This is a genomic window from Brevibacillus laterosporus LMG 15441 (assembly GCF_000219535.2).
Classification (GTDB): domain Bacteria; phylum Bacillota; class Bacilli; order Brevibacillales; family Brevibacillaceae; genus Brevibacillus_B; species Brevibacillus_B halotolerans.
Genome location: NZ_CP007806.1, coordinates 742,501 through 800,171, shown reverse-complemented (window position 1 = coordinate 800,171; position 57,671 = coordinate 742,501). Strand labels below are relative to the sequence as shown.

Genomic DNA, 57,671 nt, shown 5'->3' with positions numbered 1-57,671 from the left:
AAAAAACCAGCAAGGAACGGGTCCTATGCTGGTTTTTTATTCGTCTAGTTTTTTTGCTAATTCCTACTTATTTCTCTAGCAATCTCATCTTCTGCAACAACGCTAAAATCTTACCCGACTTAGGCAAAAATTGAATATCATCTTTTGTAATTCCGCCAAATTTAATCAGTGAAATTCCATAGACAAGAACTCCTAATCCTACAGAAGCAAGAGATACGATCGTATATAACAAACGTCCCTTCCCAATTACAGTAGGTAATACCGCCATAAGTCCAAAGGCAACAACTGCCACAATGATTCCCATCATCAGCACAGCCAGCACCGATCGACCATATTTCTGCTTATCCTGCTGAGTCACCTGTGTTAATCTTCCAATAGCGCGCAGGTTTAAAACCGTTGAGACTAAATAAGCAAGCACCGTGCCGATCGCTGCCCCTGCAACGCCCAGAAGAGGCAATAGAATCAAGTTAGCTACAAATTTTACAAGTACCCCAATTAATAAGTACTTAGGTGGCAAATTCACCTTTCCCATCCCTTGCAGGATACCTGAAGACACGATACCAAGCGTCGAGAAAAGAATAGCAAAAGCATTGACGGCAAGTGCCAGCGTTCCATTTTCATCGCCAAAAAGCATAATATTAATTGGTTTTGCTAAGATAGCCAAGCCTATTGTAGCAGCCGCTCCTAAGAGAAAAGTCAGCCGAATTGCTGTTTGTGTGCGATAGTGGATAAGATCATCCTGTTTTCGAACAATGGCTTCACTGATTGATGGAACAATAGCAAGTGATAGAGACGTAGCAAAGAATGTTCCAAACTGCAATAATGGCTGAGAGCGATCAAAGGCACCTTTTAATAGGATAGCCGTCTCGTTATCCATTCCGGTGTACACCAGCATATTAATTATTGTAAAGCTATCGGCAAGCGGTATTAACGGTAATACCAGTGAAGCTAAACAGATTGGGATCGCATACATGATAATCCGTTTAAAAACCGCTCCGTCTGATAAGCTTTCCGCCTGGTCTCCTGCTTGAATTGGGAGAGCTAGTATGGCACGTTTTTGTTTTCGATAGAAATAGCCTAATACCAACAGAGCAATAATGGCGCCTGGGGTTGCTGCAAACACGGCAATTGTACCGGCCAAATAAGGATCATCATAGAGCTTCATCACAATATAAGCTCCCACAATGATAATAATGACGCGGAAGAATTGCTCTGTCACCTGAGATACGGCCGTTGGTAGCATGTTTTGGTGACCTTGGAAATACCCGCGTGTATTAGCTATTAGTGGCACCAATACCAATGAAACTGAAATAGCTCGAAGCGGATTGGTCAAATTAGGGTCGCCGATCAAATTCGCAATCATTGGCGCGGTGATAAAGGTTAGTAAAAAGAAAACAACCCCTAAAATCCCCAAAGTAAGTGATGAAATCCGAAAAATTTGTTGCACACTCTTGCTATCTCCTACTGCATAACGATCTGCAATCATTTTGGAGATGGCTAGAGGGAAGCCCGCTGTAGCCAAGGCAATTAGAGTGGTGTAGAGCGGATACACGGTACCGTACACATGCATACCGATATCCCCTGTAATATTTTGATAAGGAATTTTATAGGCAGCACCTAAAACCTTTGAAATTAACCCTGCAATCGCTAGAATCGCTGCTGCCTTTATAAAATGATTGGCTCCTTTGGCCGTATTGTTCATATGCTTTATCCTTTCTATCTAAATAGCAAGTCTATTGGGTATTATATCAAATTCTCAACAAGGAGCAGTAAAAAAGCGATGATTCTTATGGAACCATCGCTAACTTATCATAATTTAAAACAACATATGTGCTATACCAGCAATAATCGGTAATGTAATTAAGGTCCGTAATAGGAAAATCAGGAGAAGATCTTTGAGCGTAACAGGCAATCTGGAACCTAGTAATAGACCACCTACCTCAGACATATAGATCAGTTGAGTAACTGAAACGCAAGCAATCACAAATCTAGTCAGCTCACTAGAAATACCACTGGCAAGTACCGTTGGCAGGAACATATCGGCAAAACCAGCAACTAATGTCTGCGAAGCTACTTGCGCTTCAGGTATTTGCAATAACTCTAGCAACGGAGTAAATGGCAAGCCTAGCCATGCGAAAATAGGGGTTTGATCCGCAATAATCAGCGCAATGGTTCCGACAGCCATAATGATTGGTGTAACACCGAGCCACAAATCCAATACATTCTGTGAGCCTTCTCTTAAAAAAGCAAAGAAGCTGTTATTTTGTTCAGCTCGCGTTACTGCTAGTCTCAATCCCTTTCGCACTAACGATTGTTCTTGTTCCTCATCCTCTTTATGCGGTACTACATCTTCATGATACGTATCGGCTTTACGAGACAATGGCGGTATGCGAGGCATAATAATAGCCGCAATGAGTCCTGCAAAAGTAACGGTCAGATAAAACGGTACAAACATATGCGCAAGATTTACCTGAGATAACACAACAAAGCAAAACGTAATCGATACCGCCGAAAATGTTGTACTAATAACGGCAGCCTCACGTTTTGTATAAAATCCTTGCTCATATTGCTTGCTAGTCAGCAATACTCCGATTGTCCCATCCCCAAGCCAGGAAGTAATGCAATTGACAGAGGATCGTCCGGGTAGCTTGAATAAAGGTCGCATTACTTTTAAACATAACGTACCACAAAATTCTAATAGCCCAAAATTCATTAAGAGAGGCATGAATAGGCCAGCGAATAAAAACACGGTAACTAGTAACGGCAACAATTTGTATAAAAGCATACCACCAGTGCTTTCAGACCAAATCCATTCTGGGCCTATTTGAAATAATGTGCAAATAGCCAAAAGCATACCGACCACTCGCATCACGAGCCAAAATGGAGAAACTCGGCATAAGGTCGTCCAAAAAGAGGTTTTAGTAGTTAAAGCCGCTGGACGAAATAGCTTGGCCCACAGGCTCAAAAGCGCAGTCGTACTAATAAAAATGGTTACTAGCTGTGGTAAAATAAACGCAAATTGCTCCTGTAATAATTGGGACAATAATGCTATTGGAATCGTAACCTGTCCATCAATAGAAATCGGGGTAATAAATAATAACACCCCGATGATAGAAGGTAGTAAAAAGCGCATAAGCTGCTTACATGTAGTTATATGAACATAAGTCTCTTTTTTAACTGTCTGCATGGCTCTCCTCAAAAGTTTGTCATATTGCATACAAACAAATAATTATTCAACGATATACATCTTAATACATTCGCTCACGCTACTCAACCTATAAAAAATGTTAGGACTCTAAAAAAGTCAAAAATCTTTGTTGAAAAAGAGCTAATTCCTCATAAAATATCCCGTGTCCGCTCTGCTCAAATGGAAACAATTGCGATCCGTATATCCCTTGATGCATCACCAAAGCAAATTCATACGGGCATACCTGATCATGCTTTCCATGAAAAATTCCCGTTGGTACATGTATCTTGTCTAAGTCAGAACGTAAATCCTCATCTCGTAACGACATAGCTGTCATAGCTGTAGCATGGTTAGAAGCTGCCATACCCAGCCCCCAAAACCATAAACGAAGCTCGTCACTAACGGGCTGGTAGAAAAATATGTTTCCAAAATCTCGCATCATAGCCGGCCGATCCGTGTACGTTTTATAAATTAATTCGTCTACTTGCCGTTTGGTCATTCCATAGGGATAATTTTTTCGTTGTACAAAAGATGGCGCTGCTGCTGCTAACAAAGCCAGCTTTCCCACCTGATACCCTTTATGTCGAGCCATATAGCGAATGGAAATTGCTCCCCCCATCGAATGTCCAACCAATGTAACGTTTTCCAAACACAGCGCATCCATTATGACGCGAATATCATCTGCTAGTCGATCGTAACAGTATCCTTGCCAAGGCCGATCCGAATCGCCAAACCCACGCAAATCTATCCCTACACAACGGTATCCATAGTTTGGTAGCCAGGTGGTTTGATACTCATACATCTGATGATTAACTGGCCATCCATGAATAAATACCACTGTTTTGTCGCCCTCTGGATACAAATCCTCTGCGTAAATATGCACACCTTCTTCTACCTCTATGCAGGCCATACCGTTCCCTCCCTTTTGTTGTATCATTCATTTGTATGTCATGTTTAAAGCGTTAAGAAGAAGGACAGCTTTGTTCCCTCAAAAACTTTTCATTAGCTCGTCACATTCAAAAAACCTCGACCAGATATTCTCCGGTCGAGGTTTTTTGAATCTGTCGTTTCTAAAGAATGGAAATAATAGCTTAGTTGATACCAACCGCTTTGTAAGCATCTTTTACTGCTTGTACTTCAGCGGAATCAGCACCGTATAAATCTGTTGCTGCATTGATTGCTGCTTGACGCATTTGAGCAAAGTTAGAGGTTGACGTTAGATAAACCGTTAATGCACGATAGTAAATTTTTTCAGTTGCTTCGCGTCCTACTCCTTCAACCGTGACTCCATAATGAGTGCCACCTTCAGAAATCAGGTAGGCTGCTTTGTTATTGATACCGCTATTGGTATGAACGCCACCATTATCTTTAGTGCCTGTATATTTTTTGCTCATATGGTCAGGGTGATTATATTTAGCTGGGTCAGAGAGTGAGCGCAGTGCATCCCCAGGAATATCAGGAGTGTAAATATCTTCACCGATTTCCCAATCATCACGATCTACCATTGCACCAAAAATGTCCGAAATAGATTCATTCAATGCACCTGACTCATTTCTATAAATCAAGCCTGCTGTTCTTTCTGTTACAGCATGGGTTAATTCATGAGCAATTACGTCAAGGCCGCCCGATAAACTGATGAATTTTTTGCCGTCTCCATCGCCATACACCATCTCAGCGCCATCCCAGAAGGCATTGTTATAGTCCGTAGAATAATGAACGATAGAATTAAGCTTGGCGCCAGCATTATCAAAGCTATCACGATTAAATGTGTTTTTATAGTAGTCGTACACTTTGCCCGCATAAGCATGCGCATCAACTGCGGCTGGATCGTCGAATTTGTTATTTGTACTTGTTACTGGGTACATATAAGTGGTGCCATTACGCGCTGTATACGTTTCAACTCCTTTACCGCGAGTAGTGTCCTTCAAAGAATAGGTCCCGTTAGCATATGTGGTTGGGAATGTTTTCGTATCACCTAAAACCCCTTTACCTGTGCCTAATTCTTTTGGATCGGCTGAACCAGCATCATCTGCTTGTCCATCCAAGGATCGAACATCAACAGTTGAATCTACAGCTTCTCCTACTTTGATATTAGACTTATGCGCCTTTGTGACATGCTCCATAATGTTATATTTGTCTAAGACCTTTCCATTATGTGCATCGATTGCATAGAACCAACGGCCTGGTTCTGGTTCAAGGAAGGTAACCTCTGTTATATAGGCCAAAGAAACCTTATTCTCCTGAGGATAGATATATAAATCTGCCTCTGGGTCAACGCTAAATTCTGATACTTCCCCTACCTCCTTCTTCAAATCTTTTTTGATAGCTTTAATCGCATCATTTTCTTTTAATTTAGGCTTTGTTTTTACTTTTTTTAGAGACTCTGTAGGAACTACTTGTCCAAAGAAGGAGGTTACATCCCCGTCTTCATTTAGATGCACAGTCTGATCAGAGCCGTACACTGGAACCCCTTTATATACCTCACGTAGACGGTAATGAGTTGTGTCAGTGTCTGTATCCTCTATTTCGTTTAGCAATTCAAACTGATTCTCTACCTCGCCTTGTACTTTAAGTACATCACTCTTGTCGGATAAATATTTCCAAACAATCTCTTGCTTTTTGACTTTCTTAGGTGCTTTCCATGTCTCACTCATGTAAGAAGGAGTTTCCCAGTCGCTATTATACATAACATTACTTTTTGCGAATGCTGGAAGTCCGCCTCCCAATAAGCTTGACCCTAACAAAATAGTAGCAATAATACTAGATGAGACCTGATGTTTTTTCAAAATAATTCCTCCATTTCCAATAAGATTTTCAAGTACATCCTCATTTTTAAATATTTCGAAAATATTGTCAACTTATTTTTTTACATTTTTCATCATTTTTTTATTTTGTTCTTTATAAACAGACATAAATTAACAGTATAAATAATAATCTATAAATGTGATGAATAATTCGAAAATAGGCAAACCTAGTCACATTGGATAAAAATAACTATTACTAGATTTCATGAACATCAAAAAAAGCAACTCTCCAGTCTGATGACCGGAAAGTTGCCCCTTTTACTATCTTTTCACTTTACTATTTTACTTCAACGACGCGACCTTCAACTTTAGGTGCAATCACCTTGCGCTCTTTGAATGCATCCTCCATGATGCTGTAAAGAGTGAAGCCTGTATCAAATGCTGGTTTTTTCAGTGATGAGTACCCGTCGCCGCCAGTTGCAATGAAATCATTTGTTGCGATACGATATGTTTTCTTCAAATCGATCGGGTTACCTGCTACCTTAACTTCCACAAGGCGTTGACCCGCAGGTTTTGTCGGATTGTAGGAGAAGGACATGCCGCTGATGTGTGGGAAACGACCTGCACCTTTCTCTACTTCACTTACACCTACTTCCATTGCTTTAACGATCTCATCCCCCGTTGCCTCGATAATGACGAGTGTGTTCGGGAACGGTAGCAATGTGTACAAATCTTTCTTAGTGATATCACCCGCTGGTAATTGAGTACGGATTCCTCCACCGTTTGTAATGGCGATATCCGCTTCATGTCCTTTGATGGACTGTGTTTTTTCACGCATTACATCTGCAATTAAGTTACCGATGTTTGTTTCTTGTTTGCGAACCAATTCACGATCGCCATCAAGAGGTACTTCAGCTTTTGCAATTACCACTTTCATAGCGTTATCTACTTTATTTACTACGTCTTTTACCAGTTTCTCTACTTCTGGATCAGGTTTTACATTTTTATCATATTCAACTAAGCCACCGCTGAAGCCTACGAGCTTGTTCTTGTAGTAGAACAGATCAGCACGACCTAATGATTTACCGTATTCCCAGTCCTGAACGATGTAGGTGCCATTTACTTTTTCAGGTTGTCGTAATGGTGTATGAGAGTGGCCACCTACGATAAGGTCAATACCATCAACTGCTTTTGCTACTTCACGGTCGACATCAATACCTATATGGGAAACTACAACAACATGGTCTACTTCCTTCTTCAACTCAGGTACCATTTTCTTGGCAACTTCTACTGGTGATTTGAAGGTTAACCCCTTTACATTGTCAGGATGAGTCAAGATTGGCGTATCTTCAGCTACAAAGCCAAGGAAAGCAAATTTTTTGCCATTAATTTCCGTTTTGTATACCGGAACTAAAAGATTAGTGCCATCCTCTTTAACTACATTGGCATTAATGACTGGGTATTTCAATTGATCGCGCAATTTCAACAGTTGCTCATAGCCAAAGTCAAATTCATGGTTACCTGCTGCCATCGTATTATAATTTAAGTGATTAAGGATCGGAAGAACAGACTCACCTTTAAACTGGTTTACAAAGATTGTCCCTTGGAATGTATCACCAGCATCTAGCAATAAGAAGTTTTTGTTTTCTTCACGCCATTCCTTAATTAGGGTAGACATTTTGGCATACCCAAACTCTTTTCCGCTTTCATTCTCGTCGATGTGACCATGTACATCATTTGTATGAGCAATCGTTACATGAGTTGTAATGGCATCACCTATTGCTTGTAGGAAATCACCGCGAGTAAGCGTAGCTTTTTTGTCTACTTTCAAGTCATAGCCTAGTTTTTTAGCAATTGCGATCGCTTTGTCAGAAGAAACGTTTACTGCTGGTGTTTTTACTTCTGCTGCCGTTAATGCACCTTGTTTTTCCAACCATTGCAAAGCAGGAGTAGCCCAATGTGCTTTACCTTGCGCCGCTCCCAAGGTAACACCTTTTACTTTTGTCATGGTTACTGCTACTTCCGCCAATGTAATATTTCTGTCCAAAGACAAATCAGAGATAATCTTCTGTTCCTTCAACCAGTTTGCATGTGTAACTGGTTGAAGAGGTGCCGCAAAAGCGCTTGTTGCGAATAAAGAAGAAGCTAGTAAGCCTGTTAAGAGGGAATATCCAGTAATACTTTTTTTCATGTATTGAGTCTCCTCCCAAAAATAAATATAATGTCGTAGCTATTATACCAAGTTTTTTTGCTTTCCCCTATCTTTTTGTCGCAAAATTGGTAATGTAAACGGATATATTCAGAGTTTTTCCGTACGTTTATGTAAAGACTCAATCATATCTTCCATTTTTTCTTGAATCTGTCTTTTTATTCGTGCGAAGGGAATTCTCATTAAACGATTTTCTCCCCTATGCTTCCATAGTACAAATGTCTCCCCGCGATCCTCCTCTATGGCAAGCATTCTTACATCTATTTTTCGTAGGTCTTTCGCAACGGCCTTTTCCATCCCATAAGCTACTTCGCAAAGGAAGGAGAGCAAATGCCCATACGCCATCCCAAGTTTTAAAGAAGAATTGATTAGTAGCTCTGTATCTCGTTTTAAATACTTTCCTGCCTCTTTCCATATAACATAAGCAAAAATTTGTTCTTGAATTTCCATTTATTATCACCTATTATTAAATGAGATCATATGTTCTTATATTATGAAGGATAGAGGTATTTTCATGCAACAAAAAACCAATACGATTGAAATCCACAGGTCTCAATTGTACTGGTTATATATCCAATCTTTTGTTCTCTCTTATATCGGTTGGCGTATTGAAATTTAGTCCCGGCTATGGTTTGTTGCAATTATTCCTTTACCATAATCGTTTTCAACATAGCCCAGATTTTGGGGAGAATAACAGCATTTTCTGTTTCGTTAGGAGCAAATACCGTAAATCTGAACCATCTGCTATCTATTTTTGTAACGATAATTTCTTTATGATCGTTTTTCGTATCCACCCCGAGATGAAGGGCTGTTTTTTGCAAAAAAGGATCTGTTTCCTGCTCTTTTTTCAGATTCCGTACATTTCCTAAATCACTTAATTCAACTTCCATTAGCTTCTTTTGTGCAGCTAGATCTACCTTATCCGGCATTTGCTCAATCCGGACAGCATACCGGTCATTCTTCTCATAGAAGAGCATATCCTTCCCCGGCTCTTCGCCAGTGGCTGTAAAGTCAGGTAAATAATAAAGGAAATATCCTAAGTGACTTTCAAAAAGCTGCGCCTGCTCACTCACTTTTTTACCATCTATCGTGTAAGTCAATTCTCTGGTTTGAGCTGGCGGTTGGCCCTTGCTACTAACTGGATTGTTAGGTTGAGGTATCTGTTTCGTATGATCTTTGTTTTCTTCCAAGACAGTAGCTGTCGCTCCTGATTTGACTATTTGGCCTGATTTTTCAGAGTCAGGAGTAGCTTGAACACCATTCCCGCAACCTGCCAATAATATTGCAATGATAGGTAAGACGATTATTCGTTTGCGCAGTCGATCATTACATACCATATTACACTCCCCCTTGTTCGCAAATCATCATTCGCCTAATTGCTAAGCTAGGCAAAATGGTTTCGTTCCAATCAAAAGCTGTACTGCCTCTCTACTACTATATGAATTAAGGGGGTAGAGTATTCATAGTTTTATGAAAAAGCTGAGAGAATAGGGCTACATTTTCTTTACTAGCATAAAAGAAAAAGACCGAGCAAGTTGCCTATTGCCCAGTCTTTGTCCTGTTTTCAGCTATTTTAAAACTCAAGGAGGGTTATCTTTCATTCATTTTATTTAATAGCACCAGATTTTGACGTAGTAAGGCTTTCACTTTGTCAGAAGAAACAGGCTCTTGAAACAGATAGCCCTGATATTCATCACAGCGGTGCTTGCTTAAATAATCTAGTTCTTCCTGAGTTTCGACTCCCTTTGCCAATACCGTCCAATTGAGGTTTTGAGCTAGTGCAATCACAGATAAAACCACGGCCTGATTTTTATCCTCATACGGCAGCTCATAGATAAAGCGGCGATCAATATTAATTCGGTCAATTGGCAAATGAATCAACTGTTGCAAACTATGCAAATCACTGCCAAATTGCTCAAGGCATACTTGTACACCCAGCTCCTTTACCTGATGGACAAGCTCATATCCTCGCTTGTTATTTAACAGCATACTCTCAGTCAGCTCAAGCTCTAAATATTCTGCCTGTAATCCTGTTTCTTTTAAAATGGCAGCAATCATATCAATAAAGTCATGCTTCCAAATTTGACTATTCGCCAGATTAATCGAAATTCGTACGGGAGGATATCCCTGCTGTTGCCATTCCACTGTCTGTTTACAAGCAGTACGTAATACCCATTCACCAATAGGGATAATCAAGCCTGTCTGTTCTGCTAACGGTAGAAACTCATCAGGCACAATCAAGCCTTTCATCGGATGTTCCCACCGTATCAAAGCTTCCATCGCTACAATTCGTTGTGTCTCAATAGAAACCTTTGGCTGATAATATAACCGTAGCTCATGATTTTTCATCGCTCGTTGTAATTCGCTGGCTACATGTAATCGTTCAAAATCTATATCATTCATTATGGGAGAAAAAAGTTTATAATGGCTGCCATTTCGGCTTTTTGCGTGGAACATTGCAGTATCTGCTTGTTTCATAAGAGCTTGTAAATCTTGACCATCGTCTGGATAATGGGCAATCCCAATACTCGCTGTTACATGCACTTCATGACCTTTAATCAAACAAGGCTGTTCAATGGCTTGAATAATTTTATCTGAGATAAGGAAAAGTTCATCTTGCATAATACTAGGTAATAATAAAATAAATTCATCTCCGTCTAACCGCGATACTGTATCACACTCACGTACACAGGATTTTAGACGGTTCGCTACCGTAATCAACGCTAAATCACCAAATTGATGACCTAAAGAATGATTGATTCCTTGAAGGCTATTTATATCTAAAAACAGTATAGCTAGTTTCTCAAGTGGTTTTGGACTTCTCGCCGTTTGCAGCGCTTCTTGAAATTTAATTTCTAGCAAACGTCGATTAGGTAAGTCGGTGAGGATATCGTAATATGCCATATGGTAAAGCTGTTCCTCCACCTTTTTTTGATCAGTATAATCACGTATCATCAGAATGCCTCCTAGGACACGTTTTCTCCTGATCAACGGCAGGAATGTTATATTCACGTGTAAAAAACGATGGCTATTTTCAACTAAAGTAACATTAGCATTCAGGGTTTCACCTTGGAACAATCGATGTAAATACTTTCGTATAGCGGGTATTTCTTTTTGGCCTACATAGTCCATAAATGTTCTGCTTGAACATCCAGCTCCTGTAGAATCTTCACCGATCAAATTTCTCCAGGCAGGATTCACTTCTAAAATCTCTCTATTCGTGTTAAGAAGCAGGCAAGCATCACTATTTGTTTCCCAAAACATTTGGCTACGATTCGCTTTTTTCCAAATACTTCTTTTCTCGATGTCTAAATTCCCCTGTTTGCGTAACAGTACGACGGTCCCTACAATAAGCAGGGTTACCCCCATCCCGACAAAAAAAGAGAGGATGAGCGAATTCATCATTTCTGAAACGTCGTTCATTGCAACTTCTCCTTCTGTCGTAACCTTCATTTTTTCTCCATCCATCCTGCTTTCCACAATACCCCATCTTCTCTCAATATAAAAGGGTCGGAGTGACTATGATTTAAAAATGTTACTAGGCTTTTCCCCTTCTTTGTGACTAGTACCGTTCCCTCTGGTTTAAGCATAAAAAAGCCTGAAGCAATGCCTCAGGTTGTCAAGATCATTTGCTTTGCTAAGTCTCCCTTTTCCAAGCAATCTGTATCCAGCTTGGTAGGTAGCTTCCGTAATAGCCACTGGAAACTGTTACGCCTTTAAGAAGCTCATGTTCTTTTCCCGTACTGAGATCTTTTACAAATAACGAACCGTTAACATGAGTTTGCAAACGAACATATGCTACCTGACGACCTGTTGGTGCCAAAGAATAGGAACTGTCCGCTGTTGCTGATGAGCCAGCCGTAATAGCTTTAGCCTGATCTGCCTGATCTAGTTGCCAGATTCGTTGACCTGGTACTAAGGGAAGATTCTCCATTTGGGTTGGCCACGGTGCTTCCTGTCCACGTAAAAATAGAAGTGGAGCATCTGCTTTTGAGCCAAACGCGGGCAAGGAATCCACTTTATCCGTTTGACCTTTGCTATACACCTGTTTATTTAGCGTCTCCCATATTCCTAATTTTTTCTCATAGGTAGCCATACGATCGACCCCATTTATAAAGGCAAGCTTAGTACTATCTTTGGACCAGGTCAGCCACTCTGGATAAGCTAAACCCACACCTATTTGAAAGGTTTTTTGTGAGTGAATTTGTAACACTTTAATGGGGACTCCATCTGCTGATAACGCAGCAGAATTAGGTTTTTCAAAATAGGCAAGATAGGCACCGTTCGGCGACCACACTAATCCAGTAGCATCACGGGCATAGATTCCTTCAACAGTAGATGTCATTTGGCTGTATAGGGTTCGTGAAGTACCATCTAAGAAAACCTGATTAATATGTAGATTTTCAGTTATCGTTGGTGGAAAGGATACGGCAAGACTTTTTCCATCGGGATACCAGGAGTAATCCGAGCAACTATTCCTTCTTCCTTTGAATTTTCTCTTGTCTGATAAGCCAGCATATTTTCTGTAGGCGACCATTTAGGAGTACCTGTAATTTCTCTTTGATCTACCTGATATTTCTTGCTGCCATCTGCCTTCGAAATCCATAAATACCACGGACCTGAATAACTTTTTGGATCGGGACTTTGTAAATATGCAATCGACTCTTTATTAGCTGACCAATCGACAATCTGCACCTTGCCATTTGTCGCTATAGGGATCGGTTGGCTACCCTGCTTGGATGCATCCCACAACAAGACCGTATGTTCATTTTGCAAGGCTACATAAAAAGGAAAGGTTTGCGTAGACACTCTGGTAGGAATCTCTACATCAAATGTCCGTTGATCAGATATTTGCTTGTTTGAGGATTTTGTTGTTTCTTTGTTTGCAAATACGCTTGATTGAAATCCGCTTGCTTCTGCGGTAACTCCTCCTAGGCTAACACTTGCCAGTAGTAAGTAGCCTGCAAGCAACAAAACCCTTGTGCATGTTCCTCTTTTCTGCAAGCTGTTTTCTCCTTTCGTTATTATTTTTTTAAAAAATCATTCTTTCTCATTTGTACCATTATTTTACTTTACATTCATAATTTATTATCCTACATTTAAGTTCTGGATTTTTCAACCAACATTTTCCACATTTTTTCGGTTAGTCACTTTCCACTCACAAATAATCAAACAGATGCAGTCAATGATGAATGTACATCCCCCCTTTTTTGGAGATTATGGCGATTAAAAAGAGGGGCTGCACTGAGCTTTATTTTATATCGAAACGGTTGGCAAAATAATTCGGACTGTCGTTCCCTTACCTAGTTCGCTTTCAATCTGTATTTCTCCATTATGATTTTCAATAATTTTGTAGCTAACCATTAAGCCTAGTCCAGTTCCTTTTTCTTTGGTAGTAAAGAATGGCTCGCCAACTCTTGCTAGTTTATCCTGAGGAATTCCCTTTCCTTGATCTGTAATCTCTATAGCAATTTTTCCTGATGCCTTTCTACTAACATGCACGTCAACACTGCCACCAGTCGGCATGGACTCAATGGCGTTTTTTAACACGTTAATTAATACTTGCTTTAGCTGATTTTCCACACAATGAATCTTTGGTAAAGGCGTTGGAATTACCGGGATAATATCTACTTGGTTCATCAAGGCATGTGTTTCGATTAGCATTAATACATCATTGAGAATAATTCCAATATCCTCTGTCTGAAAGCTAAGGGCATGTGGTTTGGATAATAACAGCAATTCCGTAATAATCAATTCAATGCGATCAAACTCGCCCATCATAATCTGAAAATACTTCTCATTCCCCTGCCCATCTGCCATCATTAATTGTATGAAGCCCTTTAGCGCTGTTAATGGATTGCGAATTTCATGAGCAATTCCAGCAGCCAATTGGCCAACGGCAGATAGCATTTCGGATTTACGTAACAACTCTTCCGCTTTTTTCTGTTGGGTAATATCCTCACTAATTTTAAGGAAATGAATGATTTCCCCTTCTTCATTTTTAATGGGCAAGAATGCTGTTCGTTCCCAAAAGGCCTCATCATTCTTGCGTTTGCTTTGTAATTCACCATACCAATTTCTCCCCTTGGTTAGGGTCTGGATTATTTCTTCTTGAATGTTCTCCTCATAATCCTCATGATTTTCAATAAGATTAAGCTTTTGACCGATCACTTCTTCTCCTGTGTAGCCTGTCTTAGCGGTAAAAGATGGGTTAATATACTGAATTTCACCGTCAAGGCCTGTAATAATAATGCTATTGGGGATTTGATGAATCGCATAGGAGAGCTTCTGTAGCTCTTTGTTGGCCATTTTTAATTCCGTAATATCTACAAACGTAATGACTACACCCTTAATAACATTATCCTGTGTCCGATAGGGCAAAATCTCCATGCTATACCATTGACCATGTAAGCTTTGAATCTCTTTTTCCAACGGCATTACGCTATGTAAGACGTGCTCAGCATCTTCTACCAAATTGTTATACTTCAATTGATGTGTTATATGACTAATCGGACGATTGATATCCATGTCCATTAGATTAATAAGGGTGGTTACTGCTGGTGTAAATCGGCGTACGCACATATTTCTGTCTAAAAATATCGTCCCGATTTTCGTGCTAAGCAGAAAATTATCTATGTCATTATTTAAATCAAGCAGTTCTTGTATTTTGGCTTGATGTTCAGCGTTAACGGTAATTAATTCTTCGTTAATAGATTGGAGTTCTTCATTAGTGGATTGGAGTTCCTCATTTGCAGCAATTAATTCTTCATTGGTAGATTGTAGCTCTTCATTCGAGGTTTCTAGTTCTTCGATCGTTGCCTGTAGACTTTCCTGTGCATATTGTAGTTCTAGCTCCAGCTCGCGAATTCGTTGTGTGGTCGTACTTTGAGCATGAAAGCTCTGTTGCGCATCTTCCGGATATTTATCAGGTTTTGCTTCATCTTTAAAGGTAATCATCATATATTGCCCGTTATATTTATGGGGAGCAAAATTGGTAATGCTAAGTGTTATGAATTCAGAAAGGTCAGCCCCCTCTTTTACTTTTACATTGGTAAAGGTAATCTCTTTATTTTCCTTCCTGACTTTATGCATTGCTGAGCCAATTGCTACTGATAAGGATGGCGAAACTAGCTTAAAAATATTTAGTGTAATTTTGCCGCGTGGTAAGGTTAGATACTTATTAACAGGACCTGAAGTATGAACGATATCATAGTTTCGATCAACAATCACACATGCTGGCAAATATTCCTCTATGATCGTAGCATATATATCGTCTAGCTTATTCGTTCCCGAAATCATTTCTCTTTCCCCTATTTTCACCGGGCTGGACTGTAGAACTGGACGTCCGCTTTCTTTATCAATACGGATCGTATGATTGGGAGTGTTTTGATTCGATTTCCGAATGGTGAAAATATTCCATTTACGATTGAGAGGAACATATAGATTCGCTAGCTTTCCGATACTTTCACTTGGTCCTAAAAATAAATATCCCTTAGGATGCAAAGCAAAATGAAACAAGCTCAGTACCCTTTTTTGCACATCTGGTTGAAAATAAATCATCATGTTTCGGCATGTGATAAAATCCATATTGACAAAAGGTGGGTCTTTTATAATATTATGTGGGGCAAAAACGATCATTCTCCGGATATTTTTAATGATGTGATAGGCATCACCCTGTTTCTCAAAATACCGATCTAACAAATCTTTCGAAATATCCTTCTCAATGGAGGCGGGGTAAACACCCTGAGCAGCGTAGTTTATTGCTTCTTTATCTAAATCGGTAGCAAAGATTCGAACATCAAGTGTAATTTCTTTTTTACATAAATATTCATCAAACAACATAGCAAGTGAATAGGCCTCTTCTCCCGTGGAGCATCCCGCTACCCAAATACGCACATGCTGCTCACCATTTGCTTGTTTATTTTCGATTATTTTGGGAATTACATTTGCTTTTACGATGTTAAACGCTTCTTGATCTCGAAAGAAATGGGTGACATTAATCAGCATATCTTTTTGTAAGGCTCCCTGCTCCTCTTGTGTTTCTTCTAAATACTGAAGGTACTCTTCTAAGGATTGCTTGTTATTTATTTTCATTCGTCGTTCAATACGCCGGGTGATACCATCACGTTTATAGCCAGTAAAGTCGACTCCGTTATCCCTTGTAAGCAGGGTGAGTATGTCTTTCACTCGATCCTTTGCAATATTTTTCTCCTCTTCTCTTTCACCAAGGACATAACGTTTTACATACTGTACTAGATACTCTCCTAATTGAAAAGGAGCACAGATAAAATCTACTATTCCCGTAGAGAGCGCGCTTCTTGGCATACCATCAAACTTGGCCGATTCGCCATCCTGTACCATAACCATTCCTCCATATTCATGGATAGCCTTTATTCCATTGGAACCATCTGTCCCGGTTCCCGAAAGAATGATGGCGATAGCACGTTGTTTTTTCTCAGTGGCCAAGGATTCCAAAAAGGCATCTATAGGTAAATGAATCCCGGACACTTCAGGATACGTAGTTAAAGAAAAATGACCATTGCTAAGTTGAATATAGTTCTTAGGCGGATTTAAATAGATGAAGTTGGGCTCGATTTTCATACCATCGGTCACTTGCTTTATCCTAAGGGATGTGTGTTTTTCCAACAATTCAGCCATAAAGCTTTTATAATGTGGTGATAAATGTTGGACAATAACAAATGCCATGTTTGAAGCCTCTGGTAAATGATCAAAGAATTCCTGTAACGCCTCTAGTCCCCCAGCAGATGCACCAATCCCTACTACTGCAAATTCTTCTGTATTCTGCTTGTTCGTTTCATTTCTTTGGATAGAATCTTCTTCTCGATTGGACATCTAAAATCACCTTTCCTTGCAAAAATACTGTGACAAGCGTTTTTCCTGCGACTATTACCTAATGAATAGATGAAGAAAAGCGCAGTCGAGCCTAAAAACGAGGGAGACACTTCCAAAGTTTTTTCATAAAAATTACCAAAATACACTACTACAAGTTTAGCAGAACATCTAAAAACATAATATATTGTTTTCAAATTATGACATGCGAAATACCCTTCCTATCTACGAGAAGGAAGGACCAATCGTTCAAAAATTAGCAATGAATTTTTGTATATGATCTATTGACTATACCCAAATATTACCATATACTACATAAACAAACACTAATTTACTGTATATTTGTAATGTTTGTTATATATTATCTAAGAAAGGGGAATTACTCACAAAAAAGTAGTCAAAAGTAACATTTTATCCTGCTATGTAAGAACTAAAAGCTGTCACTTTCTTTTATTGATCTATAACCTAAAATAGTTTGCAGGAAATCGTACACTGCTAGATAGGGATACCTACTTAGAGTGCTCTTCATTATGGAATTGATTCCTAATCTATCGAAAAATAAAAAGGAGGTCATTTCGTGCAATACCGCCAACTATTCGAAAAATATCAAGAGATTCGTTCTCTTACTCAAGATTATGAAGCATGGATGAATTCCTCGATTGGTGGAGACCTATGGATTGATGGCTTGCAAGTTTTTTTGACGATAGAGCCTGCTGATTTTGAGTCTGCCTATAAACAATTTGTTGAAAATTATACATACGATTCACATTCTTTTATGCGATGTTTAACTTCCCTACATCAATTCACTGTTGGTTGTGCTAAAGAAAGTGAATTTGAGTTATACAAAGCACTCGCTTTGGGGATGACCTGGCTCTCTTTCTATCCTCATTATCAGAGTGATTTTTTTAATCTTTCTGGTCGTATTACCAATCATTCGATTGCTTTGCTACTAAGCCCTACCTATCAGGCTATGTGGATTACCGGTTACAACGAAGGACTTACTCTGTACATTGCAGACAAAGCCAACTCCCATCTCTCTCTTTTCCGACCTGAGAATGATCTAATTTATCAGAATCATCAATATTTTCTCCAAATGAACTACGTCAATTTTCCTTATCAAAGTTATTTTCATGAAATGGCTCACATTCTGTTTTGTTATAACCTTTACGCGCACGTCTTAGCTAATGAAAATGAAAGAAATAACTATCTTTCCTACGTGGAAGAGGGGATTGTTACTCTTGAAAAAAAGGTACTTTCCGAATTAATTGCTGTAAGAGATAACCTACATGTGATTCATGATGGATTTAATGGTTCCAGCTCCCCCGAATTCAGAGAATATAACCTTAGTGTTATAAGTGGTGAAATTTCTTCGATATCCGCTAGCTCTCTAAAATGGTTCACAAAGGCTTACATGCAAGTAGGAACAGAAAATAATGACACACCAAATAACGCAAACTCTGCTAACCAACTACTGGTATCTAGTCATCCGCTTACAGAAGAAAAAACATTTTCTATGATACCTCCTTGCCTACCGCATATAGAAAATAACAAACAGCACTTTCGATGGACAATTCGAAATGGGGCATATGATCATATTCCAGCCTATCGAGAAGTCATTGAATTAATGGCACCAGATTTGAATGATTTTGCAAAAGTACAAGAAGCTCTGCATCCAAGCACATATACTGCCTCACAGATATCCAAAGACTTACCAGAGCCAGATTCAGACCAGCGGGAACAGAAAAAGCAATTATGGCGTTGGCGAGAAGCATATGCTCGTTTGGCTGAAATTCGCGGGTATATTGAAATGGAAGCCCCCCTCACAGATGCGATACCAGACATTCAACGTCGATTACTGATCGTGGCGAAACGAAATGCTCATTATTTGAATACGTATTCCACAAAGGATAAATTATCGAAAAACCACACAAGTGAAATCATGTCTGTAGAAAATATGCGTAAAGAAATTCGCATTATTCTGTGTGGATTACGCCATACAGCTACTCGGGAATTGCTGTTATCCATGTTCGACGAGCCATTTATGCATGTGCTAGAAACAAGCTGATATTTTTAGTAAAACGATAATTATTTATGTGAAAGGACTTTTTCTCTTCCTAGCGAAAAAGTCCTTTCACATGCTGTTGGCAAATCATGTACGTACTGTTCCTATTTTCTGTTTTTATCTAAAAGAGCGATCCCATCAGGCAAGACTTCCATTATGATTCCAATACCAGGGAGTGATCGCACTTGTAGGCGAGTTGAATTTTATATGCATCTAACAAAACTGATCGAATGGAGAGATGTATGATGGTTAAACAGCAAAGTAGGAAATACAGTATATTCATGTTTGTAGTAATCCTGACCATAACCATTCTTTTTCCTACACCTTCTATCTATAGTTCACCTGTAAAAGAACCTCTCTTGGGCCCAACAGACTCTAAAGAAGTAGAAGATTTTGCAGATCAGTTCTTTAATCAATCACATATTAAAAATCAGTTGGCGGGAGCTGTTTTTGTTATCGTCCGAGATGGCAGGATATTGCTGAATAAAGGGTACGGTTATTCTGATGTAGAAAAAAAAATAGCTGTCAATCCAAACCATACTATTTTCCCGCTAGCTTCTATTTCTAAAGTTTTTACATCTACAGGAATTATGCAGTTAGTCGAACAAGGAAAGCTCGATTTAGATGAGGATATCCAAACCTATCTTAAGGACATAACGCTAAACAATAAAACCACTGACAAACTAACAATGAAGCATCTATTAACCAACACAGCAGGCTTTGATTTTACAGATAAGCTGGAATCCATCCATCACCATAGTATCCCGCGGATCTCGTTGGATAAATACGTGAAAGAGAATATGCCTAGTATTGTCCGTAAACCCGGAGAAGCATTCCGCTACGATAACTTTGGCTTTAGTCTTCAAGGATACATTCTGGAGAAGTTGTCCGGTAAATCCTTCAACCAATACATGACTGAGAATATTTTTACCCCTTTGAAAATGGAAAATAGCAGCTTCTTACTTACACCGCAATTAAAAGCTAATTTAGCAACTGGATATACTTCTAGCAATCAACCATTTCCTGTTTTTTTATCCAATCCGATTGAACAGCCTGAAGGAGGAATGGTTTCAACTGGGCATGACATGGCCCAGTTTATGATGGCTCATCTCAATAAGGGTTCGTTTGACGGTAGAACAATCCTGAAACAGGGTACAGCTCAAAATATGCATACCATTCACTATTCCGTTCATCCCAAGGTTCCAAATATGGCATACGGCTTTGAAACATACTACCATTCCAGTCACAATAATCAATTTGTTATAGGCAAAGGTGGAGATATACCCGGGTTCCATTCTTGGATGTGGCTGTTGCCAGAGCATAAGGTTGGTGGGTTTATTATTTTCAATAAAGATAAGGAGTTTCGCGAGGAGTTATTTAAAGCCTTCATGAATCACTATTACCCTATACCTAAGAAAGAACAGACCTATATGACATCCTCCCCTCAACAATTGAAACGCTTTGAGGGTACCTATCGGGATTTGCGGATAAATCCTTGGATCACTAAAATTACAGTAACCTCACAGGGACAGCTACTAGCAGAAGATCCGATGGAAAAAAATATTCTTCGCCAGGTCGATCCATTGCTGTTCAAGGACGAAAAAGGCACCTTTTTAGCCTTTAAGGAATCCGCTGATGGTAGCATAGGCTATTTGCAATATCGTAATATGGTCAGTATGGCTCAAAAAATTTCTCCCTCTAAGCATTTTACCGATGTTCCTCAGTCACACCCATATGCCGCATATATCAATGGCGTTCAAGACCTTGGAGTGCTCCGGGGAGATTCGAATCATGCCTTCCGTCCTTTAGCACCCATTACAAGAGCCGAATTTGCAGGTGATTTAGTACGGCTTATTGGGGTTCGTGCCTCTACTAATCCCGTGTCATTTATAGACTCTAAAAAGAGTCCATACGTAAAAGAAATTCAAGCTCTTGTAGAAGCAGATGCCTTAAAAGGAACCTCTCCTACTAAATTTGAACCCAATCGTCCTATTACAAGGCAGGAAGCGGCCGTTATTGTATTTGAGGTGTCCAAATCATTACTGAATGCTCAGCCTGTTAAGGTTAACCTTAAAGGCGCCATTGATCCTTGGGCCACTCAAGCTGTTCAATATGTAGTGTTTCATGGTCTATACGGACCTGAGGTTATTTCCTCCAAAGGCTTGATTGACTATAAGGCTAAGGAACCTCTACTGCGCCAAGAAGCAGCTGCCTTCCTGTATAACTATGCACGGCATATTTTCAAAAAATAAGTAATCTCTATATGAGTATGGAATAAACATAAGGTTTGATTGTATTGATTGGTGTAAGGTTATCAAAAAAGGGCCGTTTCCTTGAAAGCAAAGAAACGGCCTTTTGGAAAAAGAACCAAGGAACCTACTTGTCCTCATTCATCCATTCCATTAAGGTTTTAGCAAATAACTCTGGTTCTTCAAACATAGGATTATGTCCACTATACTCAAAAATTACTTTCTTCACGTTCCTATATGTGTTATCAAGTGAGTCCCATAGTGAAACGGGAGAAACCAGATAATCATATCTTCCTAGACCAATGAATACTGGTTTTTTGAAATCCGCCAACGATTGGATTAAATTACGTTTTCCAAACTCTTCTCCCCACAGATGATCCATAATTGGCATATTGGTATATACATTCTCCCACATATAAGCTGCATCAAATGTATAATCGTAAAAACTTTGAGCCCCCATGCGAATGCACATATGGACAAATCGTCTTTCAGGATCTTTTTGGATGTCACTTTCTAAAAACGCGATATCTGCTTCAAACTGCCGCTTTCTCTTTAGGCTGGCCGTTTGATAAAAAAATGAGGTGCTTTGCTGCTGTCTTTCTTGACTATTTGTAGGTGCTGAATTAAGTAAGACAACTTTCCGAACAGCCTCTGGATATTTCTGGGCATATGCTAAGGCCATAAAGGCATGTCCTGAATGTCCCAGTATAATAAAATCCTGCAATTCGAGTGCCTGTCTTACCCTTTCTGTATCATCTAAAATTTTATCTAATTTATAATCTTCTGGTTCTAAAGCACGAGGTGGCTTTCCAAAGCCTCTATGGTCTAAAAAAATAAATTGAAATGTTTCAAATAAATTTTCTGAGAATAAACGAGGATAATATATGCTGCTCCCTACCACCAGTACTGGCTTTCCAAACCCTTTTATACAATAGTTTAATGTGAATCCATCACTGGTTATACTTTTAAATTGGTTCATCTGAATAGCTCCCTTTTTTTGTTAAGAAGAGCTAATAAAACTCAAGCTCTCCTTTCAATCACTCCCTTTCCTGCTTCTAATCCCCTTATATTTTCCATTGAACGCTCTAACAATTTACATCACCTCAATCAATGGTGTTGCTTCGATAGTAAAACATTTGGGATACGAAAACATAATATCCCTATCTAGGAAGTGTAGCATATTAAAATACCCAACAATAGGTATTTGGATAAGAGCGATTCTTCGCTTACATACAACTGTTGCACGCAAAAAAGCTCTCTCTGGATGTGTCCAGAAGAGAGCCGTATTGAATTACTTCCTTTCTGGTCTACTACATTTTTATTAGGTCATCGACATTTCTCTTATTAATCTGTGATACGTATAATGGAAAGGTGTGCTACGGTTGGAGAGAAAGGCAGGAATGGATTGTTAATCACGCCAAGATTATAAGTTGTTCCGCCAGCGCTTTGTCCCTCTCTTTTTATTGTAGGTTGATTGTATAGTCTAAAATGGGCGGAAATTGATTAGGGACCTGTAATTTCTTAAGCCCCAGGTTTCTGCTGTCGGTACTGCCTGTATCCCAGCACCACTCGAAAGCTCTCGAGGGGATTGGGGTAACAAATTCGCCCGACCACGTACGTCCAAGACCACTTGTATCCTCAGCGTAGTAAAAGAATTTTCTACCGTTGGCCCACCCGCTCCAAACCTGCACCGTGTTCCCCGGAGCCACCTTATACCAGCCCTTCTTTGACCACTTGTTGCTCCCCTCACAATTGGGAGCCGAGTAGGCATAAACAATCTGCAAGCCTACGTTAGTCCTGTTGCGGAAATGAAGCCCCATCGTCGATCACTCCTCGCCCGTTATTGTTAGGCTGTACGTCATACGCGGAGAGTAAGGGGAAGTTTGTTGTCCATGTTGTCCATGTTGTCCATATTGTCCATATTGACCAATTCACCCTGCCCCCAACTTCTTAAAAGAATAGAAACATGAAGATGGATTATCGCATGGAGAATGTCCGTTCATGCGTTATACAAAGTGTATTACTCCTGTTATCCATCATTTTTCCTGTTATTATATTTGATTATAGAAATTTTAGTTGATTGTCCATCTACAAATAGGGTGAAGTAAACCAGTATAATCGACACAGTACTCAGGTCTACTCCCATGGATTAATCAAGGACCTATAACTTACTTAATCAGCCCATGAATAGTAAAAAATGATTGCTAATCCCTTAATTAAACACTATCAGGTCAAATATCCTGAAATGGTACTTATGCCCATGTCAATTTCCATCCCCCTTCATACAGTGTAATAAACTAGGAGAAGGGGTTTTAAAATGACAAAAATACCTGTTGCAGGTTTTCTATTTCAATCAAATGACTCCTCCGCAGAACATTCGCATGGATTATATATCACTTCTTGGAATGGTATGCCTGTACACCGACATCCGTTTTCGGGAACTACTTCATTTAATGATGGTCATGATCATCAATACGTTGGGGTAACTGAACCAGCCCCGACAGGTGTTCCCCACGTTCATCGCTATTATACGATTACTTCATTTAATGATGGTCATTCTCATATAATTGAAGGCACAACCGGCCCTGCAATCGAACTGCAGCGTGGAGGACATATTCATTACTTTGAAGGGTATACAACAGTAAACGGAAGACACCCTCACACCCATCATTACAAAGGAGCAACAGAAAATGAAATTCCTTAAACAGGAAAACATGTTTGGCGAAACATCACATTGAATATCATCTGGGAACAAACAAAAAAGCTCACATGATTTGTGAGCTAAAATACATAACTTCAACTTTTTATCTTGACTAACAATCGGATACAGGGCTGTTTCTTTTTTGTTTACTCCGTTTGGTTGCCCCTTCTAATACCACTTCAAATGCATCTAAAATTTCAAGAAAATGTGATGCCTCTCTAAAAACATGATCGGCAAGAAGAGGAGGGATAATGCTCTTAATACGACAAGCTTCGATTAGATCGCGAGCAGTTTTTTTGAAATCACGGAGTTGACGGACAGACACTCTATTCTGATCAACAAACTGCGATAGTAACGGAACAGTTTGAGATTGGGGACTCATGGAATCTAAATCAATGGCTTGGTATAGAAGTTGATCGAAGTCATGACTAAAATCATTTGCTTGTTCAACCAATTTCCTTTCAGAAGGATCAAGTAAGTGATTAATAAATTTAGCATGATCAGCCATAATCCTAAGAAAGAAGACATTTTCATTAATAATAGCATCTGGCAAAGGATCTAGGGTTCCAGTGTTTAGTTGTTCCAAACGTTTCGCAAAATAAGCAGCTTCCCGGCTAACATGATCCACTAATAACGGAAAATTATTACCTCCAATTTGGCAGGAAATGATCAAACCTAATACCCTTCTTTTGAAAGCCCAAATTTGATTAACACAGGGAAGAATTTGAGCATTGAACTGACCGATATATTGAGGGTCGGTATCTTCTGGTAAGGCAAGGGCCTTGGCTTCTATTTCCTCAAATATATGGTAAAAATAATCAGCTTCATTGATTAATTGGGTATCGTCACAATTAAAACCTAGCTTCAAAAAAAGCGAATGTTCCTTCATTATCCTAGACCAAAAACGAACTTCCTCAAGTGATCTAATTACAAATGCATCCGCCATCCAATGCGTCCTCCCCAACATATGTATTTCTATAAGTTTATGCAAGAAGCATGTCTCAAATGTCTGTTGCTCACATTCATTATTGGATAGTCGATTAAATTACTTACTGCCACACTGTAAAATTTACTTTACATCTGCTTATTTATTACGTTTTACTGAACACCTTTATTATAAATTAGTAGTGTTTAAATATTTAAAGCATAATTTTATTAGAAATAGGCCTGTCAGTTACTTAGACAGGCCTATTTATCATCCTCTAACATCCCAGAGTGACTATAACCTTTACCTTTCAAGCTTTTAGAATTTACTTTTTCCAATTACTCTAAAGACATTAAACTAGTGAACATGAACCTTGTATGTTCTAACTTGAGTACCATTTGTATTGCTCTCTCACCAAAGTTGACGAAAAAAACCAAAATACCGTGGACAAATTCAGAATATTTTTATAATATAAAATTGTAAATTAAATACATATCAAGGAGTGAATTGGTAATGAAAAAATTAGTTGGCATTGCTTCAGTACTTGCTTTACTAGTATCGGCTACCCCCGCAATCGCAATGGAAATTCAATCTGAAAATGCCGCTGTAGCAGTAGCTTCTATTATTAGTGACAGCCGAACTTTAGAACCAGAGGAGAAATATGAGACATCTACTTTTAGAGCCTCCAGTAATACCTTGACTCTTACCGTAGATCAGTCATCCGACGGTTCTACCACTCATATTAAATATACCCTCTGGGATGATACCGGAAATCAGGTTGGTAAGGTATTTAATGTGAAAAAAAATGGAACTGCCTCAACTACATGGGATGTAAAAAAGGGAAAAAAATATACTTTAGAGATGCTCAATCGTAGTACACATAATGGTATTTTCATAGAAGCCACGACTGACTTTTCTATAGAATAGGTAAAGAGAGAAAAGAGACCTTCCTCTATAATGGAAAAGTCTCTTTTTTTGTCCCAAATGATAGTGATATGCTCTAGCAAAAGGAATGCTTATTTGCAAAATTTATTTCATTTTCGCAACAACTAAGTTAATTTAATCGTCAATTTACCAAATTTATCCACGAGGTTACATCAAGCAATGTAAACAGTGATTATATATCACAAAAAATCCCCTTCTGGTGGATTATCTCTGCTCCCTTAACTATAAGGATATACAGCATAATTAACCACAGGGGATTTTATTAATAATTTTATTCTTTCTAGTAGGCCTCTATTTCTTTTTTACCAAAAAACTGTTTCAGAGCTTTGTAAACCTCACCTTTTTCCCGAATAATCGAGTACATGAATTTCGGGTCTTTAATATGACGATATGCGGACATGAGAGTACTGTGACGATTATACTGATTTACCTCACCATATCCAAACATATTCGATCTTTCCATTAATTCCTTTACCAATTTTACGCAGCGTTCATTATCTGAGGTGAGGTTATCCCCATCTGAAAAGTGAAACGGATAAATGTTATATTGGCTTACAGGATATCGTTCATCAATAATTTCCAAGGCTTTCCGATAGGCCGACGAGCAGATAGTTCCACCGCTTTCTCCTTTAGAAAAGAACGCATCCTCTGTCACTTCTTTTGCTTCCGTATGATGTGCAATAAAAGCAATCTCCACCTTTTCATACTTGGTTCGCAAAAAGCGAAGCATCCAAAAGAAAAAGCTACGAGCTACATATTTTTCGAAAACTCCCATAGAACCGCTCGTATCCATCATCGCTATAATTACAGCATTGGAATGAGGCTTCACAATTTCTTCCCAGGTTTTAAAGCGCAAATCTTCCATCGAAATTCCTAGTTCTAGATCAGTATACCCAGCTAATGCATTCCGACGAATGGCAGACAGTAAGGTACGTTTTTTATCAATATTCCCCATCAAACCTTTTTTCCGAACATCGTTAAATTGAATATCTTCTATGGTAATTTTCTGTTCAGCTTTTGTTTGAAGGTTGGGTAACTCTAACTCAGAAAACAGCATCTCCTGCAATTCTTCAACTGTAATCTCAGCTTCATAATAATCATCACCAGGTTGATCCCCGGCTCCTTGCCCCTGACCAGCACTAGCATCAGCCGAGTCACCGTCTTTAGCTATAACATCTCCTACCTTGGAGTCACCCCTACCTTGGCCTGTATGCTGTCCTTTATTAAAATTGTAACGAAAGCGATACTCATCCAGCGATCTGATTGGTATTTTAATAATGTCTCGACCATTCGACATTATGATATTTTCTTCGCTTACTAAATCAGACAGGTTTCTCTTGATCGCCTCCTTTACCTTTTCCTGATGTCTGCTCTGGTCCTGATGACCTTTTCTATGCAGAGACCAGTCTTCTTTGGAGACGATAAACGAGGAATCGTTCATCAAGCTCCCCCCTATCGATTCAGCAAACTACCTACGTAACGCAGCAGTTCATTTGCTGAAATTGGCGTATATCCGTGTTCTTCTACTAAACGACGTGTTACCTCATTGATTTTTTTCAATTGGTGCTCATCTGGCGTTTTTGTGGAGGTTGTTATTTTGACCACATCTTTTAAATCTGCAAATAATTTTTTCTCAATTGCTTCACGTAGACGATCATGTGTGTTGTAGTCAAACCGCTTTCCTTTACGCGCAAAAGCTGATATCCGAATAAGAATCTCTTCACGAAATGCACGCTTGGCATTTTCAGAAATACCGATTTGCTCTTCAATAGATCTCATGAGGCGCTCATCCGCTTCCAATTCCTCACCTGTTACTGGATCACGCAATCGGTTAGAATTGCAATACGCCTCAACATTATCCAAGTAATTATCCATCATCGTTTTCGCTGATTCCTCATAGCTGTATACAAATGCCTTCTGGACTTCTTTTTTTGCAATTTCATCATACTCTTTACGCGCAATTGAGATGAAATTTAAATAACGCTCTCGCTGTTCCTTACTGATGGAAGCATGCTGATCGAGTCCTTCTTTTAACGCCCGCAAAATATCCAAAGCATTTATAGATTCCGTATCACGGCGTATGAGTGCACTGGAGATCCTATTAATGACATAACGAGGATCAATCCCAAACATTCCTTCATCTGTATACTCATTCCGTAAATCCTCGATATCTGATCCTTTGAAACCCTCAACGGATTCTCCATTGTACAAACGCAATTTTTTTAAAAGATCGGCACCTTGTTTTTTGGACTCTTTTAAACGAGTTAAAATGGAAAAAATGGCCGCTGTATATAACGCATGTGGGGCAATATGAACATGACCTAAATCAGATTGTTTAATTAATTTATCATAAATTTTCTCTTCTTCTTTCACGCGAAGATTATACGGTACTGGCATAACAATCATTCGAGACTGTAATGCTTCATTCTTTTTATTTCCGATAAAGGATTTGTATTCCGTTTCGTTTGTGTGAGCAATTATCAGCTCATCAATTATAACTTCATATACCTAAAAGGGGAGGGGGATAGTTACCGCATTTCTGATAAGAAATAAAAAAGAAGAGGCTCCTATGATCTTACCCCTGTCAAGTAGACAACTTTAAACAAGCCCCATCTAGGCAGCCTGAGTTCGGTATTCTATCGGACTCAGGTTTTTTAATCGAGATTGAAACCGTTGCTGATTATAGAAATTAATGTAACCGTGGAGAGCTTCTTCCACTTCTTTATCTGTTTGAAACGAATGAAGATACAAACACTCTGTTTTTAAATGCCCAAAGAATCCCTCAATACAGGCGTTATCTAAACAGTTACCTTTTCTAGACATACTTGCTACGATTTTATATTTCTGAAGGAACTGGTTATACTGCTTTGAGGTGTACTGATATCCTTGATCACTGTGTAGGAGGACTCCGTTTACATCCCGCTTTTTAAGCGCTAATTTTACGGTATCCATTACAAGCTGTAAATCATTACGTTTGCTTGTTTTGTAGGCAACAACTTCGTTGTTATACATGTCGTATATGACCGACAGATAAAGACGGCGACCATTAAATAGTATGTAGGTAATATCTGTAGCCCATTTCTCATTTGGCCGTGAGGCGTAAAAATTTCGATTCAGCTTGTTTTCGGAGATAACAACCTTCTCTTTGCGCCCAAAGAATTTTCGTTTTTTACGGATTAGCGCTTGTATCCCAAGTTCCTTCATGATGCGATACACACGTTTATGATTGACTTTTAGTCCGTACCTTCTAAATAACCACACTTTTATTCGGGGATACCCGTAAATGCCTTTGACCTCTTGATAACACTCCATGATCATTCCTCTTAATTTTTCATTTACCAATTGTTTTGAGGTGGGGTGTTTCTCATGAGAAAGCCACTTGTAAAAACCACTACGAGATACTTTCGTAATTTTACACAATAAAGTAATAGAATACTTTTTAGACAATTCTTTAATAAGCTCGAAAAAACAGCGTTTATCTTTCGGTTTCACCTCTTTTCTAGACCTAGCCACTTTTTTAAGAATTCGTTCTCTGCACGTAATCGAACTATCTCTTCCTCCGTACTCTCTGGCCTTGTTCGTGGTCTTCCTCTAAGAGGATTTTTTGTTCTCCCGCGTTTTTCATCTAGTCCCTGTATACCTTCCTTTCTATAATGATCAACCCATCTTCTTAAAATAGAAGGGTCACTAATGCCGAGATCCCTTGTAAGTGTTTTGTACCCTTGTTCACCGCTCAAATAAAGCTGTACGGCTTTTAGCTTAAAATTCTTTGAATATGTTTTTCTAATTTTCCCCATAAAAAATTCCCCTCCTAGTTAATACAGTAAGGGGTCTTGCTTCTTACTGTCTACTAAAAGGGGATAATATCACCTAATGGGAGGCCTCTTTTTTTATTTTGGCTGATTCAACCAAGATACTTGCTATTTCTCTGTGTAGTTGAACCCATTCTTCTCGTGTTGGTCTTTTTTTAGGAGCTATAACACCAATCCTGCCATGTTTGCCATCAATCCATAGCGTAACCTGTTCATCGAGATTTTTTATAACTGGCGGATTTACTGATTTAACAGTATGCATCTAACTCCCCCTTTTTTTCTAGTTGTATATCTTATTCAAATCGCCATCTTAACTTAACCCCTATAATGAAGAACTTTTTTCGACTTGGATATTTAATACCATAGCTAGTTTGCGAAATGCTTTCTTTCGAATTTTTCTATAGGTGTCCTTACTAATAGGGGGGTCAAACTTAAAATTATATACATTGTAGTCAGTGATATACTCAGCTTCTCTACACATGTACCTTTCTTCTATTAAAAAACGTTCCTTGCGCGGCAAGTTATTTACCTGCTCGTTCCATCAAACTACAATAGGTCTTTCTTGCGTTCATAGTATCAACATGGTGTATTGCTATAGAAGCTGTTTGGTCACTGGTTACATTCGTTGGCCCATGAAACCTTTCTGTATATCCTGCTGTGGTATTTGCTTCTCGCTCTTCAAACATCAAATATTTATTTAACCGATATTGTTCAAATGCAGACTCTACAGCCCTATGAGTTTCTTTCTGGTCTATTTCTGCAAAAAAGCTCATCTGCATCATATCTCCCCTTAATGCTTGGATTGAAAGATTTTGCCCCTGCTGCTAACAGGGGCCAGGAACAATTTAGAATGGTAAGTCATCGTCATTTTCATTATTTGTGGAATCTACGTTAGATTCTTCTTGTTTCATCTCTTCTAGCGGTTCCTTTTCTTCATTGTCATGAGCTTCTTTTGCCTTGTTAAACTCTTCAACTGGTGTAGGAACGTTTTCAATGGTCAATTGCTCTTCCGTTACCTCAACGTTTCCTCCCGTATCTACGTTGTACCAAATGCCTTCATGTACCTTTGGCTCACTGTCGTAATCGTAAATATCGAGTTGGTCGCTTGAAATATCCAGGAACACAATATTGCCTTTCAATTTATGCAAGCTGACTATTTGTGCGTCTGTCAGATCGCCTTTAATTTCAAATTTCAAAATGTCCTTTTTTGAACCTGCATTAAAATCAAGGAAGGTAGCTTTAACTAATGTTTTCATAGATCGTTCTCTCCTTAGTTAGTTTATTTTTTATTTAAAAGGCGTAGTTTGTACTTTCTTACAGACTCCCGATATTGATGTAGAGCAATTCTAGCTAACACATAAGCGTCAATAACGTTGTCACTAGGATGGCTATATCCGAACATTTCCTCGACAGCTATAGCAACCGCATCTTTTTTTGATAAGGTACAAGGAAACAGCGAAAATACTGATCTAAAAAAAAGAATCGGTGAAAGAATCAAAGAAAAAAGAACAGAGGCTGGATTATACCAATCACATTTAGCAGAAAGAGTTGGGGTTGATCGGGTTAGCATATCTAACTATGAAACAGGTAGAGCTGTGCCACCTTGGGATATAATCGTTGCACTTGCAGAGGTTTTAAATTGCACGACTGATTACCTTTTATGTAAGACAGATATTAATCTATATGACTGGATTCCTTCTCCTGCTGAAGAAGCAGAAGAAGCACAAAAAAAAGAGAACCCTGATCCGTATAAAGACGAAAAAGGGTTCTTAGCAAATATTGATCTAGCAGACGAAGAATTACTAAAACAGTTTAAAGTAGTTTTGGATGGTCAGGAGTTGTCTGAGAAGGAATGGAAAAAGTTAATTGCTTTTCTCCGTGTTGATCGTCAGTACCATTAATATTGGGTGTAACATCATTTATCACATTCCGTAAATTGATTTTTATTACATTAGCTAATTTGTCTATATCTACAATCACGCGATCACGTATCATTAATCAATCCACCATCCTATTTACTTTATGTTTTTTCATAGTTGTTAAATCTTGTTAAACTATTATAACATAAAACAAGAACGATCGTTCTTGTTTTAATAAATAAAATATTAACATCAGAAATATATTAAGCAAGGAGAACAGCTTATAAATTGACATCCTACAAGCTCTATACAATGAACATATAAAACACCTTTCAACCTTTTACGGAATTGAAGGTGTTTTATTTTTTTGTAGCTAGGAACATATAGAACTTAATATTTTTAAAAATAATACTCTTATACTTTTATTTTTATTTACAATATTATCTAATTAAAGTATGATGTAATGGAATATTTTTACTTATTTTTCCAAATAAAAAAGGGGGATAGGTTTAATGTACGCCTTTGAATACAATCATCAAGTAGCACAAATTGAATTACGTCAACGCTTGCAAGAATCACTTGATAGTAAAGGGTGGAAACAAAAAGACCTTGTACAAGCTACCGGTATGGATTCTGCCACAATAAGCCAATTAATGAATAACAGGCGAAGAATGACATTACCTCAATTAGAAACAATTACAAGGGCTTTACAAATACAGATGGATACTTTCTACGAATGTTTTTTAGGTGAATGTTTTAACGAAACTGGGAAACTATCACCTGTTAAAACGGCTGAATTTTTTATAGGTTGCATCAAGGCCGAAAGGTACGATATTACAAAAAAAATTATGGATTTTATCAACGAGGACACAGACAGAAAAAGACTTGTTGATAATACATTTAAAATGGCAGAACATATTTTTTTATCTGAACAACGAAATTACAGTCTACCGCTATATGACATTGTGATTAATAACAGTTCGACACGTAACGAACAACTAGCCATTGCTTATTTTAGACGATTTATCATAGCAAGAGATGTAGACATTACTGTCTCTGGGTATGAAACGTTGTATCAACTCCTAGAATATCTTCCATTGCTCCCACAGGAATATAAATTTGATGCTTATTATAAAATATTGACATTCTATAATGTCGTAGAAAAATGGGATAAGCTATTAAAGTATGCAAAAGAATTAAAAGAATTAGCTACTTCTGAAAACGAAAAAAAATATATTACAGAAGCTTTGCTATATGAAGTTGCTAGCTATGAAGGCTTGAAAGATTATAAAACTGCACTTCATGTTATAAAGGAATATGCTACTTATGGTAATGAGTATGAAGAGCTAGCGAAAATCAATGAAACGTTGCTCCTGATTGAAATGGGCCATGTTGAATACATTGAGGAACATATAAAGCTAATTGCCTGTGATTTAAATAAATTATGTGTTTTTTTACCTGTAGCAATAGAAACATATCTTCAAAAAGACATGCTACAAAACATCGGGGAATTATTATGTTCATTTGAAAAAGAAATTATGGAAATATGTAGCAAAACGCATATACTTATTAAAAGACATAAATTAAAGCTATTTCAAGCTCTTTCCGCATATTATTTTATTAAGGGAGAAAAGGATAAGGGATTCAAGTATAATTTGGAAGCCATCCAATTAGCACTTATGTTTAAAAATGTAGAACGATTACGCAGCCTTATTCTGCTCCATTACCAAAACGATCCGTCAGAAGAACAGAAAGAAGAGTTCGTTACCATTATGACAAGGGGGAATAATCAATATGAAGAAAACATGGATTTTATCACTGGTGACTCTGTCCTTATTAGGTTTTATCGGAATCAACTCGGAAACAGCTTTGTCAGCAACACATAATGAACAAAGCCTTTCTACAACTTTCATTTATGGAGAAGGTTGGTAATGTCGTTAAACTTAATAAATTGATCTACATTTTGGAAAATCATCCATTTTGTTAAGAGGGATACCTCTTTTTTTTTTGAAAAAAATTAAATAAAAATTTTTTTAGGAAATTTGTTTATCTTAATATATAATCAACCCAACAAATGGTAATCCATATAAAATTTAGGTTGATTACATTATTTTTATATTTTTGTGGATGCCAGAAGAAAGGAGGATAGAAAAGAAGAAATATTCAAAGAAAGGAGTTGACAGATGTTAGTATGGGGCGATTGCAGGGGTAGACGTCGAAAGAAGGATTTTAAACAGGTAATAAAATCGGGATGTTCCCAAATGCCCAACGAAAGCTTAGGAACACCCCCACAAACAGAGCATATTAATGATGCTCCATTCAAGTTTACCATGCCTTTGCGTTTAAATGGAAAAAAATATTTTTTTTCGAAAAAGTAATTATCTTACATGTGAATAAGCTGTACGGAAAACTTTGTATAACAAAATAAAGCCGTGGTTCAGCTATTCCTTATAGGCAATTATATTGATCGAGAATAAGGAATGTTTGTAGGTCTTAATGTAAAAATATCCCTTTATTGATAATATTAGGAAAAGAGGTTATACTTTATGATGAACAAAAAGTTAATTAAAGGAATTGCAATTTTATCTACTGTTGGGTTTCTAGGGACTGCTATAGCTCCGGCGACCAGCGCGTTTGCCCAAGAAAAAGTGTCGCAATCAGTTTCTTACCAAACTCCAATGTCACAAAAAGAAATGGATAAGATCATCCAAGAAACTGCTAAGGAAATTTTAGAAACTGCACCAAGAGTAGTAGTAAAAGAGCCTGCACAACTTGAAGCACAGGGTTTTGTTTCTCTTGGAACAAAGCTAATGAAATATTTTGGAAAAGCTTATGTAAAAAAGGAGCTACCAAAAAAAATATATACTAAATTCCCAGACATAGTTAAAGAAAAAATGTCCGAAGACATGTGGATTGGAATTTGGAACACCTATATTTTAATGGGACCATTAGAGGAAGTAAAAGAAACTGTAACGGAAGCTTTGGAGCCATATGTTTGGGGATGGGTTGCAAAATCTTGCGGGATTATTGCACAAGGTATCGTGTACGCTCTAATTTAAAACAGAAAGGAGATATAATGAACCCAAAGACTTTAAAGTTCATTCTAACTATTTTTTCTGTATATGGTACTTTGCAAGTTACAAAAGAAATGAATATAGCTAACAATTGGTTTATTACCGAGTTTGTTCGTTTCTTGATTGTTTTAGTAGTAGGTTTCGTTGTTTCTATCCTATTATCTAAAATATACAAAGATAAAGAGGAATAGCAGTCCTCTTTTAATCTTAACTAAAAAACATTATGTAGAAACGTCCGAATCTCCCTCGTATTCGGACGTTTTCTCGTTCTCTAATAACTGTTTATTTTTTCTATTTATTCTGCGGCTCCTGCCCACTAGCAACCCTTATCTGATCATCCAGCATCTCTTTAAAACGGGAATGTATGTTCTTATTTTATTTGATGATGATGAATTTATGCAATGGCTAAAATTGGCTCAAGGATTAAAATAAATAATTGAAAACAAAATCCAAATATATACATCAAAAGGAATAAATGGTATATTTATATTGAATTATAATTATGTAATTATAAAGGAGAGATTTAGATGAAAAAAGCTTTACTATTGGCTAGCCTTGTTACCGTAATAGCTTCTTCTTTCGGCATCACATCCGTTGATGCAAGTTCTAATCAACAATCAATTAATATTGCAGCTAAATGTCGAGAAATAAAATTTGATCTTCCAATAGGCGCCCAATATTCTTTGACTCTTGACCGTGCTGGAGTTATCTATAGCCTATCTCAAACCATAACCAATGATAAAAAAGGTACGCGTACTCTTATTTACAAAGAAAGGTATCACTGTACTTAATTAAATATTTACAAAATCAAAAACCGTCAGAGCAAATCTGGCGGTTTTCTACATTCTAATCTTCCAACATCCGTTCATCTTGTTAAGAAATAAGAAGGTGTTTAAATAATGTTTAGTTGCAAAATTTCATGAAAATAAGCAAAATGGTTGCAGAGATGATTGTCAAGAAAAAATGAAAACCTTCCCAATTAAGGAGGATTTTAAAGTTATTTATTTTGTACTTTCTGACCACTAGCAACCCTCAACTCATCTGCCAAATGTCCAATCCTAACAGCTTCATCCTTCATTCCCATTTGATTGTAAAAAGCCCATTGCCCTTGTAAATGTCTAATAATTTCGTTTGCTATTTCTGGTTTCACCGTTGTTTCCTCCTTCATAGTTGCATCCCAAAAATCTTTCTCCATACAGTTCATATCTACGCTGCCTTTAATACCAGCTACTTTCCCACAATCGGAATACTAGAATACCGCCCAGCGGCTCCATGTAGGATTTAACATAGGTTGGTTTGTATTATAATGGGCCACCCATAAAGGAAAGCCAGCAAGAGCCTTCCCAAGGTTTCTTTTTGCAAAATAAGCGCCTGTATAAATCATAGGCGTTTTTCCTGTATGGCCCTTAACATGGGTAAGAAACGCGAGACAAAACGCTGTAATCTGTGCAGGTGTTAACCCCTTGTCCGTCTCAATATCAAGCACTAACGGCATATCACACGGTAGTCCTTTGACCGTTTGAACAAAATGTTCAGCTTGTGCCTGGGCAGATAAATCAGGGTGGGCAAAGTGATAATACCCCACCTTGATTCCGGCTCTATTGGCTCCCTGAGCATTTTCTTTTAGCTTCCTATCTACTAGGCTAGTCCCTTCTGTCGCCTTAATAAAAGCGTACCTCACACCGTCAGATGCAACTTGATTCCAATTAATTTCCCCTTGCCATTTAGACACGTCTATACCCTTGATATTGGTTGTATTCTTTGCTTGCATTACTTACCATCTCCTTTATCTTTTAAGACCTCTACAGCTCGTTTAAGGGGAAATGCCCTTTAATCCGGTCTTACTAATAGCCTTCAAGTGAAGTACATCAAACCACGGGATTTTACGTTGCTCCCCATTTGGTAAAGTCGTTGTATACCACACTTCACCTGTGTTCGGATCGGTGGTTACTTCCGTTACAGATGGATTTAAGGGCCATAATGCCTCCAGTCTGCCATTCCATCCCCAATCAATAAGAGCGTAGGCATTTCCCCATAGCATTACATGTACTTGTAGCAACTCTTTAAACGTGTAGGCGTTCATATACGGATTAGGCCGAATGCCTAGCAGACTCGTGACAGAATGGTTTCGATCTCGTTCAATTCTGTTTCCCTTGCGAGTGAAAATCTGGATCGGTAGCTTGCCGATATCACCACCTAAGATACTCGCGCATGTGTAGACATTACTGTTTAGTAGAGCTGTGTCACCTGTTACGCGTTCCCCACTGTACGTCGTTGATCCACCAAGTAGATTAATGAGCCAGTCTTTCGGGTTCTGTAAGTCTTTGAAATAAGCTCCTGAATATCATTGGTTTCACCTCCTGCGCTCAGGCACTTTGGAGAGTTTCTTGCTGATTAAAAAGCCTAAAAGACATAAAAAAACACCGGATACATAAAGTCCGGCGATACCATTTAGTAAGTAGGTGGCTGTCGTAATACAAGCACATCCAGAGAGAATGAGAATATCCTCGATAAATAATAGCAGGAACCGTAAGTACTTCACTTTCTCCCTCCTTTAAATTGCATAATAAAAAATCACCGCATATATAACGATGATTTTTTCATTATCTTATTATCACAACCAATAGTTTTTCATTAAATCACTAAACCATTGAGGCTGCCTTACCTCTTCTCTAGGAAGATATTCCTTTAAAACAGGTTTAATATCAAGTATTGGAGTACCTTTAACAGCATCTAAACCTTGTACATATAAAACTCTATTCTCCCTTTTTAATAGTTTTACAGTTGTTAACCCTAATTTATTGGGTCTATATTTACTTCGTTGAGCAAGAATCCCTACTTTAGGATAATTAGGATTATTTCTTGGAACCTTAGAACCATATTCAATTTCATCGTCTCGGACTTGATCAAAATAAAAAATAATTTCTATATGTGAGTACTCGTCAATACCATCCAAGCTACTATCTTTCATATGATCAGCTAATGTAATAGTAGAAATCTCTTCCCCCCAAAAATCATGAGACAAATCTTCTCTTTTATTCTCAACAAAACCAATTGGTTTAACTTGAAACATTGAAATCTCATCTCCTTTTGACCTATAAATTAAATTCAATATATTTGTATATTATTTTACAATCAATCTTTAAAAATAGTTTTCAAAAGGGTTGGCTAAATTAAGAAAAAACTTACTAAAGATTTTAGAAACTGAAATTACCCGATAAGATATGGGCGTTTAAATCCGCTTTCGGGTCTCTACACATTACCCTTACATGTGCGTTTATCGCTGACGCTATCGGGCCGATTCCGTAGACTTAGACTTGTCCAGCATAATATTTTCCTGGGCATCCATCTTGGTAACTGCGTTTCCGATTGACCATTCCAGGACAGGTTTCTTGTCATGTAGAACCTTCTTTTCTAAGACCATTTCTCTGAAATTCTTCGGCTCTGATAGAGTACGAACCCCTTGCCTAATTTCAATCATGGTATAGCCTTCTGCTTCCATATCAACAGCGAATTGAGTTGCATTGTATGGATCGTAACAAATCTCCTTGATTTTCCATTCCTTTTCGCGCTCCATGCGCTGAATATACGCCTTAATAAACGTGTAATCCACAACAGCCCCAGGAGTAGCCGTCACCCATCCTTGCTGGATATATAGATCATAGGGGAACCTATCTGTTTTTCGTTTTACTGCTAACGTATCCTCAGGTATAAAGGAATGATTTAATATAGCAATGTGATCATTTTTTAAATCAAATTCAAATGACACACTGGTTAAGTCAATTTTTTTAGACAGGTCAATACCAACAATACATTCAAATTGGGCAAGATTAGGCATTTCATCAACGCCACATTTGGCCCAAGCCTCCAGTGACATATACCCGTTTTCTTTCTGATCTACCCACCGATTCATATTTTTGGTTAAGTAGTTTCGCATCTTCTCCGGTACGTCTAAAGCAGTTTTAAGCTCGCCACGCAAATAAGCCATACCCTCGTCATATGAACATAAGATCGGGTTGGCTTTTATCCAGACAGATTCGTCCTTGATATCATCGTCCTTGTCAAGCTCGTTGACCATTACGAAATATTCCTCATTTTCTATGGATGAATGAGGATCAAGGATATTCGAAATATACTTATATTCCACACTATAGCAAGGGTGGTGCAGGTTGAATCCTGCTGTTGTAATAATCATCATTAACGGTTGACTACGTGCGCCCATACCCGACACAAGCACGTCATAAATTTCGGAAGTAGGGTGGGCGTGATACTCATCAATGATGCCAGCTTGTACGTTAAAACCGTCACCCGTTTTTCCTGCATCTTTTGATAGAGCAGCGATAAAAGATTCACTTTTGATATGCTGAATTTTTCCGTATGCTACTTTGAACTTACCTTTTAGATCGGGGCAACCATCAATTTGCGTTCGTGATTCATTCCAAACAATTTTACTTTGCTCGGCTTTGGTAGCTCCGATATAAACCTCTGACATGTTTTCACCGAAAGCAGAGGCTTCATAGCTCGCTACAGCCCCCAAGGATTGCGATTTAGCATTTTTCCTACCTACCTGCCAATATGCTTTGCGAAAACGCCGTAGACCTGTATCCTTATGCACCCATCCATAAATGTTCCCAAAGACAAATACCTGGATTTCATGAGGGGTTATTCGTTTACCAGCAAGTTTCCCTTTTGTGTGCCGAAATAAAGACATCCAATATAAAAAACGATGTGCTTTTTCCTCATCAAAAATATAAGGAAAATGTTCCGTCCCCTCGTTCTTGATATCATCAAGGAAACGGCTACACGCCCATTTGTGCTTCTCACAAGCAACTATCTCACCAGCTACGATATCAAGACTGTAGTCAATTAGATATTGTTTAATCATAAATCACCGAATGCCTTTTCGACCTCGCTAGGCTCCTGCTTCTCCTGCTTTGGTATTACAAGCTTGCAACGAGAGGCAATAGTAAGGCCCAGATCACTTGCTGCTGATCTACATTGCTTAAATAATTTATCTTGGTTAATCAATAAATCTGAATAAGCTGCGTTTGCTTCCTCCCATTCGTTCATGTCAATTACAGCCCCGTCTTCATCATGAATTGCTTGTTTGCGCTGTACTGTCAATTCCGTTTCTAGTAAAGCATCTGTGACTTTTATATACATCTTTCGGGCATATAAAAAGCGAGCCAGTGCATCTACATCAAGATTAGTCATGATGCCGATTTGCAGTAGCTCGCTTGCAATCTTTTTAAATTCTTTTTTCAGGTCTTTCGGTAGGTAGTTAGGGGGCTTTACTTTATCATTTGCCGCCTTTATTTCTTGGGCTTTACGCTGTTCTATTTCAGCTTTTGTTAGGTTTTTCTTTCCCTTGTAGAGCAGCAAGTCAACTGGTTGCCTTGGTCTAGCCATTCCCTCACCCCCTTTTGTCTATTGAAAATAATGTATTAGACTGTGCAAACAAAGTGCTAGACTGGCATTTATTTCTGGAAGAAACCGATCTCCGTTAGTTCAATCTAAGCTCCATTTTTCTACTCTTCGTTGTCATTCCGATTGATTCATAAAATAAAATTGCAGAAGCATTATTCTCCGATACCCCTAATTCAATACTATCAACCTTCAGACTTCCCCCGAAATCAATAACATATTGCATAAGTCTCTTTCCAACGCCCTTATTTCTGTACGTTTCGGAAACACACAAACTATTTACAAATAATATTTTTCTCGCATTCACAAATGAATTTTCAGTTATGTCTTCTTCCTTCGTCACAACTACTCCGATTATCTCTAAGCCTATGGTAGCCACGAAAATATGCTGTTTGACATCAATTAGCTGGCTTTCGAAGAATTCTTTCCCGACTGGAGTTGGGTTTTCTTTATACAAATCTGGTCTTTCAAAAACGTGTAGATCATGAACCTGCCTGAACAAGAGCAACAAAGATTCGTAGTCATCTTGATGAGCGTTTCGGATAGATATATCCATATTTCTCCCTCCCCAATCAGTTAACGTATTTTACCACGCTTACTCTTTAACCAAAATAGTTTTACTGAGCATTTCTGCCCGTTAGTTCAATAATTTACAATGAGTCTGACACTTTATTTTCTGTGTACACCTTTCATTTCTGAAAATCCATTTAGGGAATTTTTTTTATGGAAGACTGACACGCGGTCTAGAGGCGGCATTGTGCAGGTTTTTGATACAATCACCTTCATACAACTTTAAAAGCTCATCTTACCCTATTTCTGTGCCTCTGTGGATGTCTGTACTTGGGTATTGCTATGTGTTGATAGGTATTCACCCAATTATGCATGGATAATCACCCAAAAAGTATACAGATAAATATAATATCTAGAAAATTAAGATTAAGTTAAGGAGTGATTGTATTGGTTTGTTATAATGTCCCTTATACCTATGAGCAATGTATGCAGGATTGCACATCTGGAGAAAATCCAGGTACAGTTGAAGAATGCGAACCTGTATGTAGACAGTATAAAACAAGGCCTTGGCATACAATATGTACAGAATCTATGCCATACCCGCCGTCAACACCATACGGTATGAGTCAACCAGTGCCTTATAGTCCACAGCCATATCCATATCCTTATCCGTATTCCTATGCTCTTAACCCTCAACCTCTTCCACCTATGCTTGATTCCTATCATCCTTTCAATTCCGATTGTATACGACGATGCGGAAAAAGTGGATTGAGTTCTTTAGACTGCTGCTATTTCTGCGGATTTTGTTAACAAACATGCTTTAAATTAACGAAAAAAATTCCGTGAAAATGATTCATATGAATCAATTAATCCACCCAGTCATTTTCTATTTTTATTCATCTAATAAATTATGGAAATGCTGTAGCCGCAGTTCCAGAACCAATGAGCTTGTAATCCCAATCTTTTACCACTTTTTAACCACCGTCTATCCTTTGTCGGTGGTTGAATCTTTTTAAAGCCTCATCTCCAAGAGCCTCTATCTTCTTTAGCGGTCTTCCGGTTATGACACTGCTCACATAATGGCTGCCAGTTGTTCCGATCCCAAAACAGCGTCTTATCTCCCTTGTGTGGAACGATATGATCAACTACTGTAGCACCAATTAGTAAGCCTTTATCAAAGCAATGTTTGCAGAGTGGGTGCTTTCTTAAAAATCCTACTCTTGCTTTTCTCCACTTGGCATCATAGCCACGTTGCGTAGATGATCCACGTTCCCTATCATACTACTGGACTTGTTTCTTTTGATGCAAAGGGCAATAAGCTTTTCTTGTTAGTGTTGGACATCTGGAATGTAAACACGTCTTTAATGGTTTGCTAGGCATTGTTTCATCCTCCTTGTTTAGTAGAGAAAATATCTATCAACATGACCTATATATATTTATTTCTTTTCTTTTGTGTACTTATTGCATACATCATGCAGCAGAAACTAGGGTTACTGTTACAGAAATGAAGGTTATTGCTTACAGAAACTCAACTGGTTAAAATACCCATTTCCGCTAAATTAGTTATTGTAAACAAAAACCCCTATTAATGTTACAGAAACTACAGTTCAAACAGAGTTATTGCGACATGATGTAAACAATAAGTACAAAAGAAAAAAGCACCACATTGGGTGCTTAATCTCAGCCAAACAATATCGCACTAAGCCATTTTTTATTACTGTATAATATTAAACACAGATAAATGGCAAATAGAAAAAATTGCCTTTTAAGTAAAAGAGCTAATGCATTAAGGCCTAGTAAGATTAACATAGCTATGTATGTCTTTCCAGTATCTTCGTCATCTAAATGGACAAACAAATAAATTGTAACAAAAATTGCAATAACTAATTGGATATAAAACCAAACTTTTTTAAACCGATCTGTTTTGCTAGGTGGCATTTTCTTATCTATGCTGACTCACCTCTGTCTCTGCAAACTTAACATCTATAAAGTATTATTATAGCGGTTCAACTACAAAACCAAAAGTTAGATTTGTAGTAGTAATCAAAACCCCATTACCTTCATTTGCTTCTTCTATTTTATTAACAGTAGTTTGGAGAAACCAGGCTATTAAAGATGAAACAAAAGTAACTGATTTTGAATCAGGATAGTCCAAAATGACATTTATCATGGCTAATAACGTAGCAAATGCGACTCCTGCTTTATGTTGGCGTATCATATCTCTAGTAGCCCTATCATCTAGCCACATTCCATAACCCCACCAATATACTTTAATGTCTACGTTGCCTTTTAGAGAACGTTCTTTTGCCATTGCCATTACTTTATTACTTCTTTTTTTGTTCTCTTTTATGGTCGTGATACTTAGGTCTTTATTTACTACAATATTACCCTCTTTTACTTGTATGTTCAAATCATTAATATGATTCTGAATATCATCAACAAATTCTTCAGGGATTGATAATTCAGAATGGTACGATTGATCTAAAGAGATTGTTCCATCCTCTTTTCTAATAACATATTCTGCTAACATTTCGACATATTTATTTTGATTCTCTTCAATACTTTTTTTAGCGGTAGATGATTCAGCAGCAGTATTAATTTTATCATAAGCTTCTGCTGGTACTGCTATAGCTGTTAAAAGAGCTAACATCGAAAGTGAAAGTAAGACTTTTTTCATGTTTTTCAAATCCTTTCAGACTTTTTTTTACAATATAAGCATAACATTCAAAAATAGGTAAATATATGTAAAAAATTCGACACCTTTTTCAATCAAACCAATATATTGTCGAATATTAATTTGAAAGCAATATAAAAAATAGCCACCCGAAGGTGACTAACCTTTAAATCTCATGATATAAATTTACTACAAAAAAGCTACCCGAATGATCGAGTAGCTGTCGTTGCTTTTATTTACAACCTTATTCTCCAAATGGAGCGCCATTCTACCGCCAATATTCCGCCATGTAGCCTCTACCATCCTGTATAATAAGTATAAAAAAAACACCAACTAAGGTGCTTTTTTAATGTAAAGAGTAAAAGTAATTTAATCATTTAAAATAAACATCCCGTTCCACAATTATTTGAAGTGGGACGGGATATCTTTATGTTTTTTACTCTTATAGAGTCATCATCTTAGGTAGTCGACAGAAATTTTAAGTTATCTTACCACGACATCAAATCTTTTTATTTGGCTTCCATTGTAATATTCATATAAGTCTCCATTCCTAGCATCACGATCGGCAAACAAATACCATGTTCCGTCAATTTTCGCAACATGTAAACCGTGACCTTCAACCGTATAAGAAGTGAATGGTGAAGTATACAATGATGTATTCCCGTCACGTTTTACACTCAGATTTGGTTGAATCTTTAATACTTGAGAATTTGTTTCTTTTGCTGTATTAACCTCAGTAGCTGCAAAAGTAGGAACAGCTAAAGCACCAGTAAGAACCGCGAAAGTAGATAAAGATGCTAACAGTTTCTTCACAACAAATCACCTCAAAATTTATTTGGTAATATTTACCATGAATTCATGTTATCACCGATCTGTTTATAAGTAAACTGCTTTTTGGTAATTTTTTCAATATACTTTCTATACCAAGAAATTAAAATAGCCACCAGCAGGTGACTAACCTTTAAATCTCATGATATAAATTATCCTTATATTAAACAGAGTTCTTGCGACATGATGTAAACATTAAGTACATAAGAAAAACACAAAAAAAGTAACCTCATTTCCCAAATTTTGAACTCACTTAACCAATAAAATAATATAGAAACAAAATCCCGTTCCACTTTTAACAAGTAAGAAACGGGATTTATTTCATTGGTTTTTAGTTCTTTTGGACTTATTTTATTGTACCACTATCTAAAAATATTAACTAGTGAACAGTAACAACATATGTTCTAATAAAATTTCCGTTAGTGTCATATGCATATAATGTCCCACTTTGAGCATTCGGTGAGGCAGATAGATACCATGTTCCGCCTTGTTTATAAACACTTAGACCATAACCATATACCTCATAATATCCTATACCAGCTGAATACAGCGATACTATTCCACCTTTGTTAACATCAAATGCCGGTTTAACCAATAATACTTGAGAGTTTGTTTCATTTACAGTGTTAACCTCAGTAGCTGCAAAAGTAGGAACAGCTAAAGCACCAGTAAATACCGCAAAAGTAGATAATGATACTAAAAGCTTCTTCACAACAATCACCTCAAATTACATTTGGTAATATTTACCATAAATTCATGTTATCACCGATCTGTTTATAAGTAAACTGCTTTTTGGTAATTTTTTCAATATACTTTCTATACTAAGAAATTAAAATAGCCACCAGCAGGCGACTAACCTTTAAATCTCATGATATAAATTTACACCATCTAAAACCTAATGGAGAGGCTTTATAAGCTTTTTTTATACCTATTTTTTACTATTATTTGGAGCGGATTTATTTTACATTTCTTTTGGTTTGTATATAATAGATTGTAATCAACTATGATCAAACCAAAAGGAGGAAAATGAATTGTCATTAAAACGCGAGTATTTAATTGAGCTTGGGATTGAAAATATAATTAACTATTTACGCCGATCTCGCCAAGATGAGGAACGCGAAAGACGTACCGGTGAAGATGTTCTAAAAGAACAAAAAGAAATAATGGATCGCATTTTAGAACCATTAGGCATTCCTTTTACTCAAAAAGCTGAAGTTGGTTCGGGAGATAAAATTTCTACTAGACCTGTATTTCAAAATGTAATTGAGGAACTTCGAGTGAAGAAGTATCAGGCTATTGCTGTGAAAGAGATATCACGGATGGGGCGCGGATCATATACAGATATGGGGATAATATATGATTTAATTGTTGATAACCGTATTTTTATTATTACTCCATACAAAACATACGACCCTCGAAATTCCTCAGACCTAAGACAAATTAGGTTTGAACTATTTATGTCTAGGGAAGAATTTGAAACTACTAGGGAGCGACTTTTCGGGGGGCGTGTGAATAACGCAATGGCTGGACGTTGGGTTGCTGGTGCGGCTCCGTTTGGTTTTAACTACAATAAGACAACAAAAAAATTAGAAATAAATGAAGAACAAGCGGCAGTTGTTAGAATGATTTTTAATTACTATGTTAATGGTGTTCCACAAGAAAACGGTACACGCCGCGATGTGAGTTTTCGCGCTCTTGCAACTTATTTTAGTAAGAAGACACCGATTAAAACGCCACAGGGTAAAAGAGAATGGACTTTTATGCAATTAAAACAACTAATAACAAATGAAAGATACATAGGGACAATGAAGTTCCGAGTGCATCAAACTATTAATGGAAAAAGAGTAGTTCGTCCTGAAGAAGAACACATAATAGTACCTAATGCTATCCCTGCAATTATTGATATGGAAACATGGGAACTTGCTCAAAAAAAAGTCAAGGACTCATCTCACAAACCTAGAACAAAAATGGATTTTTCACCTTGTGAACTTGCTGGATTGTGTATATGTAATCAATGCGGTAAACGTATGGTAAGACAGTATAGTACCCAAAATTATAAAACTAAAGCAGGGACTATAAACACTTATCACAAGGAATTTTTGTGGTGTACTACCTCTGGATGTACTTTTGTGAAATACAGAGCAATTGAGGAAGATTTATTGGAAACTCTAAGACACTTTCATGACATGGAAGACGATTTATTAAAAGAAGAAATTTCAACAAAGCTTACTGAGGATAAAGAAACAAATAATGCTGATCTTATTGAAGATTTAACTGGATATTTTGAGCAAAGAACTAAAGAACTAAAAAATAGACTCAGTTTTATTTATGACAAGTATGAAAATGGTATCTATACAGATGAAATGTTTTTGGAACGTAAAGCGGAAATTGATAGAGAGATGGAGAAACTAAATGATATAAAAGAGAACCAATCAACAGAAAATAATGAACAAAAATTTGACCCTCAAATTATCAAAAAAAATATTGGTTCGATTTTAGAAGCATATAAAACCAATACTAATAAAACACAGAGAAACAAAATTCTACGCTCTGTTTTTGACCATGCCTATATTACAATAATTGAAAAAGGGCGGGGGAGAAAACCAGCTAAACATGTCATATATCCAGTATTAAAGCATAACATACTGCAAGATGATTTTTTAGTACCATGAGATAATAACCGATTCATCTGCTGAAATCAGAGCAAATCTACCCGCTTTGAAATTACCTTCTTGAGTTAGCGATAATAAATGCCACAGGAATTTTTCATCGCATTTCAGCATCTCTTGGAATTCCATGATACCACGGTTCGCTTTGTTTAATTCACCATCAAACCGATAGGCACGAGGATCAGATTCAGAACCATACTTCGTAATCGTAGAAAAATCGATAGTCCCCGTTAGATCGGCAATATCCTGCGATTTTGGATCAGACGGGCTAAAGGTACCAATCCCCACTCTTTTCGACTCCGAAAAGAAAATCCGTGTTACGGGGAAATCTTCTATTCGGCCACCGTACTCTGTTTCCAATCGCATTCTGTTGAAAGGAGTTAGCTCTCCTTCAATCTTCACACCAAATTCTTGCTCAAATTCAGGACGTAGTTCATGCGGAACCATGTGGAGGGGTTCTTCTTGCATAGGGCATCCTTCTAGCGCATAAATTGCACCTTCATCTGTACGGGAATACTCCTCCAAACCACGCTTCAGCATCGTTACGATTGTTGATTTCCCCCCGCTGACCGGGCCCATTAGCAACAGAATTCTTTTTCTTACGTCCAATCTTCTTGCTGCAGAATGGAAGTATTCCTCCACCAGTCGCTCAACACTACGATCTAAACCATAGATTTCACGTCCGAAAAATTTGTAACTCCTGCTACCATCTTCATTTTCTTCAATCCCATGGCTTTTAATCATGTTGTAGACACGTGAATGAGCCGTCTGAGCAATCTGTGGATGTTTGCGGACAAGCTCAAGATATTCAGCAAACGTGCCTTTCCACGTTAACTTTTCTTCACGGGCCCGGTGCTCTGCAATTCTTTGTAAAATATCCATGCAAGTCACTCCTCCCTAAACCAGCCAATAACTGTAGATTAATTTTTACAAATATATGTCCCGATATTTTTTAGCATTCTTGAGAAACCCCAAAATATCAGGCGAAAATTAGGTTCTCTCCTATGAGTATGCAGATATGCCCATCATGTTTCACTCAAGTAGTTAGAAGTTTTCATAAAAGATGAAACAATTCTGTCAAGTCATACAATAGGCAAAAAAGTCAGTCTACGTTATAATGGATGTACTACAGTAAAGAAAGGAGCTCTACTCTATGGGTACGTTTATTGTTGGTGGAGTATTCGTCGTCTTTCTATTCTTCATCTTGACGGCTGGATATAACGAAGATAAGACCTGGAATATGTAAAGTAGAAGTTCGTACGATTCTGTGGCTGTATTCGTTTTTAGGCATTAATACGCTTCTAAATACTTATACTTTTCAAGATATTTTAACGCATTGATAACCAGACGAGGCACATATCCTGTGAGCTTGGGCTGGTTATTTTTAATAGGTAAGCAAAAGAAAGCTGAATCGACATGCTACTCGCCAGCTCCTTTGTAGTTCGACTTATCGCTGTTATAACGGTAACCACAGCTAAATGAAAAAATACTGATCAAAACAAGGCAATAATGGTTTGCCCAAAATACTCGGTGGTTTTGTTACACTGCAATGTCCATCTAAAATTATCGGGGGTAATGCGGAGATTTCGGACGTGGCTAAAGTCGGGGAGAAATCTGGACGCGATGTAAGTAAATATATAGAAGGAACTTATTGAACTCTCTAGCTTGCTTAACAATATTAGAAGACTCATATCATTCTAAAGAAAACAGCCCTTCGTGTGAAAGCCATAAAAATTTATAACGGTCAAATTAATAATCAGCGTATTGCTGGTCAAGAAGTAACATCCGCCCTATTACACCAAGAAAGATTTTATCATTATTTCAGAAAATAGATTAAATGAAGTTCGAGCGCTTTGAAAGAATTTTTCATAAAAAAAGCTGCCTTTTTTGGGCAACTTAATTTTTCTGTTAATCGCTTGTTCTTTGTTTTTTTTTCTTTGTCTATTCATTCCCAGTCTTATTCATACTTCCACTAATAATTGTCTAAGCTTTAGCAAAAACACCCTGACGATTTATAATTGCTTGATATAATTCCTCAATCGTCCCTCGTTGGTCTACCTGATAGGTAGGCTCCCCACGATCCTCCATGTAATTGGTCACCAAAAATGTTTTTACACCCAATTGACTTGCTACCATGTCTTCCTGCATATGATTTCCTACCATGATGCACTCTTCTGGTGCTACTTGTAGACGCTCACATACTTCACGATAATACTCCAGATTAGGTTTTGTGAAATGAGATGTCTCATACACCGTTACCCATTCAAAATCTTCGGGTGTTAATTCAAGCCACGCCAATCTCCCGTATATAGCTTCTTTTGGAAAAACAGGGTTTGTAGTAACAGCAATACGATAACCTGCCTCTTTCGCTGCTTCCACTAATTTTTTCCCCCATGGTGATGGATTGGTGTAGTGTGATAAATTTGGAAATAGCTCCACATAAAATTTTTCAAAGATAGGCCATACATCTTCTTTCTTCGTGCCACTCTTTTTAACGAAATTCTCAATGAATATCTGTTCGTTTGTTTTATCTGCTTCCTTATTAATAATCATTGCTTTTGTTGAATCCCATAGCCAACTAATCAATTGCTTTGATTCAAAGGCATCCCCTACAAACTTAGCTAACTCTTTTAGATAGTTCTCCACGAATTGATCAGTATGCATCTCTAATAATGTTCCATCTAGGTCAAAAAAAACGGTAGTTGCCTGTGACATAATTTCCTCCCTTTGAATACCCTACCTTATATTTATCTACAGAAAAACAACAAGCTAGTTTAATCCAATCCTGGAAAGCCAATCTGCCGTAGCCCTTCAAAAGTAACAATGGCTGCACAATTAGATAAATTCATAGATCTGGTTGCGCCTCCCATAGGAATACGAACAATTTGACTAGGATCGTATCTGTCCATAATTTCTTGTGGAATGCCACTAGTTTCTTTACCCAAGATAATAAAATCGCCAGGTTGAAAAGCGATATCGCTATAAGACCTTGTCCCATTTGTCTCTACAAAGAAAAAACGATCTGTTTTATGCTCATGAACTTGGGCGAAATGATCAAAATTATCGTAGTAGCTGATATTTACTGCATGCCAATAATCCAATCCCGCTCGTTTCAGAGCCTTGTCGTCAGTTGAAAAGCCAAGTGGACGTATAAGATGCAAATGAACACCAGTAGCTGCGCAAGTTCTGGCAATATTCCCTGTATTGGCTGGAATTAATGGTTCATGTAGTACGATGTGTAAAGACATAGACGCTATCTCTCCTCTAACAAACTCATTATCATCTTATCGTAAAAAAGATAATTCCGATATGCTTGAAAAAAGCTTTTAGAAAGAAAACCCTAAAGAACAGCTTCCCCCCAATTCAAAAGAAGCAAACTACTCTTTAGGGTTCTTGACCATTCTTAGTGATTTTGTAAGTACCAAATTATTTGATAAAAAAGCACTTTTTTAGGTTTTTCTTATCTGAACCTTTGCTGTAACAACATACAAAGTAATGTTTTAATTATCGATGGCCATCACATGAAAGAAGCGATACTTGATAGCAGGTGTATAAGCTGTAGAATCTAAGTACTCCCAATAGCGATACTGCGCATTAAACGTGTGCGCATTCACTAACGGAAATCCCTGCTCATCCTTTGCCACGACAATTGTATTATGATCCCATCTCCCATCCCCAGTAAAATCATAACAAATGATATCACCGAGTTCCAATTCCTGCGGAGATTCCCTTTGTTGAGCATAAAAAGGAGCCCCTCCTTTTGCCAACAATGATTCTAGACTATTTGCAATGGCCCAACTAAAACTCCATCCCTCTTTCCGATGACGATACCACCATCCTTTGGCCCTACTATTAGTAAATATCATAGGAATTCCACCTGCATGCAAGCATTGAGAAATAAAGTTGGTACAATCATCCTGAAAATAAGGATATGCCGGGTTAGGAGTTTCCCAATACGTATTTGCATAAGCAACAGCGGCTTCCCGATTATAACGATAGGATAGAACAACAGGATGGATTTTTGAATTCACTACATCATTAGGCAAACTATTATGTGAGGAACTACCCTGCTCTTGATTATTGTTCATGGAATTTGCCAAATCAGAATCATTGCCATGAAATAACGGCATTGGCATCCCCCACACCTGTTCGAATTTCCACAGGCTTCCGTCATCAGAGATTAATTTTATTTGTTCGTTGGTCTGTATTTCATAAAACTCAAGAGGGGCAGATGGAGTCGGTCTGTAATAAATTCTCCTATGAAGAAGTCCTGATACTATAACATTTGAAGAGCACGCAGCCTCATAAATAGGTGTTAGCTTTGTATGAACCGCATGCAATGACCAGCTTTCGGGATCGTATTGTCCATTCCTCCATTGAAGCCAAGCTTCCTGCCAATACCTAATCGCTTTCTTTGTTTCTTCCGTAAGTTTCATTTGTTGGGGCAAAATAGAAAAATTCAGGCTTAGAAGTGCCTTATCTATTTCTTCGAGATATTGGTTTACCTCAGTTCTCCAAGCTTCTCCCACCATATTACGTATGCTCCCTTCCATTTCGGGATGTACGCTTCCGATCAAGTATTTTCAACGTATAGCATTCTTAATCGGGCAACTAGCATCTATTGCTAATTATATGGTTAAGAGCCTTGACCCATGAGTATGCAATCCTCACAGCATTCAGCTAGTAAACCTATAACATTGTTTCTGTTATTTATCAATCGGTAATACCCCTTCTAAAGAAAGTAATTGTTCCTTAATGGATAGCCCTCCACCATAGCCGACCAAGGATCCATCCGCCCCAATTACTCGATGGCATGGAACAAGTAACGAGACTGGATTTTTGTTGTTAGCCCCTCCTACTGCTCTTACTGCCTTATCTGAGCCAATAAAACAAGCAATTTCTTTATAAGAGCGTGTCTCACCGTAAGGAATCGTAAGTAATGCATTCCAAACCTTTTTCTGAAACACTGTTCCATGCAAATCTATAGGAAAAGTAAAGGTTTTACGTTTTCCTTGGAAATAATCCCGCAATTGTTGGTGGAGCTCATGGTGTTTTTCCGGTGTAGGACGATCTGCTAAGGTATATTGCCATTTTTTTGCCCAGCTTTGGACGGCAAGCATGCTTTCCTCATCTTGTCCAAATTGGATATAACAAACACCAATTTGATTCGTAACTAAAATCAATCCCCCAATAGGTGCATCCATATAAGAGTAATACAATACATTCATCCTTACTCTCTCCTTTATATTTAGCATTGTTATGTGCTAGATATTACGGAAGCAACCTTCTAGGTATTATTGTTCGCTGTCACGTTTTTTCCTTCTAGCTTTTTTAATGCTTTTTGTATCTCTTGCAAAACAGACTCATCTTGTTCCTTGAGATTGGCTAATTTCAATGCTTCCACTGCTAACTCTCCACCAATCCGTCCTAATGCCCACGCAGAGGTTCCTCGGATAACGGGGCGTAAATCTTTATTCAAAAGCTCGATTAGATCTGGAATTGCTGACTTATCTCTAAAATGTGCTAAACCCAAAATGGCATTTCTTTGTATAGGCTTTTTACCGCGCCAAGCTGCTGCTGATTTTCCAAACCTTGCTTTAAATTCTTTATTTCCAATTGTAAGTAGGGGCTTTAGCAAAGGTTTAACCAGCTCTGGATCTGGTAAAGTTTCTGGGTGATGTGTAAAGTTCATCCCTTTATTTTTAGGGCATACCGTCTGACAGGTATCACAACCATATAATCTATTGCCTATTTTTTCACGGAATTCCTCTGGTATTTCGTCCTTCACCTGAGTAAGAAACGCTACACATCTCTGTGAATTTAGTTGCCCACCTTGAACTAAGGCCTGCGTTGGGCAAGTATCCAAACAAAGTGTACAGTCTCCACACTGATCCTCTATTGGCTGATCGGATGGTAACGGTAGGTTCGTGATCATCTCGCCTAGATAGACATAAGAACCGAATTCTGGGGTAATAATGGAACAATTTTTCCCTACCCATCCTATTCCCGCTCTTTCAGCTACAGCTCGATCAGACAAGACACCTGTATCTACCATAGATTCTAAACGTGCTTCTGATTCCAATGTTTGAATAAAATCGGCAAGTTGGTTCAATTTATCACGTAGAATGTGATGATAATCTACCCCCCATGCGGAGCGGGCTAAAATCCCTCTATACGCCTCTGGTTCTGATTTGGGAAAATTGGTCATCTTGGAGGGATAGGCAATAGCAATAGCGATGATAGAACGTGCTCCCTCAAGAGTAAGCTCAGGATACACCCGCTTATCAATGTCCTTCTCTTCAAAACCTGACTCATATCCTTTTTCACGATGCACGATCAGTCTGTCTTTTAATTCTAAAAAGGGATCTGCTGAGGTAAATCCTATTTTATCAATGCCTATTTCTGCTGCATAACGTTGAATGGTTTCTTTTATTTGTTGCCAATATGCTGTGTCTAGAGATGGCTTCACCGGTGTTTAATCGCTCCTGTGGCCAATTCGTCGCAACGATTATTCCATTCATTGTCAGCATGGCCCTTTACTTTTACATAGCTAACCTGATGAATTTCCATGAGTGACAGAAGCTCTTTCCATAGCTCCTGATTCTCCACAGGTTGGTTTTTGCTATTTTTCCATCCTCGCTGCACCCAGCCCACATGCCAACGCTGTTGAAAACAGTTTACAACATAGGCACTATCGCTATATATCGTAACCTTGCAGGGCTCCTTAAGAACCTTTAAAGCCTCGATAACAGCCTGCAATTCCATTCGATTATTTGTCGTTTGCTCAGCTGATCCGGACATTTCTTTTTTATGTTCACCATAAAACAGAACCGCTCCCCAGCCACCTGGACCAGGATTACCCGAGCATGCTCCGTCCGTATAAATTGTTACTTCCTTCATCGTCGTTCCGTTCCCTCCTTGGTTTCTATTTCTATTGTATAAAAGGACAGAGCCCTCTACAAAAATATTTCACTGAAATCTCTTCCCTCATGTTACGTGATCTGTTACGTAAAAACAAATGATTTCCCCTTTATTCCCATGTTTGTTATTGGCTTTTCCATGATCTGATTAAACATGCTGTATGTCGTTTGAACATGTACTAAAAAGCTTATAGTGCTGACGGAATTTTATATATTTCTAAAGAGTGATATACTATTTTATAATTTTGTATTTGAAAGGAGCATTTTTCATGTACATAAACATTGATTCTAATCTGTTAGAGAAGCTTCCTGGTTTTTCTTTGGGAATGATTCATTATTCGGGAATGTCCCTCTCTAGCTCTCCCAAAATGCTAATGGGTCGCATGAATTATTTTATTGAATCTCTGCGTATAGAGCATTCTCTTGAAAGCATGAAGAATATCCCTAATCTAAGCTACTGGCGTGCTGGGTTTAAAGCATTAGGTATCGATCCTAGTCGATACCGTCCTTCTTCTGAGGCGTTACTGCGCCGAATTCTACAAGGAAACCCCTTTCATTGGGTAAATTCTGCAGTCGATGTAAATAATTTTTTATCAATTACGCATTTTCTTCCTTTTGGTCTATATGATGTTCACAAGCTACAACTTCCAATACGTTGTCAATTAGGTACAGAAAATGATGTTTATGCAGCTCTAAATGGACGTGACGTTACTATGAACGGAAAAATAATCTTAGCTGATGAGAATGGAGCATTTGGTAGCCCTATTGTTGATTCTCTCCGAACCAGTGTAACAACTGACAGTACAGAGCTCATACAGATCATCTTTATTCCACCAAATATTTCACCAAACGAACAGGAAAAAATAATTGGTTCCTCAGCTAGAATGATGATCGAGATCAATGGCGGTGACATTGTTGAATCCGCAATTATTTCAACAAAGTAAATCAAAAAAGACGAATTGCCTAGGAAGCAGATTCGTCTTTTTTTGTCTCTACAGTTTGTACCGCACGATTAGGGTAAATAACATGTTCTAATAACAAAACTAATAGCACACCCACTAGGAGTCCATTACTACATAAGAAACTCAGCATAGGATGCAGAGTTCGCCACGCATCAGGGGCAACAAACATGATACCTAATCCCAATAATAAAGAACAACCTACCACAATAATCGTTCGTTCATTAAAAGGAATTCTTTTAAAATCTCGTAAACCAAATCCTAGGATTTGGGCATACGCAACAAACATAGCTGCATAGGCAACTGGTGTTGGCAAGGTTGCTAGTATATTAGAAATAGAAGGAAGAAGCCCAATTATCATCATGAAAGACATAGCTAAAATAAAGGGTAATCTAGATGCAATCCTTGTCGTTTGTATAAACGCCGCAGCAAGTGTGAGTGGTATCATTCCCACAACCCCTGCCAATCCAGATATGAGATGGGACACACCTGTAAATACTCCACCTTTATCAAAGTGTCTCTTTTCTGCCTTTTCTTCCGTTGTTTCACCAATTACTGCAATGCTAGTTATTAAATTAGTTAAAAGAATTAGAGTTGTAAGTACACATGTTATTACAATCCCTAGATCCCAATGAAACGGTCCCCAGAAAAACAACCGGGGTAAAGTTATCAAACTCGATGATTCTCTAATAGGATCTGTCCAGCCCATTAAAGCATATGTTCCCCAACCTGCTAACATTCCGATTAATACTGCAAAGCTAGCAACAGCTTTTATTTTTTGACATAGTAACACAATCATAATAATAACAATAGAGGCTAAGGCAATACTGGGAAGTACAGTAGTTGAACCATGATACCCTACTCCTAGCATCCCTTTAATAAAATTACTAGCTAGTGATATTGCTAGTAAAATCATATAGGTCCCGGTTACAGCAGGGGTAAAAAGCTTCTGCAATTTACTTATAGACTTGGTGAAGCCTAAAATTAAAAAGATTAAACCCGAGATGACCATCCCTACCTGGAAGGATTGTCCTATTTCCATTGGGGCTAAGCCCATTGTAACACCTATTTGGCCTAACATAAGAAAAATACTCCACCATAACCCTGCAGGTGCCTCCATCATAGGATATCTATGACCAATCCACCCCTGGATTAGGGAGGCTAATCCAATATAAAACAAAGTCTGTTGAATAAATAAAGCTGTTTGGGCTTCGCTTAAACCATAAGCTTCGCCAATGACAATAGGTACTGCAATGCTACACGAAAGAGTTACAATAAACCACTGAACAGCTGCCGGTATTGTTACCTTCCAAGGTGGTGTACTATGTAAGCCGTACTTCACACCGTCTTCCCCCTTACCATCTTCCTATCAAATGACTCTGAATTTATTTTCGAACCAAAATAACCTGCGCTGTAAGCAGTAATATAGTAATAAAAGCAAAAATGCTTTCTTCTCTATTGAAGAAAGCATTTCCTTTACGTATGGTGCCGGTAGAGGGACTTGAACCCCCACGGTTTCCCTCACGATTTTGAGTCGCGCGCGTCTGCCAATTCCGCCATACCGGCATGTTCAATTTCAAATAACCATTTCAATTTATTGCCCTATAAATCTATCATATTTTTCTATAAAAATCAACATATATTATCAATACTTGTAGAAAAATATCAAATCGTTTGAAATGGAGGAGGTACCCGGATTTGAACCGGGGATGAGGGTTTTGCAGACCCGTGCCTTACCACTTGGCTATACCTCCATATATGGAGCGGACGACGGGTCTCGAACCCGCGACCTTCGCCTTGGCAAGGCGACGCTCTACCAATTGAGCTACGTCCGCATAAAAAATGGGGCGATCGATGGGAATCGAACCCACGAGTGTCGGAGCCACAATCCGATGCGTTAACCACTTCGCCACGACCGCCATATTAATATTATAGTGGCAGGGGCAGTAGGAATCGAACCCACGCCAAAAGTTTTGGAGACTTTTGTTCTACCATTAAACTATGCCCCTACATAATGAAGGTGGCTCGGGACGGAATCGAACCGCCGACACGAGGATTTTCAGTCCTCTGCTCTACCGACTGAGCTACCGAGCCAAACATACTTGCCATACTCTTAATCAGAAATGGCGGAGCTGACGGGACTCGAACCCGCGACCTCCGGTGTGACAGACCGGCGTGAACTCCAACTTCACCACAGCTCCATAATTTGGTTGCGGGGACAGGATTTGAACCTGCGACCTTCGGGTTATGAGCCCGACGAGCTACCGAGCTGCTCCACCCCGCGACAATAAAATATTAAAATGGTGGAGGATGACGGGATCGAACCGCCGACCCTCTGCTTGTAAGGCAGATGCTCTCCCAGCTGAGCTAATCCTCCAGATAAATGGTGACCCGTAGGGGATTCGAACCCCTGTATGACAGCGTGAAAGGCTGCTGTGTTAAACCGCTTCACCAACGGGCCAAATTATGGCGGATGGAGTGGGATTTGAACCCACGAGACGAGTTGTCCCCGCCTACACGATTTCCAATCGTGCTCCTTCGGCCTCTCGGACATCCATCCATATGGCTCCTCAGGACGGACTCGAACCGCCAGCCTACCGGTTAACAGCCGGTTGCTCCACCATTGAGCTACTGAGGAACAATGTGAAAAAATTGTTCTTTCAAAACTAGATAATGAAGTCAGCATAAAGGCAATGTGGATAAGTCCTCGACCGATTAGTATTCGTCAGCTCCATGCATTACTGCACTTCCACACCGAACCTATCAACCTCATCGTCTATAAGGGGTCTTACTAGCTTGCGCTATGGGAAGTCTCATCTTGAAGGGGGCTTCACGCTTAGATGCTTTCAGCGCTTATCCCGTCCGCACATAGCTACCCAGCTGTGCCACTGGCGTGACAACTGGTGCACCAGAGGTGCGTCCATCCCGGTCCTCTCGTACTAAGGACAGCTCTCCTCAAACTTCCTACGCCCGCGACAGATAGGGACCGAACTGTCTCACGACGTTCTGAACCCAGCTCGCGTACCGCTTTAATGGGCGAACAGCCCAACCCTTGGGACCTACTTCAGCC

At 38.3% G+C, this 57,671-nt stretch carries 49 protein-coding genes, 12 tRNA genes, 1 rRNA gene and 3 pseudogenes (1 of these 65 running past the window's edge); 11 read left to right on the top strand and 54 right to left on the bottom strand.

Annotation, left to right across the window (positions count from 1 at the left end):
* Positions 1–67: 67 nt before the first annotated feature.
* The 11 genes from BRLA_RS04060 to BRLA_RS04015 all read right to left on the bottom strand — a co-directional run bounded on the left by BRLA_RS04060 (position 68) and on the right by BRLA_RS04015 (position 16,993).
* Positions 68–1,702, bottom strand: a complete 1,635-nt coding sequence (locus BRLA_RS04060) for a putative polysaccharide biosynthesis protein (protein ID WP_003335330.1) — start codon at positions 1,700–1,702, stop codon at positions 68–70.
* Positions 1,703–1,816: 114 nt separating this feature from the next.
* Complete coding sequence (locus BRLA_RS04055) at positions 1,817–3,187, bottom strand: YjiH family protein (RefSeq protein WP_003335331.1); 1,371 nt, start codon at positions 3,185–3,187, stop codon at positions 1,817–1,819.
* Positions 3,188–3,287: 100 nt separating this feature from the next.
* The gene (locus BRLA_RS04050) at positions 3,288–4,097 is read right to left on the bottom strand and encodes an alpha/beta fold hydrolase (RefSeq protein ID WP_003335332.1); all 810 of its coding nucleotides are present in this window, start codon (positions 4,095–4,097) and stop codon (positions 3,288–3,290) included.
* Between the two features lie 181 nt (positions 4,098–4,278).
* On the bottom strand, positions 4,279–5,973 hold the full coding sequence (locus tag BRLA_RS04045; RefSeq protein ID WP_003335333.1) for a M4 family metallopeptidase: 1,695 nt from the start codon (positions 5,971–5,973) through the stop codon (positions 4,279–4,281).
* Positions 5,974–6,268: 295 nt separating this feature from the next.
* A complete protein-coding gene (locus tag BRLA_RS04040; RefSeq protein ID WP_003335334.1) occupies positions 6,269–8,122 on the bottom strand; it encodes a bifunctional metallophosphatase/5'-nucleotidase in 1,854 nt (617 codons plus the stop codon).
* A 108-nt stretch (positions 8,123–8,230) separates the two neighbouring features.
* On the bottom strand, positions 8,231–8,590 hold the full coding sequence (locus BRLA_RS04035) for a YhjD family protein (protein WP_003335335.1): 360 nt from the start codon (positions 8,588–8,590) through the stop codon (positions 8,231–8,233).
* Positions 8,591–8,781: 191 nt separating this feature from the next.
* A complete protein-coding gene (locus BRLA_RS04030) occupies positions 8,782–9,477 on the bottom strand; it encodes a hypothetical protein (RefSeq protein ID WP_003335336.1) in 696 nt (231 codons plus the stop codon).
* Between the two features lie 253 nt (positions 9,478–9,730).
* A complete protein-coding gene (locus BRLA_RS04025) occupies positions 9,731–11,563 on the bottom strand; it encodes a putative bifunctional diguanylate cyclase/phosphodiesterase (protein ID WP_119912806.1) in 1,833 nt (610 codons plus the stop codon).
* Positions 11,564–11,777: 214 nt separating this feature from the next.
* Positions 11,778–12,485 (bottom strand): hypothetical protein, encoded by a 708-nt coding sequence (locus BRLA_RS24495; RefSeq protein ID WP_236867713.1) that lies wholly within the window; start codon positions 12,483–12,485, stop codon positions 11,778–11,780.
* Between the two features lie 62 nt (positions 12,486–12,547).
* Positions 12,548–13,144, bottom strand: coding sequence for a TolB-like translocation protein (locus BRLA_RS24490; RefSeq protein ID WP_003335339.1), 597 nt, complete (start codon positions 13,142–13,144; stop codon positions 12,548–12,550).
* Positions 13,145–13,396: 252 nt separating this feature from the next.
* Positions 13,397–16,993: a CheR family methyltransferase gene (locus BRLA_RS04015; RefSeq protein ID WP_003335340.1), complete on the bottom strand. Its 3,597-nt coding sequence runs from the start codon at positions 16,991–16,993 to the stop codon at positions 13,397–13,399.
* A gap of 574 nt (positions 16,994–17,567) precedes the next feature.
* Here BRLA_RS04015 and BRLA_RS04010 point away from each other — a divergent pair.
* Both BRLA_RS04010 and BRLA_RS04005 read left to right on the top strand, forming a co-directional pair.
* Positions 17,568–19,055 carry a hypothetical protein gene (locus tag BRLA_RS04010; protein ID WP_003335341.1) on the top strand — a complete coding sequence of 496 codons (1,488 nt, stop codon included), beginning with the start codon at positions 17,568–17,570 and terminating at the stop codon, positions 19,053–19,055.
* 278 nt (positions 19,056–19,333) lie between these two features.
* On the top strand, positions 19,334–21,304 hold the full coding sequence (locus BRLA_RS04005; protein ID WP_236867714.1) for a serine hydrolase domain-containing protein: 1,971 nt from the start codon (positions 19,334–19,336) through the stop codon (positions 21,302–21,304).
* Between the two features lie 124 nt (positions 21,305–21,428).
* Here BRLA_RS04005 and BRLA_RS04000 read toward each other — a convergent pair whose 3' ends face one another.
* The gene (locus tag BRLA_RS04000) at positions 21,429–22,280 is read right to left on the bottom strand and encodes an alpha/beta fold hydrolase (protein ID WP_003335345.1); all 852 of its coding nucleotides are present in this window, start codon (positions 22,278–22,280) and stop codon (positions 21,429–21,431) included.
* Positions 22,281–22,761: 481 nt separating this feature from the next.
* Positions 22,762–23,121, bottom strand: coding sequence for a DUF1036 domain-containing protein (locus BRLA_RS25200; RefSeq protein ID WP_003335346.1), 360 nt, complete (start codon positions 23,119–23,121; stop codon positions 22,762–22,764).
* Between the two features lie 497 nt (positions 23,122–23,618).
* Between BRLA_RS25200 and BRLA_RS03990 the strand changes: the two genes are divergently transcribed.
* Positions 23,619–24,005 carry a YmaF family protein gene (locus tag BRLA_RS03990; RefSeq protein WP_003335347.1) on the top strand — a complete coding sequence of 129 codons (387 nt, stop codon included), beginning with the start codon at positions 23,619–23,621 and terminating at the stop codon, positions 24,003–24,005.
* A gap of 109 nt (positions 24,006–24,114) precedes the next feature.
* On the opposite strand, the gene BRLA_RS03985 is transcribed toward BRLA_RS03990, so the two are convergent.
* Entirely contained in the window at positions 24,115–24,948 is an 834-nt protein-coding gene (locus BRLA_RS03985; RefSeq protein ID WP_003335348.1) for a DUF2935 domain-containing protein, read from the bottom strand.
* Positions 24,949–25,440: 492 nt separating this feature from the next.
* Here BRLA_RS03985 and BRLA_RS03980 point away from each other — a divergent pair, with 492 nt between their 5' ends.
* Positions 25,441–25,854, top strand: a complete 414-nt coding sequence (locus BRLA_RS03980) for a hypothetical protein (RefSeq protein ID WP_003335349.1) — start codon at positions 25,441–25,443, stop codon at positions 25,852–25,854.
* A gap of 298 nt (positions 25,855–26,152) precedes the next feature.
* Here the strand turns inward: BRLA_RS03980 and yhbH are convergent, their stop codons facing one another.
* From yhbH to BRLA_RS03945, 7 genes and pseudogenes are all read right to left on the bottom strand, one after another.
* Positions 26,153–27,313, bottom strand: coding sequence for a sporulation protein YhbH (gene yhbH / locus BRLA_RS03975; protein WP_003335350.1), 1,161 nt, complete (start codon positions 27,311–27,313; stop codon positions 26,153–26,155).
* A gap of 11 nt (positions 27,314–27,324) precedes the next feature.
* Positions 27,325–28,362 (bottom strand): annotated as a pseudogene (locus BRLA_RS03970) (protein prkA); the annotation flags it as partial.
* Positions 28,363–28,485: 123 nt separating this feature from the next.
* The gene (locus BRLA_RS03965; RefSeq protein WP_003335352.1) at positions 28,486–29,364 is read right to left on the bottom strand and encodes an IS3 family transposase; all 879 of its coding nucleotides are present in this window, start codon (positions 29,362–29,364) and stop codon (positions 28,486–28,488) included.
* Positions 29,361–29,669 (bottom strand): transposase, encoded by a 309-nt coding sequence (locus BRLA_RS03960; RefSeq protein ID WP_003335353.1) that lies wholly within the window; start codon positions 29,667–29,669, stop codon positions 29,361–29,363. The genes BRLA_RS03965 and BRLA_RS03960 overlap by 4 nt, the downstream gene beginning before the upstream one ends.
* Positions 29,670–29,742: 73 nt before the next feature.
* On the bottom strand, positions 29,743–29,946 hold the full coding sequence (locus tag BRLA_RS03955; RefSeq protein ID WP_003335354.1) for a hypothetical protein: 204 nt from the start codon (positions 29,944–29,946) through the stop codon (positions 29,743–29,745).
* Between the two features lie 259 nt (positions 29,947–30,205).
* Entirely contained in the window at positions 30,206–30,457 is a 252-nt protein-coding gene (locus BRLA_RS24485) for an ArpU family phage packaging/lysis transcriptional regulator (protein WP_236867755.1), read from the bottom strand.
* A gap of 72 nt (positions 30,458–30,529) precedes the next feature.
* Entirely contained in the window at positions 30,530–30,940 is a 411-nt protein-coding gene (locus tag BRLA_RS03945) for a hypothetical protein (protein WP_003335358.1), read from the bottom strand.
* A gap of 117 nt (positions 30,941–31,057) precedes the next feature.
* On the opposite strand from BRLA_RS03945, the gene BRLA_RS22750 reads away from it, so the two are divergent.
* From BRLA_RS22750 to BRLA_RS03915, 5 genes are all read left to right on the top strand, one after another.
* A complete protein-coding gene (locus tag BRLA_RS22750) occupies positions 31,058–31,585 on the top strand; it encodes a helix-turn-helix domain-containing protein (protein ID WP_003335359.1) in 528 nt (175 codons plus the stop codon).
* A gap of 470 nt (positions 31,586–32,055) precedes the next feature.
* Positions 32,056–33,429 (top strand): helix-turn-helix domain-containing protein, encoded by a 1,374-nt coding sequence (locus BRLA_RS03935; RefSeq protein ID WP_003335360.1) that lies wholly within the window; start codon positions 32,056–32,058, stop codon positions 33,427–33,429.
* A gap of 660 nt (positions 33,430–34,089) precedes the next feature.
* Positions 34,090–34,602, top strand: a complete 513-nt coding sequence (locus tag BRLA_RS03925) for a hypothetical protein (RefSeq protein ID WP_003335362.1) — start codon at positions 34,090–34,092, stop codon at positions 34,600–34,602.
* 17 nt (positions 34,603–34,619) lie between these two features.
* Positions 34,620–34,808 (top strand): hypothetical protein, encoded by a 189-nt coding sequence (locus tag BRLA_RS03920; protein WP_051876101.1) that lies wholly within the window; start codon positions 34,620–34,622, stop codon positions 34,806–34,808.
* A 336-nt stretch (positions 34,809–35,144) separates the two neighbouring features.
* A complete protein-coding gene (locus BRLA_RS03915) occupies positions 35,145–35,408 on the top strand; it encodes a hypothetical protein (protein WP_003335364.1) in 264 nt (87 codons plus the stop codon).
* A 206-nt stretch (positions 35,409–35,614) separates the two neighbouring features.
* Here BRLA_RS03915 and BRLA_RS23565 read toward each other — a convergent pair whose 3' ends face one another.
* From BRLA_RS23565 to BRLA_RS03855, 12 genes and pseudogenes are all read right to left on the bottom strand, one after another.
* Positions 35,615–35,767, bottom strand: a complete 153-nt coding sequence (locus BRLA_RS23565) for a hypothetical protein (RefSeq protein WP_162472682.1) — start codon at positions 35,765–35,767, stop codon at positions 35,615–35,617.
* A 99-nt stretch (positions 35,768–35,866) separates the two neighbouring features.
* Positions 35,867–36,388, bottom strand: a complete 522-nt coding sequence (locus BRLA_RS03910) for a glycoside hydrolase family 25 protein (RefSeq protein WP_003335366.1) — start codon at positions 36,386–36,388, stop codon at positions 35,867–35,869.
* A gap of 42 nt (positions 36,389–36,430) precedes the next feature.
* Positions 36,431–36,913: a phage portal protein gene (locus BRLA_RS22985; protein WP_081870797.1), complete on the bottom strand. Its 483-nt coding sequence runs from the start codon at positions 36,911–36,913 to the stop codon at positions 36,431–36,433.
* A 57-nt stretch (positions 36,914–36,970) separates the two neighbouring features.
* The gene (locus BRLA_RS03900) at positions 36,971–37,159 is read right to left on the bottom strand and encodes a hypothetical protein (protein WP_041751946.1); all 189 of its coding nucleotides are present in this window, start codon (positions 37,157–37,159) and stop codon (positions 36,971–36,973) included.
* 72 nt (positions 37,160–37,231) lie between these two features.
* Positions 37,232–37,690: an SAM-dependent methyltransferase gene (locus BRLA_RS03895; protein ID WP_003335368.1), complete on the bottom strand. Its 459-nt coding sequence runs from the start codon at positions 37,688–37,690 to the stop codon at positions 37,232–37,234.
* A gap of 124 nt (positions 37,691–37,814) precedes the next feature.
* Positions 37,815–39,502 (bottom strand): annotated as a pseudogene (locus tag BRLA_RS03890) (terminase large subunit).
* On the bottom strand, positions 39,499–40,026 hold the full coding sequence (locus BRLA_RS03885; RefSeq protein ID WP_003335370.1) for a phage terminase small subunit P27 family: 528 nt from the start codon (positions 40,024–40,026) through the stop codon (positions 39,499–39,501). The pseudogene BRLA_RS03890 and the gene BRLA_RS03885 overlap by 4 nt, the downstream one beginning before the upstream one ends.
* Positions 40,027–40,120: 94 nt before the next feature.
* Positions 40,121–40,597: a GNAT family N-acetyltransferase gene (locus BRLA_RS03880; RefSeq protein ID WP_003335371.1), complete on the bottom strand. Its 477-nt coding sequence runs from the start codon at positions 40,595–40,597 to the stop codon at positions 40,121–40,123.
* 974 nt (positions 40,598–41,571) lie between these two features.
* Positions 41,572–41,688: an HNH endonuclease gene (locus BRLA_RS25115; protein WP_336603404.1), complete on the bottom strand. Its 117-nt coding sequence runs from the start codon at positions 41,686–41,688 to the stop codon at positions 41,572–41,574.
* Between the two features lie 859 nt (positions 41,689–42,547).
* Positions 42,548–43,228, bottom strand: coding sequence for a hypothetical protein (locus BRLA_RS03865; protein WP_003335372.1), 681 nt, complete (start codon positions 43,226–43,228; stop codon positions 42,548–42,550).
* A gap of 480 nt (positions 43,229–43,708) precedes the next feature.
* Entirely contained in the window at positions 43,709–44,038 is a 330-nt protein-coding gene (locus BRLA_RS03860; protein ID WP_003335375.1) for a hypothetical protein, read from the bottom strand.
* 394 nt (positions 44,039–44,432) lie between these two features.
* On the bottom strand, positions 44,433–44,765 hold the full coding sequence (locus BRLA_RS03855) for a hypothetical protein (protein ID WP_003335376.1): 333 nt from the start codon (positions 44,763–44,765) through the stop codon (positions 44,433–44,435).
* 319 nt (positions 44,766–45,084) lie between these two features.
* Here BRLA_RS03855 and BRLA_RS03850 point away from each other — a divergent pair, with 319 nt between their 5' ends.
* On the top strand, positions 45,085–46,725 hold the full coding sequence (locus BRLA_RS03850) for a recombinase family protein (protein WP_003335377.1): 1,641 nt from the start codon (positions 45,085–45,087) through the stop codon (positions 46,723–46,725).
* Between the two features lie 3 nt (positions 46,726–46,728).
* Here the strand turns inward: BRLA_RS03850 and BRLA_RS03845 are convergent.
* From BRLA_RS03845 to rnhA, 7 genes and pseudogenes are all read right to left on the bottom strand, one after another.
* Positions 46,729–47,604: pseudogene (locus BRLA_RS03845) on the bottom strand (protein prkA); the annotation flags it as partial.
* A gap of 1,101 nt (positions 47,605–48,705) precedes the next feature.
* On the bottom strand, positions 48,706–49,437 hold the full coding sequence (locus BRLA_RS03840; protein WP_003335380.1) for an HAD family hydrolase: 732 nt from the start codon (positions 49,435–49,437) through the stop codon (positions 48,706–48,708).
* Between the two features lie 59 nt (positions 49,438–49,496).
* On the bottom strand, positions 49,497–49,970 hold the full coding sequence (locus tag BRLA_RS03835; protein ID WP_003335381.1) for a tRNA (cytidine(34)-2'-O)-methyltransferase: 474 nt from the start codon (positions 49,968–49,970) through the stop codon (positions 49,497–49,499).
* A gap of 252 nt (positions 49,971–50,222) precedes the next feature.
* Entirely contained in the window at positions 50,223–51,254 is a 1,032-nt protein-coding gene (locus tag BRLA_RS03830; RefSeq protein WP_003335382.1) for an amidase domain-containing protein, read from the bottom strand.
* 174 nt (positions 51,255–51,428) lie between these two features.
* Positions 51,429–51,950: a methylated-DNA--[protein]-cysteine S-methyltransferase gene (locus BRLA_RS03825; protein WP_003335383.1), complete on the bottom strand. Its 522-nt coding sequence runs from the start codon at positions 51,948–51,950 to the stop codon at positions 51,429–51,431.
* A 59-nt stretch (positions 51,951–52,009) separates the two neighbouring features.
* On the bottom strand, positions 52,010–53,191 hold the full coding sequence (gene queG / locus BRLA_RS03820) for a tRNA epoxyqueuosine(34) reductase QueG (protein WP_003335385.1): 1,182 nt from the start codon (positions 53,189–53,191) through the stop codon (positions 52,010–52,012).
* Complete coding sequence (rnhA, locus tag BRLA_RS03815; RefSeq protein ID WP_003335386.1) at positions 53,188–53,622, bottom strand: ribonuclease HI; 435 nt, start codon at positions 53,620–53,622, stop codon at positions 53,188–53,190. The genes queG and rnhA overlap by 4 nt, the downstream gene beginning before the upstream one ends.
* Positions 53,623–53,911: 289 nt before the next feature.
* Between rnhA and BRLA_RS03810 the strand changes: the two genes are divergently transcribed.
* Complete coding sequence (locus tag BRLA_RS03810) at positions 53,912–54,586, top strand: B3/B4 domain-containing protein (protein WP_003335387.1); 675 nt, start codon at positions 53,912–53,914, stop codon at positions 54,584–54,586.
* Between the two features lie 19 nt (positions 54,587–54,605).
* Here BRLA_RS03810 and BRLA_RS03805 read toward each other — a convergent pair whose 3' ends face one another.
* The 14 genes from BRLA_RS03805 to BRLA_RS03740 all read right to left on the bottom strand — a co-directional run.
* Positions 54,606–55,943, bottom strand: coding sequence for a purine/pyrimidine permease (locus tag BRLA_RS03805; protein ID WP_003335388.1), 1,338 nt, complete (start codon positions 55,941–55,943; stop codon positions 54,606–54,608).
* Positions 55,944–56,084: 141 nt separating this feature from the next.
* Positions 56,085–56,167: transfer RNA gene (locus BRLA_RS03800), tRNA-Leu, on the bottom strand.
* A 114-nt stretch (positions 56,168–56,281) separates the two neighbouring features.
* Positions 56,282–56,355 (bottom strand) — tRNA-Cys (locus BRLA_RS03795).
* Between the two features lie 5 nt (positions 56,356–56,360).
* Positions 56,361–56,436, bottom strand: a tRNA-Gly gene (locus tag BRLA_RS03790).
* Positions 56,437–56,444: 8 nt separating this feature from the next.
* A tRNA-His gene (locus tag BRLA_RS03785) sits at positions 56,445–56,520 on the bottom strand.
* A gap of 16 nt (positions 56,521–56,536) precedes the next feature.
* Positions 56,537–56,610 (bottom strand) — tRNA-Trp (locus BRLA_RS03780).
* 12 nt (positions 56,611–56,622) lie between these two features.
* Positions 56,623–56,695: transfer RNA gene (locus tag BRLA_RS03775), tRNA-Phe, on the bottom strand.
* A gap of 30 nt (positions 56,696–56,725) precedes the next feature.
* Positions 56,726–56,802 (bottom strand) — tRNA-Asp (locus BRLA_RS03770).
* Between the two features lie 6 nt (positions 56,803–56,808).
* Positions 56,809–56,885 (bottom strand) — tRNA-Met (locus BRLA_RS03765).
* Between the two features lie 17 nt (positions 56,886–56,902).
* Positions 56,903–56,978: transfer RNA gene (locus tag BRLA_RS03760), tRNA-Val, on the bottom strand.
* A gap of 7 nt (positions 56,979–56,985) precedes the next feature.
* Positions 56,986–57,062, bottom strand: a tRNA-Glu gene (locus BRLA_RS03755).
* Positions 57,063–57,068: 6 nt separating this feature from the next.
* Positions 57,069–57,161: transfer RNA gene (locus BRLA_RS03750), tRNA-Ser, on the bottom strand.
* A gap of 3 nt (positions 57,162–57,164) precedes the next feature.
* Positions 57,165–57,239: transfer RNA gene (locus BRLA_RS03745), tRNA-Asn, on the bottom strand.
* 57 nt (positions 57,240–57,296) lie between these two features.
* Positions 57,297–57,671 (bottom strand): 23S ribosomal RNA (locus tag BRLA_RS03740); it runs 2,555 nt beyond the window's last position.

Excerpts from the sequence above, each read along its gene's own strand:
- BRLA_RS03865 (WP_003335372.1), bottom strand. The coding sequence starts at position 43,228 with ATGAAAAAAGTCTTACTTTCACTTTCGATGTTAGCTCTTTTAACAGCT.
- BRLA_RS04050 (WP_003335332.1), bottom strand. The coding sequence starts at position 4,097 with ATGGCCTGCATAGAGGTAGAAGAAGGTGTGCATATTTACGCAGAGGAT.
- BRLA_RS03990 (WP_003335347.1), top strand. The coding sequence starts at position 23,619 with ATGACAAAAATACCTGTTGCAGGTTTTCTATTTCAATCAAATGACTCC.
- BRLA_RS03945 (WP_003335358.1), bottom strand. The coding sequence starts at position 30,940 with ATGAAAACATTAGTTAAAGCTACCTTCCTTGATTTTAATGCAGGTTCA.
- BRLA_RS03835 (WP_003335381.1), bottom strand. The coding sequence starts at position 49,970 with ATGTCTTTACACATCGTACTACATGAACCATTAATTCCAGCCAATACA.
- BRLA_RS04030 (WP_003335336.1), bottom strand. The coding sequence starts at position 9,477 with ATGGTATGTAATGATCGACTGCGCAAACGAATAATCGTCTTACCTATC.
- BRLA_RS03830 (WP_003335382.1), bottom strand. The coding sequence starts at position 51,254 with ATGGTGGGAGAAGCTTGGAGAACTGAGGTAAACCAATATCTCGAAGAA.
- BRLA_RS03960 (WP_003335353.1), bottom strand. The coding sequence starts at position 29,669 with ATGGGGAAAATTAGAAAAACATATTCAAAGAATTTTAAGCTAAAAGCC.
- BRLA_RS03980 (WP_003335349.1), top strand. The coding sequence starts at position 25,441 with ATGAAAAAATTAGTTGGCATTGCTTCAGTACTTGCTTTACTAGTATCG.
- BRLA_RS24485 (WP_236867755.1), bottom strand. The coding sequence starts at position 30,457 with ATGAGCTTTTTTGCAGAAATAGACCAGAAAGAAACTCATAGGGCTGTA.
- BRLA_RS03910 (WP_003335366.1), bottom strand. The coding sequence starts at position 36,388 with ATGCAAGCAAAGAATACAACCAATATCAAGGGTATAGACGTGTCTAAA.
- BRLA_RS04055 (WP_003335331.1), bottom strand. The coding sequence starts at position 3,187 with ATGCAGACAGTTAAAAAAGAGACTTATGTTCATATAACTACATGTAAG.
- BRLA_RS03985 (WP_003335348.1), bottom strand. The coding sequence starts at position 24,948 with ATGGCGGATGCATTTGTAATTAGATCACTTGAGGAAGTTCGTTTTTGG.
- BRLA_RS04040 (WP_003335334.1), bottom strand. The coding sequence starts at position 8,122 with ATGAAAAAAAGTATTACTGGATATTCCCTCTTAACAGGCTTACTAGCT.
- BRLA_RS03955 (WP_003335354.1), bottom strand. The coding sequence starts at position 29,946 with ATGCATACTGTTAAATCAGTAAATCCGCCAGTTATAAAAAATCTCGAT.
- BRLA_RS03840 (WP_003335380.1), bottom strand. The coding sequence starts at position 49,437 with ATGTCACAGGCAACTACCGTTTTTTTTGACCTAGATGGAACATTATTA.
- BRLA_RS03935 (WP_003335360.1), top strand. The coding sequence starts at position 32,056 with ATGTACGCCTTTGAATACAATCATCAAGTAGCACAAATTGAATTACGT.
- BRLA_RS04035 (WP_003335335.1), bottom strand. The coding sequence starts at position 8,590 with ATGGAAATTCAAGAACAAATTTTTGCTTATGTTATATGGAAAGAGGCA.
- rnhA (WP_003335386.1), bottom strand. The coding sequence starts at position 53,622 with ATGAAGGAAGTAACAATTTATACGGACGGAGCATGCTCGGGTAATCCT.
- BRLA_RS04025 (WP_119912806.1), bottom strand. The coding sequence starts at position 11,563 with ATGAACGACGTTTCAGAAATGATGAATTCGCTCATCCTCTCTTTTTTT.
- yhbH (WP_003335350.1), bottom strand. The coding sequence starts at position 27,313 with ATGAACGATTCCTCGTTTATCGTCTCCAAAGAAGACTGGTCTCTGCAT.
- BRLA_RS03915 (WP_003335364.1), top strand. The coding sequence starts at position 35,145 with ATGAAAAAAGCTTTACTATTGGCTAGCCTTGTTACCGTAATAGCTTCT.
- BRLA_RS04000 (WP_003335345.1), bottom strand. The coding sequence starts at position 22,280 with ATGAACCAATTTAAAAGTATAACCAGTGATGGATTCACATTAAACTAT.
- BRLA_RS25200 (WP_003335346.1), bottom strand. The coding sequence starts at position 23,121 with ATGGGGCTTCATTTCCGCAACAGGACTAACGTAGGCTTGCAGATTGTT.
- BRLA_RS03825 (WP_003335383.1), bottom strand. The coding sequence starts at position 51,950 with ATGAATGTATTGTATTACTCTTATATGGATGCACCTATTGGGGGATTG.
- BRLA_RS03880 (WP_003335371.1), bottom strand. The coding sequence starts at position 40,597 with ATGGATATATCTATCCGAAACGCTCATCAAGATGACTACGAATCTTTG.
- BRLA_RS03925 (WP_003335362.1), top strand. The coding sequence starts at position 34,090 with ATGATGAACAAAAAGTTAATTAAAGGAATTGCAATTTTATCTACTGTT.
- BRLA_RS24495 (WP_236867713.1), bottom strand. The coding sequence starts at position 12,485 with ATGACATCTACTGTTGAAGGAATCTATGCCCGTGATGCTACTGGATTA.
- BRLA_RS03810 (WP_003335387.1), top strand. The coding sequence starts at position 53,912 with ATGTACATAAACATTGATTCTAATCTGTTAGAGAAGCTTCCTGGTTTT.
- BRLA_RS03920 (WP_051876101.1), top strand. The coding sequence starts at position 34,620 with ATGAACCCAAAGACTTTAAAGTTCATTCTAACTATTTTTTCTGTATAT.
- BRLA_RS03895 (WP_003335368.1), bottom strand. The coding sequence starts at position 37,690 with ATGTTTCAAGTTAAACCAATTGGTTTTGTTGAGAATAAAAGAGAAGAT.
- BRLA_RS04015 (WP_003335340.1), bottom strand. The coding sequence starts at position 16,993 with ATGTCCAATCGAGAAGAAGATTCTATCCAAAGAAATGAAACGAACAAG.
- BRLA_RS03885 (WP_003335370.1), bottom strand. The coding sequence starts at position 40,026 with ATGGCTAGACCAAGGCAACCAGTTGACTTGCTGCTCTACAAGGGAAAG.
- BRLA_RS04060 (WP_003335330.1), bottom strand. The coding sequence starts at position 1,702 with ATGAACAATACGGCCAAAGGAGCCAATCATTTTATAAAGGCAGCAGCG.
- BRLA_RS04005 (WP_236867714.1), top strand. The coding sequence starts at position 19,334 with ATGTTTGTAGTAATCCTGACCATAACCATTCTTTTTCCTACACCTTCT.